This window comes from Ochrobactrum sp. S1502_03, assembly GCF_044435015.1.
Classification (GTDB): domain Bacteria; phylum Pseudomonadota; class Alphaproteobacteria; order Rhizobiales; family Rhizobiaceae; genus Brucella; species Brucella chromiisoli.
Genome location: NZ_JAYEXN010000026.1, coordinates 1 through 45,930 on the forward strand (window position 1 = coordinate 1; position 45,930 = coordinate 45,930).

Below are 45,930 nucleotides of genomic sequence, written 5' to 3' on the forward strand. Positions count from 1 at the left end.
TCCGATTGAAATCGAAGGTCATGTTACCCTTTAAATAAGGGGTCCCGTTTGGATGCCGATAACCCCTCAAATGGGGTCCTTATTCCATGCTTAATGACAAGAAGACTTCCAGTGCTCGCAGATAGCGGGACATTTGATCGGCATCGATAGTGACTATGGATATACTCGCGGCCCCGGTGGAACGGTATATGGGAAAATCTGGAACGGATCAGCCATAGTTGAGCCCGGTCCAGAGACACAGCCCATTCCGGATGAAATCAGTCGTCGCCAGTTTTTCCAGCAACTGGCGGCAATGGGGATCATCAGCAAGGCCGAAGCGCTTGCAGCAATGCAAGGCGGGGTTATACCGGCCCCGTTACAAGTCATTATCGACCAACTCCCAACAGACGATGACCGATTTGAAGCCCAAATGTTTGTTGTAGGCGCTCAAAACTTCAATCGTTTGCACTGGCTCACTGATAAAGTGCGGCAGGCTATGGCGTGGACATTGGAACAAAGAGACGATTTCTGGCGTGATGCGGCAAAGCTTTAACGGCTGTCAGAACTGGAAATAAATGAAACTGACCGGGTTTTCGCCGCCGATCACCATTAAGCAGTAGACCCAAAGACCGGCCCAAACGATTGCTCCTGTACGCCATGGCAGAAGGTAGCGTTCGACAAAGCTCAGGCTGGTTGGCCCAACAACTGCGACGATGGCTCCCACGGCAATTATCCAGTCAGATTTATCAAGTCCGCCGATCCCGTCCGAACCGGCAAGGCCGCTGAATACTGAACGTGCCGTCGAGAAGTCTGGGGAACGGAATAGTACCCAACCGGCCATGACGAATAACATTGTAAGGAGCCAACCGACTACAGCGGGCAGTTGAACTGCACTCGCTTGCCAATATCGGCAGACAATAAGGCCGATGCCATGCATTGCGCCCCACACCACGAACGTCCACCCCGCACCATGCCAAAGGCCGCAGAGCGTCATCGAAACCATTGTGGCGACGATGAACATTGCCTGACCGGCACGTGATCCGCCCATCGGGATATATAAGTAGTCGCGGATATAACGCGATAGCGTCATATGCCAACGCCGCCAAAAATCACGGATTGAAGTGGCCCGATAAGGCACATTGAAATTGATGGGAAGTTTCAAACCCATCATCAGCGACATGCCGATTGCCATGTCAGTGTAGGCCGAAAAGTCGAAATACAGTTGGAGCGAAAAGGCAAGTACGCCCATCCAGCTATCAAGCAATGGTTGGGGCGACATGGCGGAGGCTGCGAACATCGGATCGGCAATCGTTGCCAACGGATCAGCGATCAGGAGCTTTTTTGCAAGACCGAGCGTCAAAAGCACAAAGCCGCGCCCGAGTCTTTCATCTGCACCGGGCCTTAGCGGGTCTTTCTCAAACTGCTCCACGATTTCATCATGACGTACAATCGGACCAGCAATGAGACGCGGGAAAAAAAGCACGAAAAGCATGAAGCGACTAAAGCGATAATGCTTCTGGTGGCCGCGCATCTGATCAGCAAGGTAGGAAACGAGCTCGAAGGTGAAGAACGAAATGCCAATCGGAAGAACCCAAGACGAATGCGGCAATGGAAAGCCGATAAGCGCTTCAATATTCGATATGAGAAAGTCCGAATATTTGAATAGGCAGAGCACGCTCAGGTTAATGGCGATCCCGATCCAAAGCACAGCACGCAGTCTGTATCTGAAGAAAAGTTCCGCACATAGCCACGTAAGGATAGCCTGCCCGAGCAACAGCGGGACAAATCGCGCATCCCACCAACCGTAAAAGATTAGCGAGGCGACAATCAAAACTCCTATGCGCACTTCGGTTCTGTGTGCAGCCAAGAAATAGAAGGTCAGGGTCAGCGGCAGAAAAATTAATAGGAAAAGCTGTGTCTGAAATAGCATCTGATTAATTCTTTGCAGCTGTCACGTGGAGAATGTCGGTTGATTTTCCGTCTCTATACGCTTGCCCCATGGCCTTTATGATCTGCGTTCCGAGTGGAAGCCGGTAATGCATCCGATCCCAATAATTTAAATCATTGGTCGTGAAAGGCGAAGCAAACGCCATGTCGAGTACAGGGACTCGCCGCTTTTCTGCAATGCTCTTGATACGCAGAGCGCATTCGTTTTCAGCTTGGGCGGCTATTGTTCCGGGAGCCGCCTGAGCCATGACGTTGACAGGCATATGCACAATCAGCGTGCGGGTATCATGAGGGATTTGGTTCAGCGTATCTACCAGCCAGCCAAGAGCGGGGAAATTCAGTTTCGCCAGTGCGTCAGGATCAAGAAGCGAGCTATCTGGCTGAGCCAATGGCTTTTCATGGATATGTGCAAAAGCGCGTTCCGGATCGTAATTTTCTTCTCCGGGTGTGAAGTCGCCAAAGCCCGCTTCATCTTGGTACTTATCTCTTGAGCCGGTCGCCACCTTTACTGATTTGCGAAGGGCGTCCCAGAGCTCAAGGTTCAGTATGTCTGCTACATCGTTGAACGGGTTTTCATCGTAAAACGTTTCTGGGAAAAGCCGAAAAGTAACACGCTGCTTATCAGCCGCTTGGTTGCACCAGATCATTTTATCCAGCGAAAGAATAACGGTTTTCGGCTCGCTGACGTGTCGCAAGAACAGTCGCGTCAACTGAGTTTGTTCCCACGCAGTAGCAGCATCCATGGAGAGGTTGGCGAACTTGCCGCCGAATTCTTGCTCCAAATCTTGCGGGTTGAGCAGGCGCGAGGAGGACGTGCCAAAAATCGCTGACTGATAATGACCAGACCGAACTATCGAAGGATATGAATACCGCTGATTATTGTCAGAAAAGACCTGTGAAAACCGGGTTATTGGGAAATTCCCGAAAGGATTGAGAACGAAAACAGCCAAGAAAAGGAGGGCTACGCTCCCGTAAGCGCTGAACAGAACCCAGCGTGAAAACGCACCCCACTGCCGGGACGGTGGGCTATCTGCGTTAGCCTCAAAACGTTCATCGCTTCTTACAAAAGACTGCAAATACACTGAGACGGCGCTTAAGGCCCGCATAATTCCCCCAACTCAAAGAGCCCAACCGACTTCCAAACATTCCGCAGTTAACACAGCGGCGTCGGTTTTGGAAACATTCAGACATAATTGTCCAAGCTCCTGTTCGATCCTTACGGCGTTTTGACGCGCCGCGTCAGGGCTCTGGATTATGAGCAGATCAATGCAACCGCCCGAGTGGCGGTTTTTTTACGCCCGAAAGGAAAACCAATGGATAAAACCGTGCCAGCCGGTGCGGCGCTTTTGCTCGACTTCATTTACCGAACCGATGCAGGGAAAGCGCCTCCTGATTGTTATCAGGTCATTTTCGGCAACCGGCAGAACCGGCTTGCAAAGCCAATCACCAAGATGACGCTTGGCGATCTCGTTGACGCACAGAAAAACTGGTCAAGCAAGGCGTGGGTAAAGGCGAACTGGGGCTATACAACCGCTTCGTCAGCGGCTGGCGCGGCTCAGTTCATGCGCGCCACGCTTCAGGATCTCGCCAAGGAGCTTGGCCTGAAGGGAACCCAGATATTCGACGCGAACTTTCAGGACCGGCTTGCTTTCCATTTGCTGAAGCGGCGCGGCTATGAAGATTTCATGGCCGGAAAGATCAGCCGCACCGAATTCGGCAAGCGGCTTGCTCAGGAATGGGCGTCATTCCCAGTTCTGGCCGCAGTGCAAGGCGGGCACCGAAAGCTCAAGCGCGGCGAAAGTTACTATGCGGGCGACGAACTGAATAAGGCGCTGGTCAAGCCGGAAACCGTCGAGGCGCTTTTGGACAAGGTGAAGGTCGCAGGAAATGCCGTCGCGCCGCCTCCAAATGCCCCAAGCGACAACGCGGAAGCTCCTAGTACGCCCGGAACCGCTGTCAGCCCGACAGCTACCACGAGCTTCTGGGCTGATTTCTTCAAAGCAATTCTCTCGTTTTTCGGGAAGGGCAAATGATGGACATCGCGTTGCTCATCCCGGTTATCCGACAAGTTTTGCAGATCGCGGGCGGTTTTCTGATCGCTCGCGGTTGGCTGGACGATGGCGCAGCTGACGCCCTGATAGGCATCATCGTAAACGCAATCGTCTTTGGCTGGTGGCTGATCGACCGTCACCGGATCAACAAGAAGAACCGCGAGCTCAAACAAGTGAAGGGAGGGGAAGATCATGCTTGAAGCCATATTCGCTCTAGTCGCCGCTTCGAATGGATGGGTGGCGTATATCGCTCTGGCTATTGCTGGGGCGCTCGGCCTGTACTTAAAGGGCCGTGCAGACGGTAAGGGTGTCGAAAAGACGCGGCAGAAAGATGAAAACTCAGCTGCCCGATCTGTTGCCGATGAAATTGACGCAGCGGTCGCGGGCCGCGAGCCTCAGCAGAACCGCGGAAGGCTATCGAAATGGTCAAGGTGATTGCACTTGGCTCGCTATGTCTGCTCTCGGCATGCGCCAGCCCACAAGGCTCGTTCTGTTTGGTCGCGAGTCCTTTGCGGCCTTCTCCTGTCGCTCTGGCGGCTATGACTGATCGGGAGGTATCAGCGATGTTGGCTCATAATGAACGCGGTGCAAGAATGTGCGGATGGAAGGCATGACGCCAATGGACACAGAAGCACCGACCGTAAACCGCATGATCGAGCTTCCAGACCATACGAAAGAGTTCCTTTCGAAGCTGGATGACAAGGATATCTCGAACCTCGAAGGCGTAATGACCCTATGGGAAACGCTGCAAACGTTGGGGCGCGTTGGTAAATGGGTAGCAATTACCGTTCTCGCGATCATCGTTGGCATTGCTTCGCTCTACGAGAACACCCTCAAACTTTGGGGCTACTTTCATAAGTAAGCGGAAATCGTGTAGCGCGCTGCCAAGTGAAGTTGCGCGCTACGCCATTCTATCCCCAAGAGTCACCCAAGGTTATATGTGTCACGAGGCATATGCGCTCGTGGTGACACTTTGGTGACACGAGATTATATGAAGTGTTGAGAACGGGTGCTAAGTGCTTGATTTTACTGGTGCCGCTTACGTGACTCGAACACGTGACCCCATCATTACGAATGATGTGCTCTACCAACTGAGCTAAAGCGGCAAGGAACAAGGGTTCCTAACTCCGGTGGGAGTATCGATTGTTTTCAAATCGAACGCTGCGCTGATAACCAAAACCGTAAAGGAAAGCAAGGCCCAAAACGTGCAATCTTGATGTTTGTCTCAGACCTTGCCTTATAACGTTAAAATGAGTGCTATTATCCGTTCGTGCAAATGCGAGCACGCGCTGCAATATATTCATGTTCAAGTTTGTCAACAAGCTTACCTGCAGGCGTAATCTCTTTCACAGCACCAATTCCCTGTCCGCACCCCCAGATATCTTTCCACGCTTTTGCACCTTCCTGCTGGGCCTTTTCGAAGTCCATTTTCGATGGATCTGCTTCGGGAAGATGATCCGGATCAAGGCCGGAGCCCGCTATGGATGGTTTAAGATAATTGCCTGAAATACCTGTGAAATAGTTCGAATAAACGATGTCTGAAGAGTTTGAATCGACAATCATCTGTTTATAGCCATCAGAAGCGCGGGACTCTGTGGTCGCAATAAAGGGAGAGCCGATATAGGCAAGGTCTGCGCCCATGGCCTGTGCAGCGAGAATTGCGCCACCATTGGCGATTGCGCCGGAAAGCAGCAGCGGTCCGTCAAACCATTCGCGGATTTCCTGGATGAGTGCGAAAGGCGAGAGCGCCCCTGCGTGGCCGCCAGCACCTGCTGCAACAGCTATAAGGCCATCTGCACCTTTGCGGATGGCGGAATTGGCATGACGATTGTTGATAACGTCATGGAGAACGATGCCGCCATAGGAGTGAATTGCATCATTTACTTCCGGCACAGCACCCAGTGATGAAATAACGATGGGGACTTTGTATTTCACGCAGAGGCCAATGTCGTGTTCAAGCCGTTTGTTGGAGCGGTGGACAATTTGGTTAACCGCAAAAGGTGCGGCAGGGCGATGCGGGGTTGCCGCATCATGAGCGGCAAGATTTTCGGTAATCTCGGCCAGCCAATCATCAAGCTGGGCTTCGGGCCGTGCATTGAGCGCGGGAAAAGAACCGACAATACCTGCCTTGCATTGCGCCAGCACTAAAGCCGGATTTGAGATGATAAACAGTGGCGCTCCGACCACGGGAATGCGCAGCCTGTTTTTCAAAATATCCGGCAATGCCATTTTATCCTCCAAAAATTGACGTTTGCGTAAACGTAATAGTTTTAACATGGCTTTCGCCAACCACAACATGAAAATTTGAATGGATATAAAGGGCTGCATAAGGCGTGAAATGGTGGTTTTTCCACCAAAGGTTGGGGGAAAATACGTCTTAAAGTTAAGAATTGGTATCTTTGACAGGTGTTGCGGGTAGCCAAAATGGGTTCAGAACAGGTAAATGCCTTGATTCAGACGTTAATTTCGCTGAGGCTTATCTAATATTACCGTATCTAAGGACTCAGGTAGAATACGCAAACTCGGAATATGAGAACCCAGGAAGAACGGCCCTTTGGAAAGTATCGAACGCGCAATCAGAAATGCATTCGCAAAGTCGGATGCACATAACCCTGCCACCCGTCAGCGTATCTACGAAGCGGCCTGGGGCGCGCATGAGCGCGCGCTGGTGTCCAATTCAGCGCTTAGCGAAGAGCAGAGGCAGCAGCGTCGTCAGAAGGTGAAAAATGCGATCTCGGAAATAGAAGCCGAGTTTAAGTCTTCTCAGGCGGCCAGTGCTATGCGCGAGCCAACGCTGGACTCGCCTTATTCCGCCGACCCTGTGTTGGATGGAGGCGCTTTTGACGCTGGTCCCGCGCTCGATACTGCGGACATTCGTTCGGCATCCAAAAAGAACAAGCGTGCATCGGCCGATCTTGGTTATGAAGCGGGTGTTTCGCGCAAAGACCGCAAGAAAAAGCGGCGTTCGCCGTTTTTGAGTTTCGGTGTTCCAGTGCTGGTCATCGTTGTGCTGGGACTGATCGGCTTTTCGCTCTATAACAGCTTTGCCGATTTCACACGCGGCGGCAGTTCAAGCCCGCTTCTGACAGACAATCGTATGGCTCCGATCAAGGAAGGTGAAGATCCGGAAGGACGCACCTGGATCAATATTTTTACACCCGCCGATGCAACGCGGATGTCAGTGCAGGGCGGTGCCACGGCTGAAATCATGCGCGAAGGCACGAACAGCTTTGCGCGGCTTCAGTCGAAGGGCCCAAATGACAGCGTGACGTTTGATGTGGGCGAGGGCGTGCTCAGCCAGCTTGCAGGCAAGAAGGCAACGTTTGACATTGTTGCCCGCAGTGAAGATGGCAAGCCAACACAAATGTCGGTCAATTGTGATTTCGCGGGTCTCGGCGATTGCGGACGCCGACGCTATGACGTTCGGGATTCTGTGAGCGACTTTCTGTTCGACCAGGATTTTGCGAAGGCTGAGGCCGGTGGTCGCGCAGGCAAGATTACCATCAATTCCGATCTCAGTGGCGCAGGCAAGCCTGTTGATATTTTTGCTATCCGCGTCACAACGGCTGTTGAGTAATCAGCTTAACAGTTTTTCCAGCGTTTCAAGCCGATCCGCTTCGCGCGGCGGCTTGTCCCAGCGCAGCCGAGAAAAGCGCGGAAAGCGCATGGCGACACCAGACTTGTGACGGCTGGAGCGGTTGAGGCCTTCAAAGGCAACTTCCACCACCAATCCATGATCGGGCTCGGCCCGAACGGACCGCACCGGACCAAAGCGCTCAAGCGTGTTTTCGCGCACAAATTTGTCGAGAAGTTTTAGCTCCTCATCGGTGAAACCGAAATAGGCTTTTCCGACCGGGACGAGAGCGGGATTTTCTTCCGGTCCTGTCCACACGGCGAAGGTGAAATCTGAATAATAGCTTGAGCGCTTGCCATGCCCACGCTGTGCATAGACCACAACAGCATCGACTGTGAATGGATCGCGCTTCCATTTGAACCATGGGCCTTTGGGCGTCCCGGCACATAGGCGCTGTCATGCCGTTTGAGCATAAGCCCTTCGATCACCGGATGCGGTGGATTAAGACGCAATTTCGCGAGTTCATCAAAGTTCGAAAATTGAAGGACCGGCGACAGATCAAAGCGTCGTTTATCAAGCTTTTCAACGAATTGAGTGAGCCGCGCGCGTCGTTCTGAGAAGGGCAGTGCGCGCAGATCTTCACCAGATTGCTGCGTGCCCTCGTGCAAAAGATCATAGGCACGGATGAAGGCCGGATATTCGCGCAATTGTTTGGCTGTCACCGTTTTGCGATTAAGCCGCTGCTGTAAATCGGAAAATGTCGCAGTTTCTAGACCCGTTTCGCCATGGTGGCCAACAAGCAATTCGCCATCAATAGAGCCTTCGAAATCCATGGCCTCCAGCACATCGGGAAAGGCGGAAGAAATATCGTCGCCGGTGCGCGAATAAAGCCGCCGCACACCGTTTTCTGCAACGGCCTGCACGCGAATTCCATCCCATTTCCATTCGGCGCTATAGGCAGATGGATCAAGCGAGGGAATTTCGACCTCATCCAGCGCCGTTGCCAGCATGACGGGTCGGATTGGTGCGTCGGCAGTGGCGGCAGGCTTTGGGCCATGACCCTCAAGCCATGCAAAAAGTGCCGTGAAGGGCGGCGTCTGTCCGTGCCAGAGTTCTTCGATTTCCACCACATCCACACCGCCAAAATCTGCCAGTGCCTGCTTGGCAAGACGGGCGGAAACGCCGATGCGCAAGCCCCCGGTCACTAGCTTCAAAAGCGCATAACGCTCTGATATGCCAAGCAGATCGAGCCAGCCAGCCACAAGCTGCGGCCCCTCACGGCGTGAGGCGTTTTGCAACTCATGCACGACAACGCTGAGCGGCAGGTTGGCACCCGCAGGCGTTTCTCGCGGACCGGGCCAGATCAGCGAAATCGTTTCGGCAAGATCGCCGACATAATCATAGTAATAAGCAAAAAGCGTAGGGTCCGTGCGCTCGGTAATCAGTGCGCGCAGCATAGCAGGCTTGACGCTTTGCAATTCCAGATCGCGGGTGATGGCTGAAAGTGCAAGGCCACGATCAGGATCAGGTGTGGTGCGGAAATAATCGATCAGCAGTCGCAATTTGCCATTGCGCTGGGGTGTGAGGACAAGGCGGTCGAGAAGTTCAGCGAAAGCACGCATCAATCGCCCTCATCTTCGTAGCCGATAAGATGGAGCGGGCGCGCTGGGATATTTTGCAGCTCGCACCAGCGCACCAGCGCTTCTTCACGCCCATGTGTCACCCAGACTTCCGCAGGTTTTATCTCGCTGATGGTTGTGGTCAGCTCGTCCCAGTCACAGTGATCAGATATGATGAGTGGCAGTTCGACACCGCGTTGCTTTGCGCGCTGGCGGATACGCATCCAGCCCGATGCAAAGGCGGGTAGTGGATCGGGGAAACGTCGTGCCCAGCGATCGGCAAATGCGGAGGGTGGGCCGACGACGATCTTGCCAGCAAAATCGGGCGCAGCTTCACCACGTTCGAGCGTTGCAGGTTCCAACCGACCAAGATCGATCTCTTGTGTGCGATAATAATCGCAGAGCTTTTGCAGGCTGCCGTGAATATAGATTGGCTCGTCATAACCCGCATCGCGAATGAGTTTTATAACGCGCTGCGCTTTGCCAAGCGAATATGCCCCCACCAGATGCGCGCGTTCAGGAAATTGTGTGAGTGATTTCCGCAAAGTTGCAATTTCATGCGCCGCTTCGGGATGGCGAAATACGGGCAGTGCAAAGGTCGCTTCGGTGATAAAAACATCACAGGTAACAGGCTCAAAGGGCGCGCAGGTTGGATCGGCGGCACGTTTATAATCGCCTGAAGCGACAATGCGCGTGCCATCTTTTTCAACTGCAATTTGTGCGGAGCCAAGCACATGGCCTGCCGGATGAAAGCTGACGGTGACGCCGTTTACATTTAGCACTGCGCCTAAATCGGCCGATTGTGTGCTGCCTGCGAAATCTGCACCATAGCGGATTGCCATGATGTCGAGCGTCTGTTGCGTCGCAAGCACATGAGCATGTCCGGCACGCGCATGATCGGAATGTCCGTGGGTGATCAGCGCGCGATCAACAGGCCGCACCGGATCAATGTAAAAATCGCCGGGCGGGCAATAGAGACCTTTGGGTGTGGAACGCAGCAACTGATCATAGCGCATGATTTATTAGATAGGTCAGTAACTTCCCGCTGAAAAGAGCGCGCAAAACGAACTTCTCACAAAATGAGAACAAAAGTGAACAAATCTCTTGGCGAGACGCCTCGTGAGCACTAGATTGAGTGCGTGACACTGAACCTGACACCCACTTCTAAGGCCGCTGCCTTTCACTTGCCAGACCGTTTTATAAAATGGTTTGCGCAAAAGGGCTGGTCGCCGCGCGCGCATCAGCTTGAATTACTATCGCGCGCCGAGCAGGGGCAATCGACACTGCTGATTGCGCCAACGGGGGCGGGCAAGACGCTTGCAGGTTTTCTGCCTGCGCTGGTCGATCTGGAGCGGAGTGGCAGCAAAAAGCCTGGTATGGCAAAGCGCGGTGTGCATACGTTGTATATCTCGCCTCTAAAGGCGCTTGCGGTCGATATTCATCGAAATCTGACCATACCCGTCGAGGAAATGGGACTCGACATCACGATTGAGACCCGGACGGGTGATACACCCGCACATAAGCGTCAGCGGCAGAAACTCGCACCGCCTGATATTTTGCTCACTACGCCGGAGCAACTGGCTTTGCTTATTGCCTCTAAAGGGGCTGAGCAGTTTTTCAAGGGTCTGCGTTATGTGGTGCTGGATGAACTGCACTCACTGGTTATCTCAAAACGCGGTCATCTGCTTGCGCTGGGGCTTGCGCGTCTGCGCCTTCTGCAACCGCAAATGCAGACAATCGGTTTGTCGGCGACTGTGGCGCAACCTGACGAGTTGCGTCGCTGGCTGGTCGAGCAGGATGATACAGAGCCAAAATCCGGTCTGGTTACGGTTGATGGCGGGGCCAAACCCGAAATTACTATTCTCGATTCAGAGGAACGGGTGCCGTGGGCGGGGCATTCGTCGCGCTATGCGATCCCGGATATTTATGAGGCTGTCCGCACGCATCGCACGACGCTGCTGTTCGTTAACACGCGCAGTCAGGCGGAGATGCTGTTTCAGGAGCTTTGGCGCGTCAACGAGGACACGCTGCCGATTGCCCTGCATCACGGCTCACTCGATGCCAGCCAGCGCCGCAAGGTGGAACAGGCGATGGCGGCGAATACTTTGCGCGCTGTCGTTGCCACCTCAACGCTCGATTTAGGCATTGACTGGGGCGATGTCGATCTGGTCATTCATGTCGGCGCACCAAAGGGCGCAAGTCGACTTGCGCAGCGGATCGGTCGCGCCAATCACCGTATGGATGAGCCGAGCCGTGCCATTCTGGTGCCTGCCAATCGCTTCGAGGTGCTGGAGTGCCGTGCGGCGCTCGACGCAAATTATCTTGGCGCGCAGGATACGCCGCCGCTGATTGATGGCGCGCTGGATGTTCTGGCGCAGCATGTGCTGGGCATGGCCTGTGCCGAGCCCTTCAACGCCGACCAGCTTTATCGGGAAGTACGAAGTGCAGCACCTTATTCCAGTCTCTCACGCGAAACCTTTGACCAAATTCTCGATTTTGTGGCGACCGGCGGCTATGCGCTCAAGACCTATGAGCGTTTTGCTAAAATCCGCAAGACTGTTGATGGCACATGGCGGGTTTCAAACCCGCGCATCGCGCAGCAATATCGCCTGAATATTGGTACGATTGTCGAAGCGCCGGAGTTGAATGTCCGGCTTACGCGTGGCGGCAAGGGCGCAAATGCGAGAGGCGGTCGTGTGCTGGGCCGCATTGAAGAATATTTCCTCGAAACGCTGACACCGGGCGACACATTCCTATTTGCGGGCAAAGTGCTGCGATTTGAAGGCATTCGTGAGAACGAATGCATGGCTTCCAACGCTGCCGGACAGGATGCCAAAATTCCCGTCTATGCAGGTGGAAAATTTCCGCTTTCCACTTATCTCGCATCTGAGGTGCGCGCCATGTTGGCGGATCGTTCGCGCTGGCAGTTCCTGCCGGAACAGGTGCGCGAATGGCTGGAAGTGCAGGCGTTTAAATCCGTTCTGCCGCGAGAAGACGAGTTGCTGATCGAAACGTTCCCCAAAGGCGGGCGTTTCTATATGGTCGCCTATCCGTTTGAGGGCAGGCTGGCGCATCAGACGCTTGGCATGTTGCTGACCCGCCGTCTTGAGCGCATGGGTGCGCATCCGCTCGGCTTTGTCGCGACCGATTATTCGCTGGGGCTTTGGGGCCTCAAAGACATGGGTGCGATGATTGGTTCTGGCAAATTAAGCCTCAAACAGCTGTTCGATGAAGACATGTTAGGGGACGATCTCGAAGCATGGCTTGATGAAAGCTATCTCCTGAAGCGCACCTTCCGCAATTGTGCCGTGATTTCGGGGCTTATCGAGCGACGACATCCGGGGCAGGAGAAAACGGGCCGTCAGGTGACGGTTTCGACTGATCTGATCTATGATGTGCTGAGAACCCACGAACCGGACCATATTTTGCTACAGGCAACGCGTGCCGATGCGGCAGCCGGGCTTCTCGACATCAAGCGTCTTGGCGACATGCTGGCGCGTGTGAAGGGCCATCTGCTGCATAAGCCGCTGGCGCGTATTTCTCCGCTGGCGCTGCCTGTGATGCTTGAAATCGGGCGCGAGCGCGTGGCCGGTGAGGGCGATGATATGCTGCTTGAAGAAGCAGCCGATGATCTGATTAGAGAAGCAACGCAATGAGTATAGCAGTCTGGGGAAATGGTGAGGCTTATAGTCTGGCGCATGCGGAATTGTGCGGCGTTGCGACGATCTACGATCCTTGCGGCGCACTCTTTCTGCCGGACCTCGATATGCTGGTGGTTTCGGATTTGCATCTTGAAAAGGGCTCGTCTTTTGCCCGGCGTGGACAGCTCATTCCGCCTTATGATACGGCTGCCACACTCGACATGCTGGCTTCGGTCATTGCGCGCTATCAGCCGCGAACCGTTATCAGTCTCGGCGACAGTTTTCACGATGCAAAGGCCAGCGAGCGTCTCCCATCGTTATATGCGATCCGTCTTAAATCGTTGATGGAACGCCGCGACTGGTTCTGGATTACCGGCAATCATGACCCTGATCGCCCAGCCGATTTGCCCGGCGATTGCGTTGAGGAGCTTGCAATCGGACCGCTGAGTTTCCGTCATGAGCCATCGCGCTCAAAGGCAGAAGGCGAGGTGGCAGGCCATCTTCATCCGGCAGCACGGATCATCCGGCGAGGGCGGTCGGTGCGGCGTCCATGTTTTGCGAGCGACGGCGAAAGGCTGATCATGCCTGCATTTGGTGCTTATACGGGCGCGCTCAATGTGCTGGATCGCGCGTTTCGCGGGCTGTTCGTTGATGCAAGCTTGCGTGCCTATATGCTGGGGCAGGGCAAAATTTACCCGATTGCGCATAGTGCGCTGGTCGGTGGTTAGTCTTTTCTGAAAAGAATTCGTCCGGCCCAACCGGTGAAGACAGCTAAAAACACGGCAAATAAACCGTAATAGAAGCTGTATTTGTGCGCTGCATCATAGATGCTCTGCTCCACACCGGCTTTCACAATTTCAAGGCTGGCATTGGCTTCGCGCAGAAAAACACCGTTGCGAAATAACAGCGCTCGCGCCTTATGACGCCCCACGGGAACATTGGCAGAAAGGTTCAGCGTTGCACGAAACAGGGTGCGGGAGAGAAATTCAACACCGCCGATGCGCTGACTGTAAAGGCCTTGGCGGATTTTCATTTCGCGCAGTTCATTACCAAAGGTCAGGATATTTCCTGAAAGGCTCGCCGGATCTTCGGGCCTGAGATAAAAATTACGAACGCCGACCGAAAGCTGGCGGTATAGCTTGTCATCTGCGATGTCCTGAAGATTACGCGTCGAAGCGAGCGAATAGGACAGTGGCACGCCAAGAAATGTTTCAGAATCTGCATTGACCCAGACACCGAGATAACGCTCCTTCTTGCGCACGACGAGATCGCGGGATGGGCCTTGTAGCACGACGATAATATCATAGCGCCCCTGACGCTGGATCACTGGGTCGGCATTGTCGAGTGCGCCGAAAATGGTAAGGTCTGTACCGCCAAAATTAGAAGTGATGGCAATTGTTTCGGTCGAAAGACCGATCTCAATTGTCTCTTCGGCCGGGTTTTGCAATTGCGGCACAGTATTTCCATCGCCGCTTGAATTGATCTGCGCAGATGCCGGGAATGCTGCAAAGCTGAATAACACAACTGATATGAGCGTGAGTTTCCTCATGTCACATATCCGCAATCGAGATCGAGAACAGATTGTCGGGCCGTACGAACAGGCCGAAAGCAAGGCGTAAGCCCACGGCAAGCACCAGCAAAGCCAGCAGCAAGCGTAACTGTTCGCCACGCAGCTTCTGTCCTGCGCGTGCGCCATATTGCGCACCGATCACGCCGCCAAGCATCAGCAGGAATGCCAGCACGATGTCGATTGACTGGTTGGTCGTCGCCTGCATCACCGTGGTGAAAGCCGTGACAAAGGTAATCTGAAACAGCGATGTACCGACAACCACATTGGTTGGCACATGCAGCAGATAAATGAGCGCAGGCACCATGATGAAGCCGCCACCGACACCCATCACGGATGACAGAAGGCCGATGAAGAAACCAATACCAAGCACCGGAATGATGCTGACATAGATTGTTGAAGCGCGGAACCGCATCTTGAAGGGAAGCTTGTGTATCCAAGTGTGCTGGCCGGGGCGGCGAATGGCACCCGCCTGTCCCTTTTTCACGCGGCGCAGCGCGCGTACGCTTTCAACCAGCATCAATCCGCCGACTGTGCCTAAGAAGAAGACGTAGAGGATCGAAACGATCAGGTCGAGCTGTCCGAGATCACGCAACCACGAGAAAACGAAAATACCGAGGAGCGATCCCAGTATACCGCCGGCGACCAGAAACAGCCCGAGTTTTATATCAAGCGTTCGCCGTTTGAAATGCGCGAGAGCACCTGAAACCGACGAAGCGATAACCTGATTTGCGCCGGTTGCAACGGCAATAGCGGGCGGGATGTTATAAAAGATCAGCAGTGGCGTGATGAGAAACCCGCCGCCCACGCCGAACAATCCCGATAGAAAGCCCACGGCTGCGCCCATGCCGAGCAGAACCAGCATGTTGACCGACAATTCCGCAATGGGAAGGTAAATACCCAATTCCGAACCCGGTTTTTTACAACGCACACCATTCAGCACTTTGCGGTCGCGCTATGCCGCAAGAGCTGTATTAGAGCGTGTCCGGTCTGATAAAATCAGATCGGCGCTCTAATCTTTTGTTTTAACGCGCATCTTTTCCTAAACCCGTTTAACACTTTTCAGGATGCGCTCTAACCTGTTCAATTGTCTTGCTCTTTCACCAAGGGGAAGTCAAACTCCGATTGAGAATAGAGTTACTTTGCTGAATGATGGGTGAAGAAAATGGCACATTGTTGTTTATGAACAACAATGTGGAGTGCCAATCCTATGCATTGGGCCCAAAACTGAGGCCTATTTGTTCTTTTCGAGCAGGAGCTGCACGAGTTGCTGGTTGACTTCGCCGGTCGGCTCCTGCCCATTGGCTTTCTGAATTTCCGCGATCGCGTTGCGGGTTCTGTTCCCCATCACGCCATCGGCTGTGCCAACATCATAGCCGTTTTTTTGCAGGATGAGCTGGATATTGCGAACAGCTTTTTTCATATCCACAGAAGCCGTTGTGACAGGCTTTTCGTCTGACCAACCTTCAGGTATGTCGAGCGAATTGGCGTCCGGATTAAGTGGCTTCGCCTTCCAGAGTTCCACTGTGCCTTTGGCACGCTCAAGCTTCTCAGGCGTCAGTGCGGCGCCAATCTGATCACGCTTGTCGGCTGCGTCCTTGTCTCCAGCTTTTGCCGCAAGTGCAAACCACTTGTAGCTTTCTTCGAGGTTAACCGGCATTCCAAGACCTTTGGCAGCCAGAATTCCCAGATTATACTGGCTGTCCTTGACGCCCCGTTCTGCCGCTTCGGTAAACCAGTGTACAGCCGATGCATTGTCCGGCGAGCCGCTGGCACCCGAAGCATAAAGCACAGCCAGATTGTGCATTGCGCTGGCATTGCCCGCTTGTGCTGACTGCTGATAAAAATCGATGGCTTTGGCGAGATTACGGGAGATGCCAAGCCCCTTTTCATTCATGTTCCCAAGGCGATAAAGCGCAGGGGCAAAGCCTTTTGAAGCCGATTTTTCAAACCAGTTTGCCGCTTGCGTCAGGTCTTTTGTAACGCCCTGACCTTCCGCATAGCGATTGCCGATTTCAAACAAGGCGCGTGGATCGCCCGCAGCTGCTGCTTCACGCAACGCGGCAGGGCCAGCATCCACAGGCACATCTTGCGTTGTTGCTTCAGGTTCCTGAGCTACAGCCGTATCGGGAATAGCCTGTTCCTGTGGTTCGGTCGGTGCCTGCGGCGTTAAAAGATTGCTTTCCTGCTGTGGCTTGGCAATCGTTGTCTCAGGCGCAACCATTTCCGGCATGGGCTGCATGGTTGCTGGCGCAGGCTCAGAAGCAGGGGCGAGGGAAGCTGTGGTCGCTTTATCGATTTCCGGCGCTGCTGTTTTTGCAACAAGCTCGGCCTGCTCTTTGTTTTCAAGAAAAGCAGCACCCACCTGCAAACCAGCGATTGCCATCATCACCGCACCCATTGCCATCAGGATCGGCTTGCGCTGACGGGTGAAGAGACTGCTGATCGATCCCTTCTTTTCTGCTGCTGCTTTTTCGGAGCTTTGTTCAAGCTTGCTCGATTCGTCGGCAGCTTGCTGTGCCGCACGGCGCGCAACGCTGATCAGGTCGGCTTTGCCGCTTGGTTTGGCTTTGGCGTCGTCCTGTTGGTTGCGCTCTTCGCGCACGCGCTTCATGATCGTGTTCAGATCAAGCAGGCTGTCATTATCGGGCTGAACAGAATCAAGTGATGCGCTCAGTTCCGGTTCCTGCCGTGTCTTTGGTGAAAGCGTGTGCGGCGCCAGTGTTTTGGGTGTCAGTTTTGCAAGCTTTTCCTCACCATGCGCTGTATCGGTTGCAGCTTTTTCAGCCGGCTTGGTTTTAAGCGTTGGGAGTGCATTTGCTGCTGTAGAATACGGATTTGCAACGGGCTTGGACTTGGGCGACGTGTCGGCGTTGATGACGATCTGCTGCTCAAGGGTAGCCAATCGATCAACAACTTTGACCAGCGTCTCATGTACGATGTCGAATGTCCTGGCATTGCGCTCGTCCGCATTGCGCGCGAGTGCTTCAAGCGACTTCATATCGTTGGCAAGCTGGAGTGCAATCGCGGTGTCGTGCTGCGAACCGTGCTTTAAAACACTGGCAACGGCGGCTTCGGCGGCTTCTCTTGCCGCATCCAGCACCGTTTCGCGGTTGTTCACAATAGCATGTTCGATTGTATCAAGACGCGGCTTTAATTCTTCAAATTCTGCCGATGGTCTGGCAAGCTGGAGTGCAAGATTTGCGATCTGGTTTTCGAGACCGCGAATGGCTTCGCTTTCAGCAAACGAAGATTCGTCGACATGTGGTGTCTGCAGAAGGCTGAGTGAAATCTGCTGTGATATATCGTCGAGCCGTCCTTCAAGCGTATGCAAAACACCGCCATCGGCGTAGTGGCTTGCATATTGCGCATCCAGTCGCTTGGTCAATTCCTTAAAGCGGTTATCGATCTTTTCCAGAAGGCCAGGGTTTGGATCGCGCGTCCATTTCTCAACCACTGCAAGCTTTTCACCGATGGCCTCAAGTCGCGCATCGACGCTGTCATAATCGGACTGATTCAGATTTTCCATAACCTTGCCGACCTGATGGGCAAGGAGATTGATCTGTTGTGCCAATTGCTCAATTGTATTTTCGGGCAGGTGCGCCTCTTGGCTTAAAGCATCAATACGCTGCGAAAGTTCGCCGAGACGACGAAACAGCATATCGGCATTCTGTGCGGCGTCTGAACTGTCAAGCTGCTGGGCCAGCTCCGTAAGGCGGCGTTCAATGCGCTCCAGACGCATTGCTTCTTCGTGATTGGAGTGCTGGTGCTGATTGGCTGCAATGACGCAGCGACTGATATCATCCAAACGCTGGTCAATCTGGCGCAGTGTGTTGCGTTCCAACGATGATGTGCGTGGTTCGTCGCGCAGTTCTGCAAAGCGCGGTGCTGGCTGGCTTGCAAAATGTCCTGCTTCGCTCTTTTCCCTTTCGAGACGCCGCAGATGGTCTGCAATTTCTGCAAGACCTTCAATGCGATTATCAGGGCGTTTATCGGGCACAACGGCGCGTGGGCGAGGGGCCGCTTCTCCAAGATTGGCCAGGCGTTTTTCAAGTTCAGCCAATGTGTTGCTTAGCTCGTCCAAGGCACTTTGTTTTGGGGCAACGGGTGCTGCATGACGCTCACGCAGGGCGTTGAGTTCATCGATGATGGAACGAGAACCGGATGCCTGATGTGTGTTTGCCATGTGAAATTCACTTTTCAAAAACAGTCGAAATTACGGGCCGAATTCACGAACAGGTCGACATAATGATTTGCTAAGTTCATTTTCTTACAAACGTAGTAAATAAGTCGTTAAGAAATGGTTTGATTTTGATGATTGCGACCCCTTCGTTGGGGCGCGTGCGCGCTTTTAAGCACCGGAAAATATTGATTATTCCGTGATGGCGATCTCATGCTGGCGCAATGAGTGGAGCGCTGAGACCGTATCCCCGACGCAGTATCATGGCAGTGCCGGTGACTGCGGCGCACGAAAAATGACGGTGGAAGGCAGCTCTTGTGTTGTTACAATGATGTTCCAAACGAGCTTTCACAAGAAATGCACTTCGATATTATGCTTTGCTGAAAGGCAATTGTTTAGGTTTCTGTTAACCCCAGCAATGGGCTGCAAGCCCATACACCCAAGGGGTGTCACTCTTTCTGTTCAGAAATGGCTTGCCTTTCGACATTGTGGTGACTGTGCTGAAAACACCAAGCCGACATTGTGCAAGATAATCTGCAAACGGACCGGTTTTCTCGCGCGTATCGACACGGGCAAAGGCTCCTCTGAGATTATGCAGATGGATTGCAGTGAGCTGGATTGCATCCTCATCGTTACGCGCCACGATTGGGCCGATAACTTTGCCCCGACCGAATTCGCGGCAGAAGGAATAGCCGACCAGTTGGCCATTGCGTTTCAAGCCAAAGATTTCTGCTTTGTCAGACAGGTGCTTTAACAAACCGGCGCGATTGACGCCGAAAGCCTGAGCGTCCAAATGAGCCAGCGTTTCAAATTCGCTATCCGAAAGACGAACAATGTCACCGTCAGCAAAGGGAATTTCGGGAAGCGTGAGCGCTGTTTCACCCTGACACTGATAGACGGTTGCTTCATTCTTAAACCCTAGCGAAATGTAAAGACTATAGGCGGCATGGGTTGCGTTGAGACTGAGATTTCGACCGCTGCAACGTTCAAGCACCTGATCCATAAGCCAGCGTCCGTTTCCCTGGGCCTGCGCGCGCGGCGATGTGATCACCATCCCAATGGTTGCAAAATCGTCCCCGTAGGGAAACCACATCGCACTTCCGAACACGCGTCCGATCCCGTCAACGGCCACGATACCCCGACCCGTTTGCAGAAGTTGCTCCCAGTCATTGGGACGATGCGGCCAGCGGACGCCCATGGAAAGCGCATGCAGCATGCTGACATCGACATTTGCGATGTCTTGCGCCATCAGTTCAAACGATTTCAGCCGCACTGAATTCTGCATATCAGCGTCCTAACCCAATTCCCTAGCCTGCAATAAGTAGTGTTTTTGATCCTGCCAATGAATGCAATCCGTCTGGCAGACGTATTTTGCCGCATCATCACATGGCGCTCGCGGCAGGATTTGCTTCTTGGCAGGGGTAATTCGCAATCTTTGTTTAAAGCTACGCCTTATTCGGCACGGAACACTGGGCGGCGCTCTTATGCTGGTAAAAATCCGAAGAGTAACCTTGCATGTGGTATTCATGAACGTCGAAGAAATTCTTGCCGCATTGATCGGGTTTCCCTCCGTCGTGGGCACCGCCAATGACCCGATTGTCGGTTGGATCAGTGCCTATGCAAAAGCGCATGGAGCGCAGGTTGATATGCTTCCGGGACCGGAAGGTGACAGGGCGAACCTGTTCATGACTGTCGGTCCACGTGATGTGCCGGGCTATATTCTTTCCGGTCATATGGATGTGGTGCCTGCCGGAGAGGCTGAATGGTCAACCGACCCATTCAAGCTCCATAAGGATGGCGAAAAGCTTTATGGTCGTGGCACGACTGACATGAAAGGCTTTCTGGCATGTGCTTTGGCGGCTTTGCCCAAATTGTCGTCCAGTTCCTTGCAGCGGCCGGTTCACCTGGCATTTTCCTATGATGAAGAGGCAGGCTGTCGGGGTGTACCGCATATGCTCGCGGAGCTTCCTAAGCTCTGCGCGAAGCCGCTTGGTGCGATCATCGGAGAGCCAAGCCGGATGCAGGCTGTGCGTGCGCATAAAGGCAAGGCTGCTGCGCGACTTGAAGTCATCGGGCGTTCAGGGCACTCGTCGCGTCCCGATCTGGGGTTGAATGCTGTTCATGCTATGGCCACTGTCATTGCGCAGGCTGCGGTCTATGGTCAATCACTGCAAAACGGACCGTTCGATCATAATTTCGAGCCGTCTTATTCCTCTTTGCAGTTTGGCGTGGTTTCCGGCGGGCAGGCTGTCAATATCATCCCGGATCGCTGCACCGCAGATATCGAGGTGCGCGCAATTTCCGGTGTATCGCCTTTGTCTTTGCTTGAGCCGGTGAGAAAGCAATTGCTCGCTTTGCGCGACGATGGATTTGAAGTGCATTGGCATGAGCTGAGTTCTTATCCTGCCTTGTCGCTGTCTGACGAAAGCGCACTTTCACAATTGATGGTGGAACTAACGGGGCGGGAAGCAATGGCTGCGGTAAGCTATGGCACAGAAGCCGGGCTTTTTCAGCAAGCGGGTATTGATGCGATTATCTGCGGTCCTGGTGATATTGGCCGCGCGCATCGCCCCAACGAATATATCGAAATCAATGAACTTCATGCGTGTCAGAAAATGATCGACGATCTTGGCGCGCGCTTGATCATATAACCCAAGTTGGCGGCAGAATCGTATGGCGTTTCTCTTTAATTCGGATGCCGCGCGCGGCGCTGTTTTTCGCGACGCTTTTGTTCAGGCGCTGCCGGATATCGCGTTTTATCAGGCGGGAGAAGATGTCGATCCTGACAAAATCCGCTATCTTATCAGTTGGGTAGCGCCAGATGACATAGCGCGCTACCGCAATCTGGAAATTCTTTTTTCAATTGGTGCTGGTGTCGATCAGTTCAAGCCGGGAACTGTTCCCGCGCATGTCAAGCTTGTGCGCATGGTTGAGGACGGCATTGTTCGCATGATGCAGGAATATGTGACGCTTGGCGTGCTGACCTTGCATCGTGAAGCCATCGCCTATCGTCAACAGCAGAAAAATGAAGACTGGCGCGCACTTTCGATCGTGCAGGCCAGTGAGCGCCGCATAGGCTTTCTGGGGCTTGGCATGCTTGCACAGGCAGCTATTGAACGGCTGCTACCGTTTCAGTTTCCGATTTCAGGCTGGAGCCGGAGCAAAAAAGACATTGAAGGTGTTGCGTGTTTTTATGGTGAAGAACAGTTTGCGCCCTTTCTGGGGCAAACAGATATTCTCATATGCCTGCTGCCGCTGACCTATGAAACACGCGGTATCCTGAATGCTGATCTGTTTGCGTTGCTGCCAAAGGGGGCGCGCTTGCTGCATACAGGACGAGGGCCGCAGCTCGATCAAAATGCACTGATCCAAGCCTTGGATAGCGGACATCTTGCAGCGGCAATGTGTGACGTAACCGATCCTGAGCCGCTGCCTGTGGGGCATCCGCTTTGGTCCCATCCGAAAGTGCTCATTACGCCACATATCGCTTCCGTCACGCAGCCGCACACGGCTGCAAAATCCGTCATTGAGAACATCCAGCGTTATCTCGCCGGGGAAAAACTGATCGGCCTGATCGATCGCACACTTGGTTATTAATCTAAAAGGGGAATTCCATGTCGCTTCTGATTACCATTGATCCAAATCCCGACTTTGTACCGAAAGAAGCGTTGCCAACGCCGGATCGTCTTATTTCGGGTTCTCCTGAATTCAAGACATGGGCACAGGATGCTTCCAAAAATGATAAGGTTCTGACGGGAGTCTGGGAAGCAACGCCGGGCGAAACGCATTCCATTAAGGGGACGACACTGGAGTTCTGCCACATCCTTTCCGGTCTCGTCGAGATTGAGGAAAAGGGTGGTGAAACCAAGACATATCGCGCAGGCGACAGCTTTGTCATGAAGCCGGGTTTTGTCGGTGTCTGGCGCACGATTGAAACGGTGCGCAAAATTTACCTCTGCGTTTACGAGTAAGCCAGAATAATCCGCCGCATAAAACCCGCTTGACGCGCATAAAAGCCGTCGGGCGGGCATTTCTTGATCGAAAATGCGGCGTCAGCGGCACTAAGGTCTTAAGCAAAGAAAGTGCGAGGTGCGCGATGACTTTAAGCTTTAATCCCGAAGCGCTTGAACTCCCGTTTTACCATTATATCGGCGGAGAGCGTATCGATGTTTCCGGCGGGATGGAAATGCGCCGGCCTTCTGACGGTAGAGCTTACGGGGATTGTCCTATCGCCGATGAAGGGGTGGTTGATCGGGCAGTTCAGGCCGCCAAGGCTGCATTGAAAACGAGTGGTTGGGCCGATGCTCGCCCACGCGAGCGCCTTAATGCGATGCATCGCTGGGCTGAGCTTATTGAACAGGAAGCACTGACGCTTGCACGTCTGGAAGCCGTTTCTTCAACACGCCCGATTGCACAGCTTATTGAAGGCGATATTGCTGTCACGGCTGAGCAAATCCGTTTCTTTTCTGAATTTGCCGACAAGGAGGGCAGCGCTGTTGTGCCGACAAGCGCGAGCACATTCGGCATGACGCTGAGCGAGCCTTATGGTGTGATCGGCGCAATCACGCCATGGAATTTTCCGATCTCTATGGCGGGCTGGAAGCTTGGACCGGCACTTGCCGCAGGCAATGCCGTTGTTCTGAAACCGTCTGAAATGACGCCGTTTTCCACCCTTTATATGGCTGAACTTGCGGTCAAAGCGGGAATTCCGGCAGGGCTTATCAATATCGTGCTGGGTGATGGACCAACCACTGGCAATGCCATTACCGGCCATCCCGATATTTCCAAAGTGAGCTTCACGGGATCAACGGCAGCAGGTGCGGCGATTATGGAAAATATCGCCCGTACTGGTATTAAGCCAATGACGCTGGAACTTGGTGGAAAAAGCCCACAGGTGGTGTTTGCAGATGCCGATCTGGAACTGGCTGCTTCTGCCATCACGCGTGGTATTCTCAGTAATGCCGGACAGGCCTGTGTCGCGGGTTCGCGCCTGATTGTTTCAGAAGAAATTGCGGATGCATTGAGCGATGCGATTGCGCGTCATATGGCGAATATCAAGCCGGGCGTGACATGGGACGATAATACCCAATATTCTCCGATTATCTCGGAACGTCAGATTTGTCGTATTGATGAGATTGTGCAGAAGGCTGTCAGGCTTGGCGCACAAAGTGTTGTCGGTGGAAAACGGATGGACCGCGAAGGCTATTTTTATGAGCCGACGCTTTTGCGTGGTGTCACTGAAAGCTCACCAGCCGTTACCGAAGAAATTTTTGGTCCTGTTCTGACGATCCAGACATTTGGCGAAGAAGACGAAGCTTTAGCACTTGCGGATCATCCGACTTATGGGCTGGCAGCAGGTCTTTTCACGCGTGATCTGTCACGCGCAATCCGCGTAACAAAAGCATTGCAGGCAGGCACCATCTGGGTCAACCGCTATGGGCGATCGCGCGATCATATCCTGCCAACCGGCGGCTATAAAAGCTCCGGTATTGGCAAGGATCTCGGGCGTGAAGCCTATCTCGCAAATCGTAAATCCAAAAGCGTGCTTATCGATTTATAAGGGAGCGAACAATGACAACCTATTCGATTGCACTTATTCCGGGTGACGGTATCGGTAAGAATGTGACGGATGCGGCGTGGCAGGTTTTGCAAGCGGCTGCAAAACGCACTGGCTTCACGCTGGAAGGCAAAAGCTTCCCGTGGTCTTGCGCCTATTATCATGAAACTGGCGCGATGATGCCTGCTGATGGCATTGAGACATTACGCAAGTTCGACGCGATTTATCTTGGTGCTGTTGGCTGGCCAGCGGAAGTGCCGGATTCTGTCTCTTTGCATGGCTTGCTGCTGCCGATCCGTAAGGCGTTTGTGCAATATGCCAATATTCGCCCGCATCGTCTCCTTGCAGGCGTAACAGGGCCGCTGCGCTCTGAAGGCTTTGATATTCTGTGTATCCGCGAAAACACGGAAGGCGAATATTCGGGTGCTGGCGGACGCGTGCATTCGGGTACGAAAGATGAAGTGGCAGTCGAAACTGCGATTTTCACACGCGCGGGTGTTGAGCGGATCATCCGCTTTGGCTTTGAACAAGCACGTTTGCGCCGCAAGAAGCTGGCTTCGGTGACCAAATCCAATGCGCAGAAATACTCGATGGTTTTCTGGGATGAAGTGACAAAAGAAGTCGCCAAAGAATATCCTGATGTCGAGGTCTCGCATTATCACATTGATGCTATGGCAGCACGTATGGTGATGGCACCGGAAAGCCTTGATGTGATCGTGGCCTCCAATCTCTTTGGCGATATTCTGACCGATTTGGGCGCTTCCATTCAGGGCGGTCTTGGCTATGCGGCTTCGGCCAATATCAATCCGGACCGCACAGCACCCTCCATGTTTGAGCCGGTTCATGGTTCAGCACCCGATATTGCGCATCTTGGTATTGCCAATCCAATTGCAGCGATCTGGTCAGGAGCGATGATGCTTGAGCATCTCGGCGAGCATCAGGCCGCCAAAGACGTCATGACGGCGATTGAATTGGCGACGGCGCAAGGTATCGGCACAGTTGCAGGCAAAGATAAGACGGAGGCGATCACGCAGGCCGTGCTTGCAGCTCTCGGATAAAAGGGAACAGAAGAATGTTAAAAGATCAGAGCCTTTTCAGACAACAAGGCCTCATTGGTGGTGTCTGGCAGGATGCGGCGTCAGGTGCCACTGTCGATGTAACCAATCCCGCAAGTCTTGGCACATTGGGTACGATCCCCGATATGGGGGCATCCGAAACACGCGCGGCAATTGACGCCGCGCACGCCGCATTCAAGCCATGGAAAAAGAAAACGCATGCCGAACGTGCAGCTTTGCTGGAACGTTGGTTTGATTTGATGATTGAGCATGAGCAGGATCTTGCGCTGCTTTTGACGCTTGAACAGGGCAAGCCGCTCAATGAGGCTGTTGGCGAAATTCGCTATGGCGCCTCTTTTGTGAAGTGGTTTGCAGAAGAAGCCCGTCGTATTGATGGTGGTAGTATTCCTTCGCCGACGGCAGATCGCCGTATTCTGGTGCTCAAAGAGGCTGTCGGCGTTTGCGCGATCATTACACCTTGGAATTTTCCCAATGCGATGATCACGCGTAAGGTAGCTCCGGCGCTTGCGGCAGGCTGCACGGTCGTCATTAAGCCTTCGGAGTTTACGCCATTTTCGGCACTCGCACTTGGCGTACTTGCAGAACGGGCAGGGATACCAGCTGGCGTTATCAATATTGTCACCGGCATGCCGAGTGAAATCGGTAATGAACTGATGGCAAATGAAACCGTGCGCAAGATATCCTTCACTGGTTCGACACGTGTTGGCTCGCTTCTGATGAAGGGGGCTGCTGACAGCATCAAGCGTCTGAGCCTTGAACTGGGCGGCAATGCGCCATTCATTGTGTTTGATGATGCTGATCTTGATCAGGCGGTTGAAGGCGCTATCGCTTCCAAATTCCGCAATGGTGGCCAAACCTGCGTTTGCTCAAACCGCATTCTGGTACAGGCCAGTGTTTATGATGCTTTTGCGGCCAAACTTTCAAGCCGTGTCGCGCGGATGAAAGTGGGCGTTGGCACACAAAAGGGCGTGGTGATTGGCCCGATGATCAATCAAGCAGCGATTGAAAAAATCGAGCGTCATGTTGCCGATGCACTGGAACGTGGGGCAAAAATTCTTGCGCAAAGCGAGACTATGCCGGAAGGCCGCCAATATGCACGACCGATCGTTTTGGGCGACGCCACGACCGATATGCTGCTTGCTTCTGAAGAGACTTTCGGGCCCGTCGCGCCGCTTTTCCGTTTCGAGACAGAGGAGCAGGCGATTGAAATTGCCAATGGGACGCCTTTCGGCCTAGCAGCGTATTTCTATACCGAAAATCTCAAGCGGTCATGGCGTGTCGCGGAAGCGCTGGAGTTTGGCATGGTTGGCCTCAATACAGGCCTCATTTCGACCGAAGTTGCACCGTTTGGCGGTGTTAAACAGTCCGGGCTTGGTCGCGAGGGATCAAAGCTTGGTATAGAAGAATATTTGGAAATCAAAACACTGCATGTTGGCGGTTTGTGAAATTAAAAGGGCGGTTTATCCGCCCTTTTCCTATCCTGAACTTATTGGAGTTTATCGAGCATCTTATAATAGAAACCAACCATCGGCAGAAACCATGGCTTGCCCGAATATCCCGGAATGGTTGGCCAATCGAGACCGGAAATTGGATTGTTATCGCCCCGGCCAAGGATTGCATCAGCAAGGTAAATACCCATCTGGGTAGACATCTGCGCGCCGTGCCCGGAATAGCCCATTGCATACCACACGCCATCGGCAAAACCTGCACGAGGATAGCGATCCTGTGTCATATCAACCAGCCCGCCCCAGCAATAATCTATTTCTACATTGGCGAGATGCGGGAAGATTTTGACGAGGCTTGCACGCAAAATGGCACCGCTTTTGCCATCGGAGCGCTGGTCGGAAGTGGCTGAAAAGCGCGCGCGGCCACCAAAAATCATGCGATTATCAGGTGCAAGACGGAAATAATTCCCGATATTCATCGACGTCACATAGGTGCGATTGCCGGGCATCGTGGCCGCAATTTCACTTGGCGTGAGTGGCCGGGTCGCAATGATGAAACTACCAACAGGTATGATGCGCTTGCGGAAATAGGCGAAGCTATCTGTTGTATAGGCACCGGTTGCCACAATGACGTTGTCAGCCGTCACCGTGCCGCGCGATGTTGTAATCTGGTGTTTGCCTTCGATTTTGCGGCGTTCAAGAACAGTGGTATTTTCGAAAATGATCGCGCCGTGACGCGCTGCCGCGCCCGCCAGACCTGTCACATAGCGCCCCATATGCATCATGGCGCTTTTCCTGGAAAGCATGGCACCATGAAAATCATTGGAACCGACTTCTCCTGAAAGCTGATCTGCGCGCAGCAACGCTGTGTCTGGATCAACTTCTGCATGGATGGCTTCAAAATTGCGCGCAAGACCCTCAAAATGTGCGGGCTTTGAAGCCAGTTTCAGCTTACCAGCACGACGGAACGAGCAATCAATATTTTCTTCGGCAACAATGCGTTCGATTGTATCGACGGAATCGTCAAAGGCTTTGTAGAGAGCCTTGGCGCGGTCTGCGCCAAGGTGTTGTTTTGCCGCGATAAAGCTGTGCGCGAGGCCATTGTTAAGATGGCCGCCATTGCGTCCCGAAGCGCCGGAGCCGACAAGCCCCGTTTCAAACACTGCGACGCGGCTGCCCGCTTTGGCAAGATGCAATGCAGCCGAAAGGCCGGTGAACCCACCACCAATAATAGCAACATCATAATGTCCTTCCGGCGAGCTCTTTTTGCCAGCAGTGAAAGGCGGTGTGGTATCGTGCCAGTAGGGTTTAAATTGCATCTTGCTAAGCCTTATTTACAGTCCAACGACACCGGCCAGACCGGAAATATCCTTGATTTCGGTATAGCCGTAATAAGGATTTGCAGGTTCGTGACCGCGATTGACCCAGACCTTGTTCTTGATACCAAGATCATGTGCCGACATCAGGTCATAGCGGAACGACGACGAGACATGCAGAATATCTTCCGGATTGGCGTTGAGCTGGTCGAGCATATATTCAAATGCCTTGAAGCGCGGCTTGTATGCCTGTGCCTGCTGTGCTGTATAAACGGCATGAAATGGCGCGCCGAGCTTCTCGACATTGTGGTGGATCTGCTCGTTCATGGCATTTGAAAGAATGACGAGCGGGATTTCCTTTGCAACCTTGGAAAGACCTGCTGGCACATCTGCATGTGGCCCCCAGGTTGGTACACGTTCATAGACGGTGCGCGCATCTTCTGCCTTGAAGGTTACATTGTTCTTCTTGCAGGTGCGTTCAATCGCATTGTGAACGACTTCATTATAAGGCTTCCAGTCGCCGAGGATTTCATCAAGGCGATAAGCAGCAAAATTTTTGATGAACTGCTGCATCTGACCTTCATTGAGCTGTTCGCCGTAAAGATCGCGTGCGGCTTCCGCCATCTGAAAATTGGTCAGTGTGCCGTAGCAATCGAAGGTAATGTATTTTGGTCTGAATTGGGCCATGATTTGATCCTTCCAAGGCGTGCAGGCACTGCTGTGCCGTTGTCATACATCATAATGAGCCGCAAATAGACTAATCACTGCATTGCTATCTGTGCGAAGCAGATTGTTCCGTATCTCAGCGAGGCTTTGGCAGAGAGTTTCGTCAGGGTGGCCTTCGAGTAGGCTTGGACCGGTGGTTTGAGGAGTAGTTCGCCGTAACTCGCGGCATAAGATGCGGCAGCGCTATCAAAGGACAGTGAAAACCATCAGGATATGGATGCTGGTCGGGATGAACTGCTGCGAACCTCATTCTAATCTGAGTCTATGAATAACCATGCTCGGAAACAGTCATGACCGCATCGCCAATCACTCTTGAAACGATGACTACAGATCATCTTGATGGTGCAGTTGCTTTGTCTCAACAGGCAGGCTGGCCACATCGTCGCGAAGACTGGGCCTTTGTGCTCGCACTCAGCAATGGTGTCGTAGCCCTTGAAGACGGAAGCGTCGTTGGTACCGCAATGTCCACGCCATTGGGCGATGATGTTGCAACCGTCAATATGGTTATTGTCGATGAGGCGATGCGCGGACGTGGGCTTGGTCGCAAGCTGATGCAGGCGGCACTTGATGCTGCTGACGGACGCACTTGTTTGCTTGTCGCAACGCAGGACGGTTTGCCGCTCTATGAGAAGCTTGGCTTTGTGGTCAATGGCGAAATCATTCAGCATCAGGGTTTGGCCGCTAAGGTCGATGCACCAGGCAATGTTTCCTGGGCGGACAGCGATGACTTTTCGCGTCTGGTCGAGATGGATAGTACTGCAACTGGCCATAATCGCTCGAACATTATGCAGTTGTTGAAGGAAAGCGCGCAGTTCGCTGTCATCCGTAAGGATGATGAAGTCGAGGCATTTGCAGGAATTCGTCCCTTTGGTAGAGGTCTTGTTATCGGCCCAGTTGTTGCGAAGAACGGCGATGATGCGCGTGCGCTGATCGACTTTCTACTTTCAAAACATACGGGTGAATTCGTCCGCGTGGATACGAACATAGCGACAGGTCTTGCCGATTGGCTGACTGAACGCGGGCTGGTTCATGTTGGTGGCGGAATACCGATGCGCCGCGCCGTTGGGTCAGTTGAAGAACAAAGCGGTACTGAATACCGCACATATGCGCTTGTAAATCAGGCACTAGGTTGATTTGGAGAATATTATGCTGAGCAATTCGCTGATCGAACTTGATCGCGCCCATCTGGTGCATCCGGTCTCATCGTTCCGCAGTCACGAAGCCGCTGGCGTCCGCGTTCTGAAGTCGGGCAAGGGCGCGACTGTGACCGATGCATCGGGCCATAAGCTGCTTGACGGTTTTGCCGGTCTTTGGTGTGTGAATGTTGGCTATGGCCAGGATAGCATCGTTGAAGCCGCGACAAAGCAGCTGCAAGAGCTTCCCTACGCAACTGGCTATTTCGGTCTTGGTTCTGAGCCAGCCATTCGTTTGGCTGCTGAACTGGCAGATCGTGCGCCGGGTGATCTCAACCACGTCTATTTCACGCTCGGCGGTTCGGACGCGATCGACAGCACAATCCGCTTCATTCGCTATTATTACCATGCGAAGGGCACGCCGCAGAAAGACCAGTTTATCTCGGTTGAATATGGCTATCATGGATCTTCGACCGCGGGTTCCGGTCTGACTGCACTTCCGGCATTTCATGCGGGCTTTGGTGTGCCATATGACTGGCAGCATAAAATTCCATCGCATTATGCCTATCGTAATCCGGTTGGCACTGATCCGCAGGCAATCATTGATGCATCCGTGGCAGCACTTCGCGCTAAGATCGAAGAGCTTGGTGCGGAGCGCGTTGCGGCATTTTATGTTGAACCCATTCAGGGCTCGGGTGGCGTGTTGGTTCCGCCAACCGGCTGGCTCAAGGCAATGCATGCGCTTTGCAAGGAATATGATGTTCTGTTCATTGCCGACGAAGTAATTACTGGCTTTGGCCGTACAGGGCCGCTTTTCGCTTGTTCGGAAGATGATGTCGTGCCCGATTTCATAACGACTGCTAAGGGTCTGACATCGGGCTATGTGCCGATGGGTGCCGTGTTCATGTCCGAACATGTCTATAACACCATTGCAGATGGCGCTGGCAAATCGGCCGTCGGCCATGGTTATACCTATTCGGCACACCCGGTCAGTGCGGCAGTCGGCCTAGAATGTCTGCGTCTTTATGAAGGTGGCTTGCTTGAAAATGGCCGCAAGGCTGGTCAGCGTCTGATGGCTGGTTTGCATGGTTTGGCAGATCATCCGTTGGTTGGTGATGTTCGCGGTCGCGGTATGCTGGCTGCGATAGAGCTTGTGACTGACAAGGAAAAGAAAACGCCACTTCCAGCTGCTGCTGATCCGGCACGCCGCATTTTTGATCGTGCCTGGGACAATGGCCTCGTCATCCGAGCTTTTGCAAATGGCGTTCTTGGTTATGCGCCGCCGCTTTGCTGCACCGACGAAGATATTGATGCAATCATCGAACGCACGCGCATAACGCTTGATCAGACGCTTGCTGATGAAGACGTGCGCGCGGCAATGAAGGGATGAGTTTGACGGGCAGCAGCTCAATTGCGAGCAAGAATTTCGTAAGTTTATGAGATTCGCAATATTATGCTGCTGCTCTTCACCAATTCAGCGCAATTTACGCGCATCTCTGTAACACACTGTCAGAGCTGCCAAAGGTGAGGATAAAGGGCAAAGCCACGGGATTGAGTTGAGATTATCGAATAATCACCCGCCACATGCTGGGTCAATTCGCTCTCCTCAAAGCCTTTTTAACTCACATTGCAACGAGGTGTTGTTAACGACTGTAATTCTAAAACCGCAATGAACCCAAGGTGAAACCGGTGACTATAAACCGGCGCACCAGATGCAACTTTAACAAGGGGAACTGCCATGAGCGAGAAGATAACCAACTGGACTTCTTCCGACGACCGGATGATTGAAAATGCAATTCGTCGCGGGGCAACCCGGCGCGAATTATTGCAGATGTTGCTTATGGGTGGTGTAGCGGTTGCTGCGGGTTCAACGATTTTGGGTCGTGCAACCGCTGCATATGCTGCAACCCCTGTTAAGGGTGGTTTCATCAAGGCTGCTGGTTTCAGCGCCTCCACTGCTGATACGCTTGATCCCGCGAAGGCTTCGAATGCGACCGATTATGTTCGCTGTTGCGCATTCTATAACCGCCTGACATTCCTTAATGGTCAGGGTGAAACTGAGATGGAACTGGCCGAAAGCGTTGATAGTTCGGATGCAAAGGTCTGGACAGTCAAGCTGCGCAAGGGTGTTACCTTCCATGACGGCAAGTCGCTGACTGCCGATGACGTTGTCTTCTCGATTAATCGCCACCTCGACCCAGCTGTTGGCTCCAAAGTCAATGCGATTGCCAAGCAGATCACGGGTGTGAAGAAGGTTGATGACACAACCGTTGAGATCACGCTTCAAGATGCGAATGCTGATTTGCCAACCATTCTGGCACTGCATCATTTCATGATCGTTGCTGATGGCACGACGGATTTCTCCAAGGGCAATGGCACAGGTCCATTTGTTTGTAAGGAGTTCCAGCCAGGCGTGCGCTCAATGGCTGCGCGTAACGAGAACTACTGGAAGAACAACGGCCCACATCTCGACTCGTTTGAGTTTTTTGCAATCTCTGACGAAAGCGCGCGTATGAACGCCGTTCTTTCCGGCGATATTCATCTTGGTGCGAACCTCAATCCACGTTCGCTGCGCGTGCTTGAAAATAATCCAGCTGCAAAACTCTTTATCTCGAAGCTCGGCACCTATACCAATCTTAACGTCCGTCTTGATTTGACGCCGGGCGATAAGGCGGGCGTGGCTGAAGCACTGAAATATCTGACCAATCGCGAAGTCATTCAGAAATCCGTACTGCGCGGTCTTGCTGAAATTGCGAATGATCATCCCGTTCCAGCGACCAGCAAATATTATAATGCAGAGCTTAAGCAGCGCGAGTTTGATCCTGAACGCGCAAAGTCGTTGCTTGAAAAAGCCGGTATGCTTAATCAAGAAATCCGCATCACAGCTGCAGAAGCCGCATCATCATCGCTTGACTATGCTATGGTTCTCCAGCAGGCAGCTTCGACAATCGGCCAGAAGATCACCATTGATCGTGTACCGTCGGATGGCTACTGGTCAAACCATTGGCTGAAAGATCCGGTCCATTACGGCAACATCAATGCCCGTCCGACACCGGATATTCTGTTCTCGCTGCTCTATAAGACTGATGCTCCATGGAATGAAAGCCAGTACAAGTCGGAGAAATTCGACTCTATGTTGCTCGAAGCCCGTGGTTCGCTTGATGAAGCGAAGCGTAAGGCAATCTATGGCGATATGCAGGCCATGGTTTCCAATGAGGCCGGAACGGTCATTCCGGTTTTCATGTCCAATGTTGATGCGATTTCGCCGAAGTTGAATGGCCTTGAGCCAAATCCGCTTGGCGGCATGATGGGCTATACATTTGCCGAACATGCATGGCTGGAAGCCTGACCTTTCGTCAGGTAACCTCGCTTTTCGGGTTCGGGCAAAACATCGCTTTTGCCCGAACTGATCGTTTCCCCCAACTATTGGGCTGCGCATGACCATGAAGTCGCCTCTGCTGAATCTCATTGCCAAACGCCTCGTCGTTGCTGCTGTTACGCTTCTGATTGTTGCGTTTACTATTTTCTTTGCAACAGCGATGCTTCCGGGTGATGTGGCTGAAATTCTTCTAGGGCAGGCGGCGACGCCAGAGGCCGTTGCGGGTCTTCGTCATGCGATGAACCTCGATCAGCCCGCTTTCCTGCGCTTTCTATATTGGCTTGGAAACCTGCTGCGCGGTGATCTTGGCGTTTCCTACGTCAACAATGTCCCGATTTCTGATTTGATCGGCAACCGTCTCGCCAATTCGTTGAAGCTTGCGGGTGTGACGGCTGCAATTTCAGTGCCGATTGCCTTGTTTCTCGGCATTACCGCCGCAATCATGCGCGGAACGATCTATGATCGCGTTGTTTCGATCATCACGATTTCGGTCATCTCTGTGCCAGAGTTTATGGTCGCAACCATCGCAGTAATCGTGTTTGCGGTCTATCTTGGCTGGTTACCAGCGCTTTCAATGGCCAATGAAGTCACATCATTCTGGGGGCTTCTCAAGGTTTTTGCCATGCCGGTTATCACGCTGAGCTTTGTGATTTCAGCACAGATGATCCGCATGACACGTGCAGCCGTTCTTGAAACGCTTAACACACCCTATGTTGAAATGGCGCTTCTTAAAGGTGCTTCGCGCCGCCGTATGGTCATGGTTCATGCGTTGCCAAATGCGCTCGGGCCGATCGTCAATGCGGTTGCGTTGTCGCTGTCTTATCTGCTGGGTGGCGTGATCATCGTGGAAACTATCTTCAATTATCCCGGCATAGCCAAGCTCATGCTTGATGCAGTTGCAACGCGCGATCTGCCCCTGATCCAGACCTGCGCGATGATCTTCTGCTTTGGCTATCTTCTGCTCATTACGATGGCGGATATCATTGCTATCGTTTCCAACCCGAGGCTGCGATAATCATGACCGCTTCCGTTTCAAGTCAGCGAAAGACTAAGTCTCAACGCTTTGGTTATCGGGTTAATCTGGTCGGCACAGTTTCGTTCCTGATTATTCTCTGCTGGGCACTGGTTGCCATTTTTGCGCCGTGGATCGCGCCCCATCCGGTGGGTGAAATCGTCGATTTCGACTTTTTCGGACCGATGAGTGCACAGTTTCCGCTTGGCACCGATTATCTTGGCCGCGATATGCTTTCCCGCATTATCTATGGCGCGCGCTTTACGGTTGGCATTTCGCTGGCAGCGGTGTTTCTGGCGTGTTTTTTTGGCGTGACACTTGGCATGATGGCCGCAGTTATCGGCGGCTGGTTTGATTCAGCATTGAGCCGCTTTCTTGATGCGCTCACATCCATCCCAAGCAAGATATTGGCGCTGGTGATTGTTGCGGGTATCGGCTCGTCCATTCCGGTCCTCATTGTCATCATGGCGGTGATCTATACGCCGGGCAGCTATCGCTTTGCGCGCGCATTGGCGATCAATATCAACACCAGGGACTATGTGACCGTCGCCCGCGCACGCGGCGAAAAGATCGGCTATCTTATCCGTTCAGAGATTTTGCCGGGTATCATCGGACCAGTCCTTGCCGATTTTGGCCTACGCTTTGTCTTTATCGTCCTGCTTTTGTCGAGCATGTCCTTTCTGGGGCTTGGTGTGCAGCCGCCATTTGCCGATTGGGGGGCTTTGGTAAAGGAAAATATTGGTGGTCTTTCCTTTGCGGCCCCTGCCGTTGTGTTTCCGTCGATTGCCATTGCCAGCCTCACCATCAGCGTCAATCTGCTGATCGACAATCTCCCGCAAAAAATCCGCGACAGGAGCGAATGAATGAGCAATCTGGTTGAGATCAAAAACCTGCGCGTGGATGCAAAAACCGATTCAGGTCGCACCGTCGAAATTATCCGTGACGTGAGCTTTGAAATTGCCAAAGGTGAAATTGTGGCTCTCATTGGCGAGAGCGGCTCTGGCAAGACAACCATTGCGCTTACACTTATGGGCTATACGCGTCCGGGGTGCCGGATCGTGAGCGGCAGTATCGACGTTTCAAAGCAGAATCTTGTCTCGCTCTCAGAGCGTAAACGCGCGAAGAAACGGGGCACAGAAGTGTCCTATGTGCCGCAAAGTGCGGCTGCCTCTTTCAATCCTGCCCATCGCATTATGGATCAGGTCATTGAAGTGACCAAAATTCACAAACTGATGTCGAAGGAAGAGGCACGCAAAAAGGCAATAGATCTGTTCAAGGCGCTTGCCTTGCCAAACCCCGAAACAATTGGTGACCGCTATCCGCATCAGGTATCGGGCGGGCAATTGCAGCGCCTTTCGGCAGCTATGGCGCTCATCGGTGACCCCAAGCTTGTGATTTTCGATGAGCCGACGACGGCGCTTGATGTGACGACGCAAATTGAAGTTCTGCGCGCTTTCAAGTCGGTGATGAAAAAGAACCATATTGCTGGGGTTTATGTTTCGCATGATCTCGCTGTCGTAGCCCAGATTGCAGACCGCATCGTGGTACTCAAAAGCGGTGAAGTTCAGGAGGTGGGCTCCACACAGGATATTCTGCATCATCCGCAGCACCCTTATACGCAGGAATTGCTTGCAGCTTTTGAGCCGGTTTTGCATGCGCGGCCGGAAATTGCCGAAGCTGAAAAGCCATCGCCGCTTCTCGTCGTTGAGAATGTTCTTGCCGGTTATGGTATTGTCGGAAAATCCGGCGATCCGGCGATGATTGCGGTCAACAATGTCAGTCTTGAGCTATCGCGCGGGCAGAATCTGGGCATCGTCGGAGAATCCGGTTGCGGCAAGTCTACGCTTGCACGCGTAATTGCCGGTATCCTGCCAGCCGCGCGCGGAAAGATTATCTTTGAAGGTAAGGAAATGCAGAGCGCTCTGCGTCATCGCACGCGCGAGCAATTGCGCGAATTGCAGATTGTCTTTCAGTTTGCGGATACCGCGCTCAATCCTGCCAAGTCGATTGCCGATATTCTTGCGCGCCCTTTGTCATTCTATCACGGCATGCATGGCAAAAGCCGCGATGCCCGCATTGATCAGCTGCTTGATATGGTGCGGATCCCGCGCAATTTGCGGTACCGCAGGCCGGGTGAGCTTTCCGGCGGGCAGAAGCAGCGCATCAATCTTGCGCGTGCACTTGCTGCTGATCCCAAGATGATCATCTGCGATGAAATCACCTCCGCACTGGATACGGTTGTGGCTGCGGCCATTATTGATCTCTTGAAGGAGTTGCAGCGCGAACTGTCGCTGTCATATCTCTTTATCAGTCATGACCTCTCTACAGTGCGTGCGATCTGCGACGAAGTTGTGGTCATGTATGCCGGTAAAAAGGTTGAGCAGCTAAGTCCGGCCCTGATGGGCAATGCCGCCAGCCATCCTTATTCGCGGCTTTTGTTCTCATCCGTACCCAAGCTCGACACCGGCTGGCTCGACGGACTGCAGCAGGACCCGGAACTGGTGCGTGAGTTTACCAGAAGCTGAGATTGGCGTGCTATTCTGTGAACATCACGTCTAGCGGCAGATGTGCTTTCACAATGGGTGACTTGAGCACGACGAAGCTGAAATATTTGTCGATGCCGACATCCATATCGATCAGGCGCTCCATGATCGTCTGATATTCGACAATTCCGGCGGTCACGAATTTCATAAGATAATCGTAACCGCCCGAAACCAGGTGGCACTCAATAACAGAATCGATCTTTTCAACTGTTGCCAGAAAACGTGCAAAATCGATCTGGCGGTGGTTCTTGAGCGTGATCTCGGTGAAGACTGTCAGTGTCTGGCCCAGTTTCGAAACATTGATCTGTGCCGAATATCCGGTGATATAACCTTCCGATTGCAGCTTTTTTACCCGCATCAGGCATGGGCTGGGCGAAAGATTGACCAGTTCTGCGAGTTCGACATTGGTTATCCGCCCATTTTTCTGCATTTCGGATAGGATTTTTATGTCGATTTTGTCGAGCTTCATAGCAAAACCACTCATGCTGTATTCTGAAATCAGATTATTATCTTTTTCGCTTCAAGCTGCAATCGCGCCAGATGCGGTTTTCCATATTCAGTGATCGAGCGAAGCAGACGGGCTTTCTGCGCAATAATCGCCTGTCGCAGCCGCAGCAAACCATATGAAATTCTGTGTAAAGGCAAACTCCGATGCACGTCTTGGCGCGGCGGGCAGTAGGATGTGCAAAACACTGGAGTTCCACACATGTCTGCACCGCTCTTGCACATTGAAACCAGCCCAACCTTGCCAGAGGCAGCGGACGTGGTTGTGATTGGCGGCGGCGTTGTTGGCGTGTTTACAGCCTATTACCTCGCCCGCAGTGGCGTGAAGGTTGCGCTTGTTGAAAAGGGCCGCATTGCAGCCGAACAATCGAGCCGAAACTGGGGTTGGTGCCGCCAACAAAACCGCGATGCGCGCGAGCTTCCGATGGCGACCAGAAGCTTGGAGCTCTGGGATAAAATCGCCGAGGAAACGGGGGAAGATCCCGGTTTTCGCCGTTGCGGGCTTCTTTATCTGTCGCAGGATGAAGCGGAGATTGCAGGCTGGGCGCGTTGGCGTGATTTTGCACAGACTGTTGGTGTAACCACGCATATGTTGAGCGCAGCGGAAGCGGCAGAGCGTGGCAAAGCGACGGGGCGCAGCTGGAAAGGCGGCGTTTTCTCGCCGACCGATGGTATCGCCGATCCGTCACGTGCGGTGCCGGTTGTGGCACGCGGGATTATGGCGGCAGGTGGCAGCGTTCATCAAAACTGCGCTGCGCGCGGTCTTGAGCTGAGCGGCGGACGCGTCAGCGGTGTGGTGACCGAAGCAGGCACAATTGCGACGAAAACCGTGGTGATGGCGGGCGGTGCATGGGCATCTTCCTTCTGCAACCAGTTGGGCATTCGCTTTCCGCAGGCAGCCGTTCGCGCTTCGATCCTGTCGGTCGCGCCCGGTGCTGTCGGTTTGCCTGATGCATTGCATACATCTCAGGTATCGCTCACACGACGCTATGATGGCGGCTATACGCTGGCAATCAGCGGTCGCGCGCGGGTTGATACGACCCCGCAGCAATTGCGTTTTGGCCGTGAATTCATACCGATGTTCATGCGTCGCTGGCGCAGTCTTGCTCCGGGCGGTATTCAGGGCTGGTGTTCAGGCCACGAAACGTTGAGGAAATGGTCGCTCGACAAGATTACACCCATGGAAAGAAACCGTATCCTCGATCCGAAACCGGATGAGGGGCAGATCCGACTGACCTATCGAAGAGCGTGTGACCTCCTGCCGGAACTGGCAAAGACACCGATTGCGAACCGCTGGGCGGGCTATATTGACAGCACACCGGACGGCGTTCCGGCGATTGGTGAGATTGAAACTGTTCCGGGTTTCATTCTGGCGGCAGGGTTCAGCGGACATGGATTTGGCATCGGTCCCGGTGCGGGGCATATGATTGCGGATGTGGTTTTGGGACGTAAGCCGATTGTGGACCCTAAACCTTACACGCCGGAACGCCTGAACCGCAGCGCATGGGGCAAGGTTGCTGACTTTTAAACCAATTCAAGCCAAAGCGCGCATCTATCAGCGATTTAATTTTTCGAACCGCTTAAGCAGCCGTTCGCGCCGCAGACGTGAAAGCCGCTGCACCCAGAAAGTGCCATTGAGCTGATCGATTTCATGCTGATGGCAAACGGCAAGCAATCCTTCGGATTCTTCCGTTTTTTCAGTGCCATCTAGGTTTTGATAACGAATTTTGATGCGTGCATGCCGTTCGACGTCTTCGACAATGCCGGGCATTGAGACGCTGCCTTCCTGATGCTTGATCGTCTCGTCGGAAGCCCAGATTATTTCCGGGTTTACATAAATATGTGTGCCGGTTTCTTTTGAAAGCTCAAGAACAACAACCCGTTTGGCGACACCAATATGCGGTGCCGTGATACCGATGCCGGGTGCTGCACGCATTGTATCGAGTAGGTCGTTTGCGAGATTGCGCAAGGCTTGATCAAATGCGGTGACAGGTTCTGCCACTTCGCGCAGGCGTTGATCGGGATATTGGACGATAGGGCGAACGGGCATAGAGCTACTCTGTTTTGTTGATCATAATGCTGTAGCCAAGCCTGTCAGATTCCGCAAAGTGTTTTGGAGCGATCAAGCGGGAATGACGAGCTTGAGAGCAATCAGCCACATGACGGCTGCAATGAGTAATTCCAGAATGCGCCATGAGGATGGTCTGGCGAAGACCGGACGAAGCCAGGACGCGCCATAGCCAAGTGTGAAGAAAAACAGGAAAGAGGCTGTCACAGCACCGGCCGCAAAAGAGAATTCCTCTCCGGGAAAGCGCGTCGAAATTGTTCCAAGCAGCATGACTGTATCGAGATAGACATGCGGATTGAGCCATGTGAGGGCAAGGCACGTGATCAATGTTTGCGTGTGGCTGGAAGCACGCATTTCCGCCGATATCAGCGCGCTGGACGATCTTAGCGCCGCGTAGAGGCTTTTTGCACCATACCAAAACAGGAAGGTCGCTCCGCCATAGCGCATCACTGGATCGAGCCATGGCATGAGCAAGGCAATTTTCTGAAAGCTGGTCACGCCCAGAACAATGAGAAAAGCATCCGAAATCGCGCAGGCAAGCACGACCGTGAGAACATGCTGATTGCGGAGTCCTTGCCGCAGAATGAAAGCATTTTGCGCTCCAATTGCAACAATCAGGCTCAGGCCCATCATCAGGCCGGTCACATAAACTGAACTATTCACCGCTTTAAGAAGTCCCGAATTATCATTCAGGCTGTTGCTATCGTATCGGGAATGATTAGGCTAATTAATGTGACTTGTTCAGATTAAGAAAAACTAATCCATGCTTGATTATCCGGCACTGCGCGCGGTAACCACTGTTGTCCAGACTGGCAGCTTTGAAAAAGCAGCCATTGCACTCAACATCACGCCATCCGCTGTTTCACAACGCGTCAAGCATCTTGAAGAGCGGCTTGGTGTGGTCCTTATTGTGCGCGGCAATCCGTGCCTCGCGACTGAAAAAGGTGAATGGCTATGCCGCCATATGGAAAATGTGGGCATGCTGGAGAGCGAGTTGTTCAGGCATTTGCCCTCACTGGTCCGCGAAGACGACACGCAGCAACGCGTGACGCTGCATATCGCAACCAATGCGGATAGTCTGGGCACATGGTTTGTTGAAGCCATGTCCAGCTTTTCCAAACAAACCCGCTATTTGCTCAACATAGCTGTCGATGATCAGGATCATACGGCGGAATGGCTGCAACGGGGACGGGTGCTTGCGGCCGTTACAAGTCTGGAAAAGCCGATACAGGGATGTCGACGCCTTTCACTGGGCGCGCTTCGCTATCGCGCGACTGCCAGCCCGGCGTTTGTTGCGCGTTATTTTTCGAAGGGCGTAACGCAGGTCACATTGGCCGATGCGCCTGCGTTGACCTTTAATCAGAAGGACAGATTGCAGTCGCAATGGATCGCTCAGGTGATGGGCCGCGATCTTGCGCATCCCACGCATTGGCTGCCATCCACGCAGGGCTTCATCGAGGCCAGCCTGTCTGACATGGGCTGGGGTATGAATCCTGAGCACCTGGTGAAAGAGCATTTACAGGCCGGGCGGCTTGTCGAGCTGATCCCAAACACGCCGCTGGATATCGCACTTTACTGGCAGATGAACCGGCTGGCTGCGGATCATTTAAGCGAGCTTACGCGCGAGGTTGTGCGTACAGCAAAGGCTGCTCTCGTCACAGCATAAGCATCATCAGGCCTTCTTTCGGAATGAAGACGCGTCGATATTGAGCTTTTGCAGGCGTGCATAGAGGCTGCGACGCGGAAGTTGCAGTATCTCTGCTGCTTCTCCCACATCGCCATTAAGACGCGTGAGCGTGTCCTGCAAAACTTTGGTTTCGAACTGATCGAGTTGCTGGGTAAGCGGCAGGGCGCTCGGCTCGCGCGCCTGATCGACGTCCAGTCCCAGCACGACTTGTTTTGCAAAATTGCGCAGCTCGCGCACATTGCCCGCCCATTCATCGGCGTTGAGCCGCGTTTCTATTGCCCCATCTATGGTCGGTCGCGGCTGACCGAATTGTTTTGCGGCCTCATCAAGGAAATAAGCGAACAAAAGGCCGATATCCTTGCGACGTTCACGCAAGGGCGGAATACGCAGCCTTACGGTTTCGAGCCGATAAAGCAGATCGGACCTGAAACGCCCTGCCTGTACCGCACCTTCAAGCTCGCCTTTTGCGGCAGCAATGATCCGCAGATTAACGGCTCGGGGCTCGCCTGAAACGCTTGGCAATTCGCGCTCTTCGACAACGCGCAAAAGTTTGCCTTGCAGGACGGGCGACATGCTGTCGACCTCATCAAGAAAAAGTGTGCCGCGCTCAGCGTCAATGATGCGGCCACGCTGGATGCGGTTGCCAAACAGCACCTCATCAGCAATGGCATCGGGTAGCGCTGCGCAATCGATTGCAACAAAGCCACGGGCATGGCGTGCGCTCCAGCGGTGCAAAAGACGTGCGACCAGTTCTTTGCCGGTGCCGGTTTCGCCTTCAATCAGCACATCCACATCGACACTTGCAAGCTGGCGGATGGTTTCGCGCAGTCGCACCATGACGGGCGTCTCGCCCAGCAACGGGAAGCCCTGTTCAGCCTCTGCGGCCGCTTTGCGCAGGCGACGGTTTTCGAGAACCAGACGGCGCATTTCCAGCGCGCGCCGCACGCTTGAAATCATATGATCCGCCGCAAAGGGTTTGGCTATAAAGTCGAAAGCCCCTTTTTTAAGCGCTGTCACTGCCATGCCAATATCACCATGTCCGGTCATCAGGATGACCGGCAGTTCGGGATCGCGCGTAAGCAGCGCTTCCATGACCGCATGTCCATCGATGCGCGGCATACGAATATCGGTGACGACAATACCGGGAAAGTCTGCACTCAGATTGGCGAGTGCCGAATGGCCATCGCCGAAGGTCTCGATGTCCAGTCCGGCAATTTCGAAAGAATCCGCAAGAGCCGTGCGAAAGGCCACATCGTCATCGATGAGCATGACGCGCAGTGATTGTGTGTCCGTCATGATTGTTTTGCCTGTTTTAACATGGCTGAGAAGGCAGCGCCGCCTAAGGGGGAAGGCACGATGCGCAAACTGCCTTCGAGTTCTGACATGATGTCGCGTGCAATGCCCAGCCCCAGACCCAGCCCATCCGGTTTGCCGGTGACAAAAGGGCTGAACACATCATCGCCAACCGCAGGATCGATGCCCGGTCCGTTGTCGGCAACGATCAGCGATATATGTTCATTTGCTTGCAAGACATGCAAAGCAACGCGCGGTTTAGATTGGCCTGCCACGGCATCAAGTGCGTTCTGTAAAAGGTTGACCAGAACCTGTTCCAGTCGCACGCGGTTTGCCCGAACTGTGAAGTCGCAGCCATTCGGCATTTCAAGCTCAATACCGGCAGTACGAAAGCGATCGCCCATGATGAGAAGCGTGCCCTCCAGCAATTCATCAAGTCGGATCGGGCCGAGTTGGCCATGCCCACGGCGTGCAAAACGGCGCATTTCCTGCGTGATTGATCCGATGCGGGCGGTGAGTTCGATGGATGTGCTCAGGTTGGTTGCAACCTTGTCCAGTTTGCCTTTTGCCAGATGATGCTGTGCATTCTCGGAAAGCGTCTGAATGGTCGCGACAGGCTGGTTTATCTCATGCACGAGGCCTGCGGTAATGGATCCAAGCGATGCAAGCCTGTTTGCCTGCGCCAGTTCCTCGCGGGCTTTGCGAAAACGCTGATCGGCACGCCCGCGTTCTGCTATTTCAGAACGAAGCTCTGCTGTGCGCTCCATGACCGCTGTTTCAAGTGCCGCCCTGTCGGCTGCCAGACGAGCGGCTCGCGTCATGCGCCAGTAAACAGCGCCTGAGAGCATTGCAATAATGAGCAGTGCTGCCACTGTAATCAGCCGTGCCAGATCCTTTGCTGCGCGCATTACGGGAGCGATGGCCTCAATATGCAGAAGCCTTAATTCCGTTCCGGCGATCTGTTCGCCAACCGTGCGAAATTCTGTGCCTGAGGCACCCCGCATCATGCTTTCAGGTTCGAATGCATAATGGCTGGGTTGCAGATCGGCGATGTTGAACTGCCCGCTTTGGGCTATTTTTTCGCGCTCGGCTGCGGAGATTGGTTGAAAGGACCGAAGGTCTTCCGCTTTGTCTGTGGATGCGAGAATGATGCCGCGCGGATCAACCACGAATGTCTGGCCGGGATCGTTCGCCCAGGTCTGAACGAGTCGGTGAAATTCGAATTTAACGACGACAACACCAGCCGGATTGGGCTTATCGCCTATTCGCTGCGCGAGAAACAGGCCGAAGCGCCCACTGACGTCTCCGATAGCGTAATATTCCGCTGCACCTGAATTCATGGCACCCTGAAAATAAGGGCGGAAGCTATAGTTGCGACCGACGAAACTTTCCGGCGTGTTGGCATTGGACGACGCAATCACGGTGCCATCGCGTGCGATCACATAAATGATAGGCGAGCCGATTTCGTCAGCAAGAAATTCGAGTTTTTTGTTTAATCGTGATGTTGCATTTTGCGGCCCGCCGGCAAGCACATCGTGAAGGTCGCCATATTCTTTCAACACGACCGGCAGAAGGCGAAACTTGGCAAGCTCACTGTCGATAAGCCGGGTCTGCTGCCGTGCAATAAGCGTCGCATCCTGACTGAGCCGTTCAAGCGCGCTTGCCTCTGTCCAGGAGCGCGCAGCCGTCCAGACGCCCGCAACAAGCAGGAAAGCCAGCAGGATCAGCAGGACTCTGCTGAGTTTTGACAGTGTCTTCATTTGTGCAGGATTATGCAATTATCTTTGAAAAGTCACGCAGAATTCTGCACAAAATACAAGTAAGAACTGTGGCGAAATTGTGAATAATTCAACCAATTCAAATGATTAAACTTTTTAATCTGTTGCACTGGCGATCAAAAACGATGTCACGCATTTTAGCGCCACTTCGAAATGGGAGTTTCGTAGGGAGGAGCTTATCCGCGTAACCACGAGAATATGATTATTTCTTGTTCGGCATTTACACCGGCAGCCAGGTTTTGTGTGCAACGCACCTGACCGAGGGCAATCAAATATACCCGGAAGCCTGCGTACTTTGTGGCGTGCTTACAACGGGTGGAACCTCAAAGACTGAGAGATTTGAAGGAGTGACCGCATGGTCTCAATGACATCTGAACGGAGCGATGCGACAAGCACCAATAGCCGTCTTAAATCCATTATCGGTGGATCAACCGGCAATCTGGTCGAGTGGTTTGACTGGTATGTGTATGCCGCCTTCACGCTCTATTTCGCACCGCATTTCTTTCCATCGGAAAGCCAGACTGCGCAACTTCTCAGCGCTGCAGCGGTTTTTGCCGTGGGCTTCATCATGCGTCCGATCGGTGCCTGGATCATGGGGATTTATGCGGATCGCAAGGGCCGCAAGGCTGGTCTTGCCTTGTCCGTGACATTGATGTGTGCAGGCTCCCTGATCATTGCGCTCACACCCGGTTATGAAACGATTGGTATTGTTGCGCCAGCGCTGCTGGTTCTTGCGCGTTTGATGCAGGGCCTGTCTGTTGGTGGCGAATATGGTGCGAGTGCGACCTATCTTTCTGAAATGGCAGGAAAAAGCCGCCGTGGATTCTTTTCATCGTTCCAGTATGTGACGCTGATTTCCGGCCAGCTTCTGGCTATTCTTCTGCTGATTGTGCTGCAAAGAACAATGGAAACCTCAGCGCTTGAATCATGGGGCTGGCGTATTCCGTTCTTCGTTGGAGCATTGCTTGCAGTGGTTGTTTTCTGGCTGCGTCGTGGTCTTGCTGAAACCGAAAGTTTCAAGAATGCGAAGACGAAAGATGCACCAAAGTCCGGCTTCTGGACACTTATCAAGTATCATCCGAAAGAAACGGCTCTGGTCATGCTTTTGACCGCCGGTGGTACGCTCGCATTCTACGCATATTCGATTTATATGCAGAAATTCCTTGTCAACACATCCGGCTTCAGCCGTGAAGTTGCAAGCCAGATCAATGCGATTACGCTGTTTATCTTCATGTGTCTTCAGCCGCTGGCTGGTGCGCTGTCGGATAAGATTGGCCGTAAGCCGCTGATGATCGCCTTTGGTACTGCAGGCGTGCTGTTCACCTATCCAATCTTCTCGACCCTTGAGCAGACGCGGGATCCATGGATCGCCGGTCTTCTGGTCATGGGTGCACTGGTCATCGTCACCGGTTATACATCGATCAACGCGGTCGTTAAGGCCGAGCTTTTCCCGGCACACATCCGCGCGCTTGGTGTAGCCTTGCCTTATGCTCTTGCAAATACATTGTTTGGCGGAACGGCCGAATATGTTGCGCTCAGCTTCAAGAACGGCGGTTGGGAGCGTGGTTTCTACTGGTATGTAACGTTTATGATCGGCATATCTCTGATTGTGTATTTGCGGATGCGTGACACCAGCAAGGACAGCTTGATTTCGGAAGATTAAAAACAAGTATGCCGGGCCAAAAGCCCGGCATTTTCATAGAGCGTTACAACAAAGGATTAGAGTGCTGATCCGATCCAATCAGATCGAAACGCGCTCTAAGTGCCCGACTCAAAATTCAAGCTTTGCGATACGGCGTGTCATTCGCCTGATGGATGCTATGAACATCCATGCCTCTGCTGAGGCGATAGAGGC

38 protein-coding genes, 1 tRNA gene and 1 pseudogene are annotated in these 45,930 nt (G+C 53.2%); 23 read left to right on the top strand and 17 right to left on the bottom strand.

Features of this window, described 5'->3' with window-relative positions:
* The first annotated feature begins 133 nt into the window (after positions 1-133).
* Positions 134-532, top strand: a complete 399-nt coding sequence (locus tag VBH83_RS14700; protein WP_396998410.1) for a hypothetical protein — start codon at positions 134-136, stop codon at positions 530-532.
* A 6-nt stretch (positions 533-538) separates the two neighbouring features.
* Here VBH83_RS14700 and VBH83_RS14705 read toward each other — a convergent pair whose 3' ends face one another.
* Positions 539-1,909 carry an MBOAT family O-acyltransferase gene (locus VBH83_RS14705; RefSeq protein WP_396998411.1) on the bottom strand — a complete coding sequence of 457 codons (1,371 nt, stop codon included), beginning with the start codon at positions 1,907-1,909 and terminating at the stop codon, positions 539-541.
* 4 nt (positions 1,910-1,913) lie between these two features.
* Positions 1,914-3,032 carry a hypothetical protein gene (locus VBH83_RS14710; protein WP_396998412.1) on the bottom strand — a complete coding sequence of 373 codons (1,119 nt, stop codon included), beginning with the start codon at positions 3,030-3,032 and terminating at the stop codon, positions 1,914-1,916.
* 207 nt (positions 3,033-3,239) lie between these two features.
* Here VBH83_RS14710 and VBH83_RS14715 point away from each other — a divergent pair, with 207 nt between their 5' ends.
* The 4 genes from VBH83_RS14715 to VBH83_RS14730 all read left to right on the top strand — a co-directional run bounded on the left by VBH83_RS14715 (position 3,240) and on the right by VBH83_RS14730 (position 4,839).
* Positions 3,240-3,959 (top strand): hypothetical protein, encoded by a 720-nt coding sequence (locus VBH83_RS14715; protein ID WP_396998413.1) that lies wholly within the window; start codon positions 3,240-3,242, stop codon positions 3,957-3,959.
* Positions 3,956-4,177 (top strand): hypothetical protein, encoded by a 222-nt coding sequence (locus VBH83_RS14720; protein ID WP_396998415.1) that lies wholly within the window; start codon positions 3,956-3,958, stop codon positions 4,175-4,177. The genes VBH83_RS14715 and VBH83_RS14720 overlap by 4 nt, the downstream gene beginning before the upstream one ends.
* Complete coding sequence (locus VBH83_RS14725; protein ID WP_396998417.1) at positions 4,170-4,412, top strand: hypothetical protein; 243 nt, start codon at positions 4,170-4,172, stop codon at positions 4,410-4,412. Before VBH83_RS14720 ends, VBH83_RS14725 begins: the two co-directional genes overlap by 8 nt.
* Before the next feature lie 184 nt (positions 4,413-4,596).
* Complete coding sequence (locus VBH83_RS14730; RefSeq protein WP_396998445.1) at positions 4,597-4,839, top strand: hypothetical protein; 243 nt, start codon at positions 4,597-4,599, stop codon at positions 4,837-4,839.
* 168 nt (positions 4,840-5,007) lie between these two features.
* Here the strand turns inward: VBH83_RS14730 and VBH83_RS14735 are convergent.
* Together VBH83_RS14735 and VBH83_RS14740 are read right to left on the bottom strand one after the other, a co-directional pair.
* Positions 5,008-5,083, bottom strand: a tRNA-Thr gene (locus tag VBH83_RS14735).
* Positions 5,084-5,237: 154 nt separating this feature from the next.
* A complete protein-coding gene (locus VBH83_RS14740; protein ID WP_265985780.1) occupies positions 5,238-6,206 on the bottom strand; it encodes a nitronate monooxygenase family protein in 969 nt (322 codons plus the stop codon).
* A 325-nt stretch (positions 6,207-6,531) separates the two neighbouring features.
* Here VBH83_RS14740 and VBH83_RS14745 point away from each other — a divergent pair, with 325 nt between their 5' ends.
* Positions 6,532-7,554, top strand: coding sequence for a hypothetical protein (locus tag VBH83_RS14745; protein ID WP_265985779.1), 1,023 nt, complete (start codon positions 6,532-6,534; stop codon positions 7,552-7,554).
* Here VBH83_RS14745 and VBH83_RS14750 read toward each other — a convergent pair.
* Together VBH83_RS14750 and VBH83_RS14755 are read right to left on the bottom strand one after the other, a co-directional pair.
* Positions 7,555-9,173 (bottom strand): annotated as a pseudogene (locus VBH83_RS14750) (cisplatin damage response ATP-dependent DNA ligase).
* Complete coding sequence (locus VBH83_RS14755; RefSeq protein WP_265985777.1) at positions 9,173-10,186, bottom strand: ligase-associated DNA damage response exonuclease; 1,014 nt, start codon at positions 10,184-10,186, stop codon at positions 9,173-9,175. Before VBH83_RS14755 ends, VBH83_RS14750 begins: the two are co-directional and overlap by 1 nt.
* Before the next feature lie 123 nt (positions 10,187-10,309).
* Between VBH83_RS14755 and VBH83_RS14760 the strand changes: the two genes are divergently transcribed.
* Both VBH83_RS14760 and pdeM read left to right on the top strand, forming a co-directional pair.
* Positions 10,310-12,826, top strand: coding sequence for a ligase-associated DNA damage response DEXH box helicase (locus VBH83_RS14760; RefSeq protein ID WP_396998420.1), 2,517 nt, complete (start codon positions 10,310-10,312; stop codon positions 12,824-12,826).
* Positions 12,823-13,539, top strand: coding sequence for a ligase-associated DNA damage response endonuclease PdeM (pdeM, locus tag VBH83_RS14765; protein WP_265985775.1), 717 nt, complete (start codon positions 12,823-12,825; stop codon positions 13,537-13,539). The genes VBH83_RS14760 and pdeM overlap by 4 nt, the downstream gene beginning before the upstream one ends.
* Here pdeM and VBH83_RS14770 read toward each other — a convergent pair.
* From VBH83_RS14770 to VBH83_RS14785, 4 genes are all read right to left on the bottom strand, one after another.
* Positions 13,536-14,360 carry a TIGR02186 family protein gene (locus VBH83_RS14770; protein WP_265985774.1) on the bottom strand — a complete coding sequence of 275 codons (825 nt, stop codon included), beginning with the start codon at positions 14,358-14,360 and terminating at the stop codon, positions 13,536-13,538. The two genes, pdeM and VBH83_RS14770, sit on opposite strands and share 4 nt — an antisense overlap.
* 1 nt (position 14,361) lies before the next feature.
* Positions 14,362-15,243, bottom strand: coding sequence for a sulfite exporter TauE/SafE family protein (locus VBH83_RS14775; RefSeq protein ID WP_396998447.1), 882 nt, complete (start codon positions 15,241-15,243; stop codon positions 14,362-14,364).
* A 369-nt stretch (positions 15,244-15,612) separates the two neighbouring features.
* The gene (locus tag VBH83_RS14780; RefSeq protein WP_396998422.1) at positions 15,613-18,564 is read right to left on the bottom strand and encodes a peptidoglycan-binding protein; all 2,952 of its coding nucleotides are present in this window, start codon (positions 18,562-18,564) and stop codon (positions 15,613-15,615) included.
* A 400-nt stretch (positions 18,565-18,964) separates the two neighbouring features.
* Complete coding sequence (locus VBH83_RS14785) at positions 18,965-19,843, bottom strand: GNAT family N-acetyltransferase (protein WP_265985771.1); 879 nt, start codon at positions 19,841-19,843, stop codon at positions 18,965-18,967.
* Positions 19,844-20,084: 241 nt separating this feature from the next.
* On the opposite strand from VBH83_RS14785, the gene argE reads away from it, so the two are divergent.
* From argE to VBH83_RS14815, 6 genes are all read left to right on the top strand, one after another.
* Positions 20,085-21,209 (top strand): acetylornithine deacetylase, encoded by a 1,125-nt coding sequence (gene argE, locus VBH83_RS14790; protein ID WP_265985769.1) that lies wholly within the window; start codon positions 20,085-20,087, stop codon positions 21,207-21,209.
* 22 nt (positions 21,210-21,231) lie between these two features.
* On the top strand, positions 21,232-22,155 hold the full coding sequence (locus VBH83_RS14795) for a glyoxylate/hydroxypyruvate reductase A (protein ID WP_265985768.1): 924 nt from the start codon (positions 21,232-21,234) through the stop codon (positions 22,153-22,155).
* 17 nt (positions 22,156-22,172) lie between these two features.
* Complete coding sequence (locus VBH83_RS14800) at positions 22,173-22,529, top strand: cupin domain-containing protein (protein WP_265985767.1); 357 nt, start codon at positions 22,173-22,175, stop codon at positions 22,527-22,529.
* A 125-nt stretch (positions 22,530-22,654) separates the two neighbouring features.
* Positions 22,655-24,118: an aldehyde dehydrogenase family protein gene (locus VBH83_RS14805; RefSeq protein WP_396998425.1), complete on the top strand. Its 1,464-nt coding sequence runs from the start codon at positions 22,655-22,657 to the stop codon at positions 24,116-24,118.
* Positions 24,119-24,129: 11 nt separating this feature from the next.
* Positions 24,130-25,173 (top strand): tartrate dehydrogenase, encoded by a 1,044-nt coding sequence (locus VBH83_RS14810; protein ID WP_265985765.1) that lies wholly within the window; start codon positions 24,130-24,132, stop codon positions 25,171-25,173.
* Between the two features lie 14 nt (positions 25,174-25,187).
* Positions 25,188-26,636, top strand: a complete 1,449-nt coding sequence (locus VBH83_RS14815; RefSeq protein WP_396998427.1) for an NAD-dependent succinate-semialdehyde dehydrogenase — start codon at positions 25,188-25,190, stop codon at positions 26,634-26,636.
* Between the two features lie 41 nt (positions 26,637-26,677).
* On the opposite strand, the gene VBH83_RS14820 is transcribed toward VBH83_RS14815, so the two are convergent.
* Together VBH83_RS14820 and VBH83_RS14825 are read right to left on the bottom strand one after the other, a co-directional pair.
* Positions 26,678-27,955, bottom strand: a complete 1,278-nt coding sequence (locus tag VBH83_RS14820) for an NAD(P)/FAD-dependent oxidoreductase (RefSeq protein WP_396998429.1) — start codon at positions 27,953-27,955, stop codon at positions 26,678-26,680.
* A 15-nt stretch (positions 27,956-27,970) separates the two neighbouring features.
* On the bottom strand, positions 27,971-28,639 hold the full coding sequence (locus tag VBH83_RS14825; protein WP_313830269.1) for a haloacid dehalogenase type II: 669 nt from the start codon (positions 28,637-28,639) through the stop codon (positions 27,971-27,973).
* A gap of 329 nt (positions 28,640-28,968) precedes the next feature.
* Here VBH83_RS14825 and VBH83_RS14830 point away from each other — a divergent pair, with 329 nt between their 5' ends.
* The 6 genes from VBH83_RS14830 (at position 28,969) to VBH83_RS14855 (ending at position 36,727) form a co-directional block, all read left to right on the top strand.
* Positions 28,969-29,811: a GNAT family N-acetyltransferase gene (locus tag VBH83_RS14830; protein ID WP_313830270.1), complete on the top strand. Its 843-nt coding sequence runs from the start codon at positions 28,969-28,971 to the stop codon at positions 29,809-29,811.
* Positions 29,812-29,824: 13 nt separating this feature from the next.
* Positions 29,825-31,201, top strand: coding sequence for an aspartate aminotransferase family protein (locus tag VBH83_RS14835; RefSeq protein WP_396998432.1), 1,377 nt, complete (start codon positions 29,825-29,827; stop codon positions 31,199-31,201).
* A gap of 348 nt (positions 31,202-31,549) precedes the next feature.
* Positions 31,550-33,160 carry an ABC transporter substrate-binding protein gene (locus VBH83_RS14840; RefSeq protein ID WP_313830273.1) on the top strand — a complete coding sequence of 537 codons (1,611 nt, stop codon included), beginning with the start codon at positions 31,550-31,552 and terminating at the stop codon, positions 33,158-33,160.
* A gap of 94 nt (positions 33,161-33,254) precedes the next feature.
* Positions 33,255-34,205 carry an ABC transporter permease gene (locus tag VBH83_RS14845; protein WP_396998434.1) on the top strand — a complete coding sequence of 317 codons (951 nt, stop codon included), beginning with the start codon at positions 33,255-33,257 and terminating at the stop codon, positions 34,203-34,205.
* A 2-nt stretch (positions 34,206-34,207) separates the two neighbouring features.
* Positions 34,208-35,065 carry an ABC transporter permease gene (locus VBH83_RS14850; RefSeq protein WP_396998436.1) on the top strand — a complete coding sequence of 286 codons (858 nt, stop codon included), beginning with the start codon at positions 34,208-34,210 and terminating at the stop codon, positions 35,063-35,065.
* Positions 35,066-36,727 (top strand): ABC transporter ATP-binding protein, encoded by a 1,662-nt coding sequence (locus VBH83_RS14855; protein WP_396998438.1) that lies wholly within the window; start codon positions 35,066-35,068, stop codon positions 36,725-36,727.
* Positions 36,728-36,737: 10 nt separating this feature from the next.
* Here VBH83_RS14855 and VBH83_RS14860 read toward each other — a convergent pair whose 3' ends face one another.
* A complete protein-coding gene (locus tag VBH83_RS14860; RefSeq protein WP_094508510.1) occupies positions 36,738-37,214 on the bottom strand; it encodes an Lrp/AsnC family transcriptional regulator in 477 nt (158 codons plus the stop codon).
* A gap of 237 nt (positions 37,215-37,451) precedes the next feature.
* Here VBH83_RS14860 and VBH83_RS14865 point away from each other — a divergent pair, with 237 nt between their 5' ends.
* A complete protein-coding gene (locus tag VBH83_RS14865; protein WP_265985756.1) occupies positions 37,452-38,777 on the top strand; it encodes an FAD-binding oxidoreductase in 1,326 nt (441 codons plus the stop codon).
* Positions 38,778-38,804: 27 nt separating this feature from the next.
* Here VBH83_RS14865 and VBH83_RS14870 read toward each other — a convergent pair whose 3' ends face one another.
* Both VBH83_RS14870 and VBH83_RS14875 read right to left on the bottom strand, forming a co-directional pair.
* On the bottom strand, positions 38,805-39,299 hold the full coding sequence (locus tag VBH83_RS14870; protein ID WP_265985755.1) for a peptide deformylase: 495 nt from the start codon (positions 39,297-39,299) through the stop codon (positions 38,805-38,807).
* A 72-nt stretch (positions 39,300-39,371) separates the two neighbouring features.
* Positions 39,372-39,950 carry a LysE/ArgO family amino acid transporter gene (locus VBH83_RS14875; RefSeq protein ID WP_265985851.1) on the bottom strand — a complete coding sequence of 193 codons (579 nt, stop codon included), beginning with the start codon at positions 39,948-39,950 and terminating at the stop codon, positions 39,372-39,374.
* Positions 39,951-40,080: 130 nt separating this feature from the next.
* Here VBH83_RS14875 and VBH83_RS14880 point away from each other — a divergent pair, with 130 nt between their 5' ends.
* Positions 40,081-40,983, top strand: coding sequence for a LysR family transcriptional regulator ArgP (locus VBH83_RS14880; RefSeq protein ID WP_265985754.1), 903 nt, complete (start codon positions 40,081-40,083; stop codon positions 40,981-40,983).
* Positions 40,984-40,989: 6 nt separating this feature from the next.
* Here VBH83_RS14880 and VBH83_RS14885 read toward each other — a convergent pair whose 3' ends face one another.
* Together VBH83_RS14885 and VBH83_RS14890 are read right to left on the bottom strand one after the other, a co-directional pair.
* Positions 40,990-42,300, bottom strand: a complete 1,311-nt coding sequence (locus tag VBH83_RS14885; RefSeq protein ID WP_396998441.1) for a sigma-54-dependent transcriptional regulator — start codon at positions 42,298-42,300, stop codon at positions 40,990-40,992.
* A complete protein-coding gene (locus VBH83_RS14890; RefSeq protein ID WP_265985752.1) occupies positions 42,297-44,057 on the bottom strand; it encodes an ATP-binding protein in 1,761 nt (586 codons plus the stop codon). The genes VBH83_RS14885 and VBH83_RS14890 overlap by 4 nt, the downstream gene beginning before the upstream one ends.
* 373 nt (positions 44,058-44,430) lie before the next feature.
* On the opposite strand from VBH83_RS14890, the gene VBH83_RS14895 reads away from it, so the two are divergent.
* Positions 44,431-45,738 (top strand): MFS transporter, encoded by a 1,308-nt coding sequence (locus tag VBH83_RS14895; RefSeq protein WP_396998443.1) that lies wholly within the window; start codon positions 44,431-44,433, stop codon positions 45,736-45,738.
* The last annotated feature ends 192 nt before the right edge of the window (positions 45,739-45,930 follow it).

Bases quoted from the DNA above. Each gene is read 5' to 3' on its own strand.
- VBH83_RS14705 (WP_396998411.1), bottom strand. From the start codon at position 1,909: ATGCTATTTCAGACACAGCTTTTCCTATTAATTTTTCTGCCGCTGACC.
- VBH83_RS14710 (WP_396998412.1), bottom strand. From the start codon at position 3,032: ATGCGGGCCTTAAGCGCCGTCTCAGTGTATTTGCAGTCTTTTGTAAGA.
- VBH83_RS14715 (WP_396998413.1), top strand. From the start codon at position 3,240: ATGGATAAAACCGTGCCAGCCGGTGCGGCGCTTTTGCTCGACTTCATT.
- VBH83_RS14720 (WP_396998415.1), top strand. From the start codon at position 3,956: ATGATGGACATCGCGTTGCTCATCCCGGTTATCCGACAAGTTTTGCAG.
- VBH83_RS14725 (WP_396998417.1), top strand. From the start codon at position 4,170: ATGCTTGAAGCCATATTCGCTCTAGTCGCCGCTTCGAATGGATGGGTG.
- VBH83_RS14730 (WP_396998445.1), top strand. From the start codon at position 4,597: ATGGACACAGAAGCACCGACCGTAAACCGCATGATCGAGCTTCCAGAC.
- VBH83_RS14740 (WP_265985780.1), bottom strand. From the start codon at position 6,206: ATGGCATTGCCGGATATTTTGAAAAACAGGCTGCGCATTCCCGTGGTC.
- VBH83_RS14755 (WP_265985777.1), bottom strand. From the start codon at position 10,186: ATGCGCTATGATCAGTTGCTGCGTTCCACACCCAAAGGTCTCTATTGC.
- pdeM (WP_265985775.1), top strand. From the start codon at position 12,823: ATGAGTATAGCAGTCTGGGGAAATGGTGAGGCTTATAGTCTGGCGCAT.
- VBH83_RS14770 (WP_265985774.1), bottom strand. From the start codon at position 14,360: ATGAGGAAACTCACGCTCATATCAGTTGTGTTATTCAGCTTTGCAGCA.
- VBH83_RS14775 (WP_396998447.1), bottom strand. From the start codon at position 15,243: ATGCTGGTTCTGCTCGGCATGGGCGCAGCCGTGGGCTTTCTATCGGGA.
- VBH83_RS14780 (WP_396998422.1), bottom strand. From the start codon at position 18,564: ATGGCAAACACACATCAGGCATCCGGTTCTCGTTCCATCATCGATGAA.
- VBH83_RS14785 (WP_265985771.1), bottom strand. From the start codon at position 19,843: ATGCAGAATTCAGTGCGGCTGAAATCGTTTGAACTGATGGCGCAAGAC.
- argE (WP_265985769.1), top strand. From the start codon at position 20,085: ATGAACGTCGAAGAAATTCTTGCCGCATTGATCGGGTTTCCCTCCGTC.
- VBH83_RS14795 (WP_265985768.1), top strand. From the start codon at position 21,232: ATGGCGTTTCTCTTTAATTCGGATGCCGCGCGCGGCGCTGTTTTTCGC.
- VBH83_RS14800 (WP_265985767.1), top strand. From the start codon at position 22,173: ATGTCGCTTCTGATTACCATTGATCCAAATCCCGACTTTGTACCGAAA.
- VBH83_RS14805 (WP_396998425.1), top strand. From the start codon at position 22,655: ATGACTTTAAGCTTTAATCCCGAAGCGCTTGAACTCCCGTTTTACCAT.
- VBH83_RS14810 (WP_265985765.1), top strand. From the start codon at position 24,130: ATGACAACCTATTCGATTGCACTTATTCCGGGTGACGGTATCGGTAAG.
- VBH83_RS14815 (WP_396998427.1), top strand. From the start codon at position 25,188: ATGTTAAAAGATCAGAGCCTTTTCAGACAACAAGGCCTCATTGGTGGT.
- VBH83_RS14820 (WP_396998429.1), bottom strand. From the start codon at position 27,955: ATGCAATTTAAACCCTACTGGCACGATACCACACCGCCTTTCACTGCT.
- VBH83_RS14825 (WP_313830269.1), bottom strand. From the start codon at position 28,639: ATGGCCCAATTCAGACCAAAATACATTACCTTCGATTGCTACGGCACA.
- VBH83_RS14830 (WP_313830270.1), top strand. From the start codon at position 28,969: ATGACCGCATCGCCAATCACTCTTGAAACGATGACTACAGATCATCTT.
- VBH83_RS14835 (WP_396998432.1), top strand. From the start codon at position 29,825: ATGCTGAGCAATTCGCTGATCGAACTTGATCGCGCCCATCTGGTGCAT.
- VBH83_RS14840 (WP_313830273.1), top strand. From the start codon at position 31,550: ATGAGCGAGAAGATAACCAACTGGACTTCTTCCGACGACCGGATGATT.
- VBH83_RS14845 (WP_396998434.1), top strand. From the start codon at position 33,255: ATGAAGTCGCCTCTGCTGAATCTCATTGCCAAACGCCTCGTCGTTGCT.
- VBH83_RS14850 (WP_396998436.1), top strand. From the start codon at position 34,208: ATGACCGCTTCCGTTTCAAGTCAGCGAAAGACTAAGTCTCAACGCTTT.
- VBH83_RS14855 (WP_396998438.1), top strand. From the start codon at position 35,066: ATGAGCAATCTGGTTGAGATCAAAAACCTGCGCGTGGATGCAAAAACC.
- VBH83_RS14860 (WP_094508510.1), bottom strand. From the start codon at position 37,214: ATGAAGCTCGACAAAATCGACATAAAAATCCTATCCGAAATGCAGAAA.
- VBH83_RS14865 (WP_265985756.1), top strand. From the start codon at position 37,452: ATGTCTGCACCGCTCTTGCACATTGAAACCAGCCCAACCTTGCCAGAG.
- VBH83_RS14870 (WP_265985755.1), bottom strand. From the start codon at position 39,299: ATGCCCGTTCGCCCTATCGTCCAATATCCCGATCAACGCCTGCGCGAA.
- VBH83_RS14875 (WP_265985851.1), bottom strand. From the start codon at position 39,950: ATGATGGGCCTGAGCCTGATTGTTGCAATTGGAGCGCAAAATGCTTTC.
- VBH83_RS14880 (WP_265985754.1), top strand. From the start codon at position 40,081: ATGCTTGATTATCCGGCACTGCGCGCGGTAACCACTGTTGTCCAGACT.
- VBH83_RS14885 (WP_396998441.1), bottom strand. From the start codon at position 42,300: ATGACGGACACACAATCACTGCGCGTCATGCTCATCGATGACGATGTG.
- VBH83_RS14890 (WP_265985752.1), bottom strand. From the start codon at position 44,057: ATGAAGACACTGTCAAAACTCAGCAGAGTCCTGCTGATCCTGCTGGCT.
- VBH83_RS14895 (WP_396998443.1), top strand. From the start codon at position 44,431: ATGGTCTCAATGACATCTGAACGGAGCGATGCGACAAGCACCAATAGC.